Origin of the sequence: Chromatium okenii (assembly GCF_016583745.1) — a bacterium.
Lineage (GTDB): Bacteria > Pseudomonadota > Gammaproteobacteria > Chromatiales > Chromatiaceae > Chromatium > Chromatium okenii.
Genome location: NZ_NRRQ01000003.1, coordinates 57,179 through 114,849 on the forward strand (window position 1 = coordinate 57,179; position 57,671 = coordinate 114,849).

The 57,671-nt window shown below is 53.5% G+C and carries 49 protein-coding genes, 1 tRNA gene and 1 pseudogene (2 of these 51 running past the window's edge); 30 read left to right on the forward strand and 21 right to left on the reverse strand.

From position 1 onward, the window contains the following. The 3 genes and pseudogenes from CKO12_RS01800 to CKO12_RS01810 form a co-directional block, all read right to left on the reverse strand. Window positions 1-630, reverse strand: the 5' portion of a protein-coding gene (locus tag CKO12_RS01800; protein ID WP_200153018.1) for a CARDB domain-containing protein. 24 nt of this gene lie to the left of the window's left edge; the window shows 630 of its 654 coding nt (coding positions 1-630); it begins with the start codon at window positions 628-630; the stop codon falls past the left edge of the window. Window positions 631-648: 18 nt separating this feature from the next. Beyond that, window positions 649-822 (reverse strand): annotated as a pseudogene (locus tag CKO12_RS15335) (hypothetical protein); the annotation flags it as partial. 32 nt (window positions 823-854) lie between these two features. Continuing rightward, complete coding sequence (locus CKO12_RS01810) at window positions 855-2,738, reverse strand: Lcl domain-containing protein (RefSeq protein WP_200153020.1); 1,884 nt, start codon at window positions 2,736-2,738, stop codon at window positions 855-857. A gap of 156 nt (window positions 2,739-2,894) precedes the next feature. Here CKO12_RS01810 and menA point away from each other — a divergent pair, with 156 nt between their 5' ends. From menA to CKO12_RS01825, 3 genes are read left to right on the forward strand one after another with little or no spacing between them, the layout of a single operon-like run. Further along, entirely contained in the window at window positions 2,895-3,776 is an 882-nt protein-coding gene (gene menA, locus CKO12_RS01815) for a 1,4-dihydroxy-2-naphthoate octaprenyltransferase (protein WP_200153021.1), read from the forward strand. Then, window positions 3,773-4,813, forward strand: coding sequence for an o-succinylbenzoate synthase (menC, locus tag CKO12_RS01820; protein WP_200153081.1), 1,041 nt, complete (start codon window positions 3,773-3,775; stop codon window positions 4,811-4,813). Before menA ends, menC begins: the two co-directional genes overlap by 4 nt. A gap of 18 nt (window positions 4,814-4,831) precedes the next feature. After that, window positions 4,832-5,569, forward strand: a complete 738-nt coding sequence (locus CKO12_RS01825; protein ID WP_200153022.1) for a type III pantothenate kinase — start codon at window positions 4,832-4,834, stop codon at window positions 5,567-5,569. Window positions 5,570-5,601: 32 nt separating this feature from the next. Here CKO12_RS01825 and ruvA read toward each other — a convergent pair whose 3' ends face one another. Genes ruvA through lapB form a run of 4 tightly spaced genes read right to left on the reverse strand, consistent with a single transcriptional unit; the run spans window position 5,602 to window position 9,035 of the window. Beyond that, complete coding sequence (ruvA, locus tag CKO12_RS01830) at window positions 5,602-6,207, reverse strand: Holliday junction branch migration protein RuvA (RefSeq protein WP_200153023.1); 606 nt, start codon at window positions 6,205-6,207, stop codon at window positions 5,602-5,604. A gap of 10 nt (window positions 6,208-6,217) precedes the next feature. Continuing rightward, a complete protein-coding gene (gene galU, locus CKO12_RS01835) occupies window positions 6,218-7,093 on the reverse strand; it encodes a UTP--glucose-1-phosphate uridylyltransferase GalU (protein ID WP_200153024.1) in 876 nt (291 codons plus the stop codon). 27 nt (window positions 7,094-7,120) lie between these two features. Next, window positions 7,121-7,828 carry an orotidine-5'-phosphate decarboxylase gene (gene pyrF, locus CKO12_RS01840; protein ID WP_200153025.1) on the reverse strand — a complete coding sequence of 236 codons (708 nt, stop codon included), beginning with the start codon at window positions 7,826-7,828 and terminating at the stop codon, window positions 7,121-7,123. Between the two features lie 7 nt (window positions 7,829-7,835). Beyond that, the gene (gene lapB, locus CKO12_RS01845; protein WP_200153026.1) at window positions 7,836-9,035 is read right to left on the reverse strand and encodes a lipopolysaccharide assembly protein LapB; all 1,200 of its coding nucleotides are present in this window, start codon (window positions 9,033-9,035) and stop codon (window positions 7,836-7,838) included. Window positions 9,036-9,284: 249 nt separating this feature from the next. Here lapB and CKO12_RS01850 point away from each other — a divergent pair, with 249 nt between their 5' ends. Beyond that, the gene (locus CKO12_RS01850; RefSeq protein WP_200153027.1) at window positions 9,285-10,019 is read left to right on the forward strand and encodes a glutathione peroxidase; all 735 of its coding nucleotides are present in this window, start codon (window positions 9,285-9,287) and stop codon (window positions 10,017-10,019) included. A gap of 96 nt (window positions 10,020-10,115) precedes the next feature. Further along, window positions 10,116-11,492, forward strand: coding sequence for a glutathione-disulfide reductase (gene gorA / locus CKO12_RS01855; protein ID WP_200153028.1), 1,377 nt, complete (start codon window positions 10,116-10,118; stop codon window positions 11,490-11,492). Window positions 11,493-11,585: 93 nt separating this feature from the next. Here gorA and CKO12_RS01860 read toward each other — a convergent pair whose 3' ends face one another. Next, complete coding sequence (locus CKO12_RS01860) at window positions 11,586-12,725, reverse strand: DegT/DnrJ/EryC1/StrS family aminotransferase (protein ID WP_200153029.1); 1,140 nt, start codon at window positions 12,723-12,725, stop codon at window positions 11,586-11,588. A gap of 180 nt (window positions 12,726-12,905) precedes the next feature. Between CKO12_RS01860 and CKO12_RS01865 the strand changes: the two genes are divergently transcribed. The 7 genes from CKO12_RS01865 to CKO12_RS01895 all read left to right on the forward strand — a co-directional run bounded on the left by CKO12_RS01865 (window position 12,906) and on the right by CKO12_RS01895 (window position 18,283). Further along, window positions 12,906-13,781, forward strand: coding sequence for an META domain-containing protein (locus tag CKO12_RS01865; protein ID WP_200153030.1), 876 nt, complete (start codon window positions 12,906-12,908; stop codon window positions 13,779-13,781). 73 nt (window positions 13,782-13,854) lie between these two features. Then, entirely contained in the window at window positions 13,855-14,010 is a 156-nt protein-coding gene (gene lptM, locus CKO12_RS01870) for an LPS translocon maturation chaperone LptM (RefSeq protein WP_200153031.1), read from the forward strand. Window positions 14,011-14,127: 117 nt separating this feature from the next. After that, entirely contained in the window at window positions 14,128-15,375 is a 1,248-nt protein-coding gene (lysA, locus tag CKO12_RS01875; RefSeq protein WP_200153032.1) for a diaminopimelate decarboxylase, read from the forward strand. Continuing rightward, a complete protein-coding gene (locus CKO12_RS01880) occupies window positions 15,372-16,043 on the forward strand; it encodes a methyltransferase (RefSeq protein WP_200153033.1) in 672 nt (223 codons plus the stop codon). The genes lysA and CKO12_RS01880 overlap by 4 nt, the downstream gene beginning before the upstream one ends. Beyond that, window positions 16,040-16,888 carry a diaminopimelate epimerase gene (dapF, locus tag CKO12_RS01885; protein WP_200153034.1) on the forward strand — a complete coding sequence of 283 codons (849 nt, stop codon included), beginning with the start codon at window positions 16,040-16,042 and terminating at the stop codon, window positions 16,886-16,888. Before CKO12_RS01880 ends, dapF begins: the two co-directional genes overlap by 4 nt. After that, window positions 16,885-17,595: a DUF484 family protein gene (locus CKO12_RS01890; protein WP_200153035.1), complete on the forward strand. Its 711-nt coding sequence runs from the start codon at window positions 16,885-16,887 to the stop codon at window positions 17,593-17,595. Before dapF ends, CKO12_RS01890 begins: the two co-directional genes overlap by 4 nt. Before the next feature lie 31 nt (window positions 17,596-17,626). Then, window positions 17,627-18,283: a sulfotransferase family 2 domain-containing protein gene (locus tag CKO12_RS01895; protein ID WP_200153036.1), complete on the forward strand. Its 657-nt coding sequence runs from the start codon at window positions 17,627-17,629 to the stop codon at window positions 18,281-18,283. A gap of 7 nt (window positions 18,284-18,290) precedes the next feature. Here CKO12_RS01895 and coaE read toward each other — a convergent pair whose 3' ends face one another. The 8 genes from coaE to CKO12_RS01935 all read right to left on the reverse strand — a co-directional run bounded on the left by coaE (window position 18,291) and on the right by CKO12_RS01935 (window position 28,455). Beyond that, on the reverse strand, window positions 18,291-18,887 hold the full coding sequence (gene coaE, locus CKO12_RS01900; RefSeq protein WP_200153037.1) for a dephospho-CoA kinase: 597 nt from the start codon (window positions 18,885-18,887) through the stop codon (window positions 18,291-18,293). Between the two features lie 3 nt (window positions 18,888-18,890). Beyond that, entirely contained in the window at window positions 18,891-19,802 is a 912-nt protein-coding gene (locus CKO12_RS01905; RefSeq protein ID WP_200153038.1) for an A24 family peptidase, read from the reverse strand. A 5-nt stretch (window positions 19,803-19,807) separates the two neighbouring features. Next, a complete protein-coding gene (locus CKO12_RS01910; protein WP_200153039.1) occupies window positions 19,808-21,055 on the reverse strand; it encodes a type II secretion system F family protein in 1,248 nt (415 codons plus the stop codon). Window positions 21,056-21,072: 17 nt separating this feature from the next. Continuing rightward, a complete protein-coding gene (pilB, locus tag CKO12_RS01915) occupies window positions 21,073-22,788 on the reverse strand; it encodes a type IV-A pilus assembly ATPase PilB (RefSeq protein ID WP_200153040.1) in 1,716 nt (571 codons plus the stop codon). A 122-nt stretch (window positions 22,789-22,910) separates the two neighbouring features. Next, entirely contained in the window at window positions 22,911-23,744 is an 834-nt protein-coding gene (locus CKO12_RS01920) for a LabA-like NYN domain-containing protein (RefSeq protein ID WP_200153041.1), read from the reverse strand. A 90-nt stretch (window positions 23,745-23,834) separates the two neighbouring features. Beyond that, a complete protein-coding gene (acs, locus tag CKO12_RS01925; protein WP_200153042.1) occupies window positions 23,835-25,781 on the reverse strand; it encodes an acetate--CoA ligase in 1,947 nt (648 codons plus the stop codon). A 137-nt stretch (window positions 25,782-25,918) separates the two neighbouring features. Beyond that, complete coding sequence (locus CKO12_RS01930; RefSeq protein WP_200153043.1) at window positions 25,919-26,596, reverse strand: exonuclease domain-containing protein; 678 nt, start codon at window positions 26,594-26,596, stop codon at window positions 25,919-25,921. Then, entirely contained in the window at window positions 26,596-28,455 is a 1,860-nt protein-coding gene (locus CKO12_RS01935; RefSeq protein ID WP_200153044.1) for a putative nucleotidyltransferase substrate binding domain-containing protein, read from the reverse strand. Before CKO12_RS01935 ends, CKO12_RS01930 begins: the two co-directional genes overlap by 1 nt. 46 nt (window positions 28,456-28,501) lie before the next feature. On the opposite strand from CKO12_RS01935, the gene CKO12_RS01940 reads away from it, so the two are divergent. The 10 genes from CKO12_RS01940 (at window position 28,502) to pgsA (ending at window position 39,218) form a co-directional block, all read left to right on the forward strand. Then, on the forward strand, window positions 28,502-29,116 hold the full coding sequence (locus CKO12_RS01940; RefSeq protein ID WP_242466155.1) for a biliverdin-producing heme oxygenase: 615 nt from the start codon (window positions 28,502-28,504) through the stop codon (window positions 29,114-29,116). 10 nt (window positions 29,117-29,126) lie between these two features. After that, on the forward strand, window positions 29,127-30,347 hold the full coding sequence (locus tag CKO12_RS01945; RefSeq protein WP_200153046.1) for an aminotransferase class I/II-fold pyridoxal phosphate-dependent enzyme: 1,221 nt from the start codon (window positions 29,127-29,129) through the stop codon (window positions 30,345-30,347). A gap of 24 nt (window positions 30,348-30,371) precedes the next feature. Beyond that, window positions 30,372-31,421, forward strand: coding sequence for a GNAT family N-acetyltransferase (locus tag CKO12_RS01950; protein WP_200153047.1), 1,050 nt, complete (start codon window positions 30,372-30,374; stop codon window positions 31,419-31,421). Between the two features lie 511 nt (window positions 31,422-31,932). Further along, entirely contained in the window at window positions 31,933-32,712 is a 780-nt protein-coding gene (locus tag CKO12_RS01955; protein ID WP_207146218.1) for a GNAT family N-acetyltransferase, read from the forward strand. 149 nt (window positions 32,713-32,861) lie between these two features. Beyond that, complete coding sequence (gene rpmB / locus CKO12_RS01960; RefSeq protein WP_200153049.1) at window positions 32,862-33,098, forward strand: 50S ribosomal protein L28; 237 nt, start codon at window positions 32,862-32,864, stop codon at window positions 33,096-33,098. A gap of 16 nt (window positions 33,099-33,114) precedes the next feature. Further along, a complete protein-coding gene (gene rpmG / locus CKO12_RS01965; protein ID WP_005222974.1) occupies window positions 33,115-33,282 on the forward strand; it encodes a 50S ribosomal protein L33 in 168 nt (55 codons plus the stop codon). Window positions 33,283-33,494: 212 nt separating this feature from the next. Then, window positions 33,495-35,135 carry a nitrogen fixation negative regulator NifL gene (gene nifL, locus CKO12_RS01970; RefSeq protein ID WP_200153050.1) on the forward strand — a complete coding sequence of 547 codons (1,641 nt, stop codon included), beginning with the start codon at window positions 33,495-33,497 and terminating at the stop codon, window positions 35,133-35,135. Between the two features lie 2 nt (window positions 35,136-35,137). Beyond that, window positions 35,138-36,733, forward strand: a complete 1,596-nt coding sequence (gene nifA, locus CKO12_RS01975) for a nif-specific transcriptional activator NifA (RefSeq protein ID WP_200153051.1) — start codon at window positions 35,138-35,140, stop codon at window positions 36,731-36,733. A 3-nt stretch (window positions 36,734-36,736) separates the two neighbouring features. Then, complete coding sequence (uvrC, locus tag CKO12_RS01980) at window positions 36,737-38,629, forward strand: excinuclease ABC subunit UvrC (protein WP_200153052.1); 1,893 nt, start codon at window positions 36,737-36,739, stop codon at window positions 38,627-38,629. A 7-nt stretch (window positions 38,630-38,636) separates the two neighbouring features. Beyond that, complete coding sequence (gene pgsA / locus CKO12_RS01985) at window positions 38,637-39,218, forward strand: CDP-diacylglycerol--glycerol-3-phosphate 3-phosphatidyltransferase (RefSeq protein ID WP_200153053.1); 582 nt, start codon at window positions 38,637-38,639, stop codon at window positions 39,216-39,218. Between the two features lie 70 nt (window positions 39,219-39,288). On the opposite strand, the gene CKO12_RS01990 is transcribed toward pgsA, so the two are convergent. Then, a tRNA-Asn gene (locus CKO12_RS01990) sits at window positions 39,289-39,364 on the reverse strand. Between the two features lie 166 nt (window positions 39,365-39,530). On the opposite strand from CKO12_RS01990, the gene CKO12_RS01995 reads away from it, so the two are divergent. The 7 genes from CKO12_RS01995 (at window position 39,531) to CKO12_RS02025 (ending at window position 50,639) form a co-directional block, all read left to right on the forward strand. After that, entirely contained in the window at window positions 39,531-40,508 is a 978-nt protein-coding gene (locus tag CKO12_RS01995; RefSeq protein ID WP_200153054.1) for an ABC transporter permease, read from the forward strand. A gap of 7 nt (window positions 40,509-40,515) precedes the next feature. Next, window positions 40,516-41,922, forward strand: a complete 1,407-nt coding sequence (locus CKO12_RS02000) for an ABC transporter permease (RefSeq protein WP_200153055.1) — start codon at window positions 40,516-40,518, stop codon at window positions 41,920-41,922. Between the two features lie 316 nt (window positions 41,923-42,238). Next, window positions 42,239-43,210 carry an Lcl C-terminal domain-containing protein gene (locus CKO12_RS02005; RefSeq protein ID WP_200153056.1) on the forward strand — a complete coding sequence of 324 codons (972 nt, stop codon included), beginning with the start codon at window positions 42,239-42,241 and terminating at the stop codon, window positions 43,208-43,210. Window positions 43,211-43,422: 212 nt separating this feature from the next. After that, a complete protein-coding gene (locus CKO12_RS02010) occupies window positions 43,423-44,256 on the forward strand; it encodes an Lcl C-terminal domain-containing protein (RefSeq protein WP_242466157.1) in 834 nt (277 codons plus the stop codon). A gap of 71 nt (window positions 44,257-44,327) precedes the next feature. Further along, complete coding sequence (locus CKO12_RS02015; RefSeq protein ID WP_200153057.1) at window positions 44,328-45,818, forward strand: AAA family ATPase; 1,491 nt, start codon at window positions 44,328-44,330, stop codon at window positions 45,816-45,818. Window positions 45,819-45,923: 105 nt separating this feature from the next. Continuing rightward, a complete protein-coding gene (locus CKO12_RS02020; RefSeq protein WP_200153058.1) occupies window positions 45,924-47,498 on the forward strand; it encodes a hypothetical protein in 1,575 nt (524 codons plus the stop codon). A gap of 108 nt (window positions 47,499-47,606) precedes the next feature. Beyond that, window positions 47,607-50,639 carry a type ISP restriction/modification enzyme gene (locus tag CKO12_RS02025; protein ID WP_200153059.1) on the forward strand — a complete coding sequence of 1,011 codons (3,033 nt, stop codon included), beginning with the start codon at window positions 47,607-47,609 and terminating at the stop codon, window positions 50,637-50,639. A 46-nt stretch (window positions 50,640-50,685) separates the two neighbouring features. On the opposite strand, the gene cysZ is transcribed toward CKO12_RS02025, so the two are convergent. Genes cysZ through CKO12_RS02040 form a run of 3 tightly spaced genes read right to left on the reverse strand, consistent with a single transcriptional unit; the run spans window position 50,686 to window position 53,576 of the window. After that, window positions 50,686-51,420, reverse strand: coding sequence for a sulfate transporter CysZ (cysZ, locus tag CKO12_RS02030; protein WP_200153060.1), 735 nt, complete (start codon window positions 51,418-51,420; stop codon window positions 50,686-50,688). 26 nt (window positions 51,421-51,446) lie between these two features. Continuing rightward, window positions 51,447-53,057 (reverse strand): L-aspartate oxidase, encoded by a 1,611-nt coding sequence (gene nadB / locus CKO12_RS02035; protein ID WP_200153061.1) that lies wholly within the window; start codon window positions 53,055-53,057, stop codon window positions 51,447-51,449. A gap of 57 nt (window positions 53,058-53,114) precedes the next feature. Continuing rightward, complete coding sequence (locus CKO12_RS02040) at window positions 53,115-53,576, reverse strand: OsmC family protein (RefSeq protein WP_200153062.1); 462 nt, start codon at window positions 53,574-53,576, stop codon at window positions 53,115-53,117. A gap of 75 nt (window positions 53,577-53,651) precedes the next feature. Here CKO12_RS02040 and CKO12_RS02045 point away from each other — a divergent pair, with 75 nt between their 5' ends. Continuing rightward, window positions 53,652-54,719 carry a quinone-dependent dihydroorotate dehydrogenase gene (locus tag CKO12_RS02045; protein WP_338032680.1) on the forward strand — a complete coding sequence of 356 codons (1,068 nt, stop codon included), beginning with the start codon at window positions 53,652-53,654 and terminating at the stop codon, window positions 54,717-54,719. Here CKO12_RS02045 and CKO12_RS02050 read toward each other — a convergent pair. Beyond that, window positions 54,693-57,671, reverse strand: the 3' portion of a protein-coding gene (locus tag CKO12_RS02050; RefSeq protein ID WP_200153063.1) for a bifunctional diguanylate cyclase/phosphodiesterase. It continues 492 nt past the right edge of the window; only the last 2,979 of its 3,471 coding nucleotides appear in the window; the start codon falls outside the window, past its right edge; the stop codon is at window positions 54,693-54,695. The genes CKO12_RS02045 and CKO12_RS02050 overlap by 27 nt on opposite strands.

Genomic DNA, 57,671 nt, shown 5'->3' on the forward strand with positions numbered 1-57,671 from the left:
CAGTTGATTATTCCTCTCGCTTAATTCAGTCATTTTGCACTGACTATCTGCAAATACGCGCAAGCGTTGCATTCCTTTAACCGGCGCGATGAGTTTGACAGTAATGGTTGTGCTGGCATTGCGTGCCAATTGATCAATATCTGCAAAAGCATCGCCAATTGCGCCACAAGATTGTCCGGTCGGTTCACTTGCCCACACTTCCAAATGACTACCGCTGGTTAAGGCGATATTGCCGATATTTTTTAAGGTGATTTGTGCTGTGAAACTTTTTCCTGCACTCGGAGAAACAGGAGTTAAAACGACATCGGTGATTTGAATATCAGCTTCGAGGGTCGTTTTATTGCTGAATTCAGCAGTCACGGTGATAGTTTTAGTTAAGGTCACGCGGCATTGCATGGGATTAGTTGCATTTGCAATGCAGCCATTCCAACGCACAAATGTTTCACCGCTCGCGGGCAACGCAGTGAGCGTGACAACGCGATCGCTAAAGCTCGCCGCGCAAAGAAAACCGCAATTGATTCCCAACGGATCGCTGGTAACGTTGCCATTGCCGACAGTTTTAACCGTGAGATTGCCGCCGGTTGTGGGAATAACCGCAAACGTCGCGGTAACTGCCTGTGCTTTGCTCATCGTGACAGTGCATTGCAGCGGATTTGCGGCAACTGCGGTGCAGCCGCTCCAACTGACAAAGGTCGAATCAGCAGTGGGCGCTGCGGTGAGCGTGATCGTTGTGCCGCTGCCGAAAACAGCAGCGCAAGCACAATTAAACTCGCAAAACTGAGCATTTGCACCGCTGCTGCAATACGCCGAATTTGCTCCGATTGGCGAACGTCATTCACAGCAGCGATGCAACATTATTTGACCGTGTATTTTTTGGTCATTTGATTATTGGTTTCATCTGCTTCCGGCAATTGACACCAGCTATCAACAAAAGCACGAAGAGTTTTAGTGCCAGCGCCCATTGACCGCAATTTGACCGTCAATGTTTTGCTCGCTCCGGCAGCCAATGAACCGATTTCAATCCATTGTTCACCAAACGCGCCGCAAATTTGCTCTGCTGATTGATTTGCCCACACATCCAAATAACCGCCGTTTGCCGTCGCAGTGCCTTGATTTTTCACCGTGATCTTGGCGCTAAAAGTGCTATTGGCGGCGGGTGAAGTTGGCGTGAGTGCAATGGCGGTGACTTTTATATCTGCCATTCCGCCAGTTCCAAAAACCGCTGTTACTGTTTTATTGCCGGTCAGCGTGATCGCGCATTGCAGCGCGTTGGTAGCAATTGGAGTGCAGCCGGTCCATTTACTGAAAATTGCGCCGGTGTCCGCTTTTGCCGTGAGCGTGACCGCAGTGCCGCTGATGAATTGCTTGCTGCAAGTCGTGCCGCAGTTAATTCCCGCCGGATCGCTTTTGACCAAACCATCACCAACTTTGCTGACTGACAGGCTATAAGTGATTGGTTTGGCGGTAAATGTCGCAGTAACGGTTTGCGCTTCAGACATTATGACCGTGCAATCGCCGGTTTTATTGGTACACGCGCCGCTCCAGCCGCCGAAGGTCGAATTAGCATCCGGCGCAGCGATGAGAGTGATTTCACTGCCGCGATTAAAATCCGCCGCGCAAATCGCGCCGCAGTTAATTCCCGCTGGATTGCTGCTGACGCTCCCGCTACCACTCCCAGTTTTATTAACATTTAAAGAATCAAAAGGATCAAAAGACTGTCCGCCGCGGACGAGGCGAACGTGGACGTCGTTGCTCCGATAGTCGTCGTTGGCGAAGCCATAGCCGAAATGCACGCCCCACGCGTAGTTCGAGTTGAAGGCATCCGGAGAACCGGACCAAAACCACGAACCCGGTGTATTCGGAAATTGAGTGGTATCAATTGCGGGGTTATAACGGCTGTAATCGACCAAGGCTTGTAATTCTTTGAAATTCGGCAGCCGCCAATCGTTATAACCACCGAGATTAGAATTATTAGCGGCAGTTAATGCGGCGCTCCAATTCATTTTTTTTGCGTCACCGGTACAATTCGTGCCGCTTTGTCCTTCACTGCATTTTGCCCACATCAGCCCAGTGTTCGACTGCGTTACGGTGCCATCCGCGTTATCAACAAAAGTGTCAAAAGACTGTCCGCCGCGGACGAGCCGGACGCTGCCGTTGTAGTACCGAGCGTTGCCGTCGGCGTAGCCAACGTTGAAATGCACGTACCACGCGTAGTTCGAGAGGTCGGCATGCGGAGAACCGGACCAAAACCACGAATACGGCTTATCGGGAAAATAATTGGTATCAATTGCGGGGTAATGACGGCTGTAATCGGCAATTCCCATCAATTCTTTTATATCCGGCATTCGCCAGTCTTTAAATCCGCACAAGCTAGTTGAATTAACGCTGGTCACATAACCGGCGGTTTCGTCGAAGGTGAAAGTTGAATCACTGAGTTTCACTTGCCAGATTAAGCCGGTGACATTATCGCGGACGCAGGTGTGATCGGTTGCCGTTGCTGGCAAATCATTTCCCGCTGCATCTAATTTCGTAAAATCAAAACCGTTGGTGCCGAATTCGGCGTCTTGCCCGGGGAAATCGGCGACCGGACAACTCAAGCCGTTTTGCGTGGCGTTCGAGCAAGTGGTGATGCCGGTGTCGTTGAGACCGGCGGCGTGAGTGGCGGGAAGAATCAGCAGCAGCGCGGCGATGCTCGCCCAGTGCAGATAAGAACGCAGAAAACGCAGTGAGTCAGACATGACATGTTCCTGAATGGATGAATTGACGTGCGGGGAAAGTATAAACCTGCGCGGCATGGCGTGTCGGTTGAGTTGGCACGTCAACCCAATCGACTGACAAATGTATTAAACTCACGCATCACTTTCAGCGTTCATTTCACTTGCGCCTGATTATTTATGTCTGCACCAATTCCACCGTTATTTACCCGCTGCCTGTTAGCGATTCGCCCTAAAACGTTGCCATTGACACTCGCACCAGTGAGCGCCGGAATTGCGCTTGCATGTGCTGACACCGGTCAATTCGCCGCAGTGATTGCGTTGTGTACAGTATTGGCGGCGCTGGCAATTCAAATCGGCACCAATTTGTATAACGACGCCGCTGATTTTGAGCGCGGCACCGATACGCCGCAGCGCACAGGCCCGCAGCGCGTGACGGCACAAGGTTGGTTTCGCGCCAGCCAAGTCAAAATCGCTGCGCATGTGCTGTTTTTATTGGCATTTTTATTGGGAATTGCGCTATTACTGCGCGGTGGCTGGCCGATCTTCAGCCTCGGCAGCGCCGCCCTGCTCGCCGGTTACGCCTACACCGCCGGCCCGCGCCCCATCGCATACGGCCCGTTGGGTGAATTATTCGTGCTGGTATTTTTTGGCATCGCCGCCGTTGCTGGCAGTCATTATTTACAAACGCTGACGTTGAGTTGGTCAGCGATCAGCGTCGGCATCGCGCTCGGATTGCCAGCCGCTGCCGTATTGACGGTCAACAATTACCGCGATTTAGACACCGACCGCGCCGCTGGTCGCCGCACGCTGTGCCATTATCTCGACCGCCCGCGCAGCCGTTTTTTATATGCGTTTTTATTGCTAACGCCAGTGCCGATGTTATGGGCAACTGAATTGCCCGGCACGACGTGGCCATTAGTCGCAGCTTTACCATTGGCGCTGGTTTTAATCGTGCAATTGGGAAAACGCAGCGGCGCGGCATTGAATACGCAATTGGCGCAAACGGCATTCTTTCAATTAGTGCTCACGGCATTATTGATTCTGGGTTTTTTGTTATGACGCTGCGGATTATCAATTGCCAACTCATTGGTTATCGCCTGCCGCTGCGAATGGCGTGGGCAAGTGCTCGCGGTGAATGGCGACAGCGGCGCGGCTGGCTGCTGCAATTACAGACTGCTGCTGATGTTGGTATTGGCGATTGCGCACCGTTGCCCGTTGCCGGCACTGAATCAATTGAAGCCGCGCAGCGCGCTTTATTGACCATTCAAGCGCGTGCCGTCGGTCACGACGCAGCGACGTTATTGGACGTTTTAGAGCCAGAATTGACCGCCACTCCCGCCACGCGCTGGGCGCTGGAATGTGCGCTCTTGGATTTATTGAGCCGACAGCGCGGGCTGACTCTGCGCCATTTTCTCGTACCGACTGCGCCTGATGTCGTGCCGGTCAACGCGATGCTCGGCGCACTCGCGGCGGTGACACCGTTAGCAATTCACAGCGCCGTTGCTGCCGGTTTTACGGTGCTCAAAATCAAAGTCGGATTAAACGCTCCGCTGACGGAGCTGGCGCAACTCAGGGCGTTGGCGCGATTGCTGCCGACGGGCGTCAGCTTGCGGCTCGATGCCAATGGCGCGTGGGATATTGCGACGGCGCAACGGATGCTTGACGGGCTGGCAGACTTGCCGATTGAGGCGCTCGAAGAACCGCTGCGCCAGCCGGATGTCGCATCATGGACGGCGTTGCAGCAGCGGGTGACTTTTCCGCTGGCGCGGGATGAATCGCTGCACATTCCTGTTGCGCAATTTCCCCGCCGTATCGTGCTCAAACCGGCAGCAATTGGCGGGCTGCGCCGCACGTTGGCGTTGGCGCAGCAGGCGCAAGCGGCAGGCTGCGAAGTGGTGATGACCAGCGTGATTGATAGCGCCGCCGGGCTGTGGGCAACCGCCCAACTCGCCGCTGCCAGCGCCAGCCCGATTCCGCACGGCTTGGCGACGGCGGCGTGGTTGGCGACGGATGTTGGTATCGCGCCGCAGCCGTTGCGTGGTCAACTGCAATTGCCAATGACGCCGGGCAGCGGCTTTTCTCCCACAATCACTTGATAAAACAGGAATTTAACGATGACGCTGTTATTGGATATTGGCAACACCAGTCTGCGCTGGGCGCATGAGCACGATGGTCAGCTCGGCGCGATGGAGCGCGTGCGGCACAGCGGTGGGATTCCGGTGGATGTGTTGGCGGCGTGGGAACAGCTCGCGCCACCGTCGCGCATTGTGGTCAGCAACGTGGGCGGTGACGCGGTGGCAGAAGCGCTGCGGCGCGTCACGCGAGCGTATTGGCATCTTGAGCCGGAATTCGTCAGCACTCGCGCCGAATGCGCCGGACTGCGGATTGCGTATGCCGAGCCGACGCGGTTGGGAGTAGATCGCTGGCTGGCGCTGCTGGCGGCACATCTGGACAACCCGACTGCGGCACCGACGCTGATTGTCGATGCGGGTACGGCGGTGACTTTTGATGCGCTGCGCGGCGATGGGCAGCATCTGGGCGGTTTGATCGTGCCGGGCATTGAACTGATGCGCACGAGCTTGTTGGTGGGGACGCAGATTCCGCGAGTGGATTTTGAGCCGGTTGATGTGTTGTGGGCGGACGATACGGCGACGGCGGTGGCGGCAGGCAGCGTGCAGACCTTGGCGGCGCTGGCGGCGCGAGTGACGGCGCGGCTGGAGCTGGAAGCTGGCGCGGCAGTGCGGGTGCTACTGACGGGTGGCGATGCGCCGCGCTTGCGGACGGCGCTGTTACAACCGTTTGCTGAAATTGAAGAGTTGGTGCTGCGGGGTTTAATCGCAGCGGGCGGATAAAAACAGTTGGCAGTAAAAAACCGCCAACTGTTTTATATCTGCCGCAGCGCAGCGCGAATCATTTCCTCCGTCGTCAACCCGTTATCAACGCTGCGCACCATCCGATTGGCTTCCAGCGGGCGATACCCCAGCGCCACCAACGCGCTGACGGCATCCAGCACTGCCTGTTCGTGATCAAGCACCGGCGAGGCAGTGGCAAGCGGCACCGTTCCCGCCGCTCGCCCCATTTCCGTCAACGTCTCCACGCGGTCGCGCAGTTCCAACACCAGCCGCTGCGCAGTTTTCTTGCCCACGCCGGGGATGCGCATCAACGCGGGAATGTCCTCGCTGACCAGACACTGCGCCAGCCGCTGCGCATCCATGCTCGCCAACACGTCCAGCGCCAGCCGCGCTCCGATGCCCGTCACTTTTAACAGCATCCGAAACAGCGCCCGCTCGCGCTGGTGGAGAAAGCCATACAGCACTTGCGCATCTTCACGCACCGCAAAATGCGTGATCAGCGTCACCGGCTCGCCCACCGCCGGTAACTTGTCAAATGCCGAGAGCGCCAGCTCCACTTCGTAACCGACGCCTCCCACTTCTATCAGCACTTGCGGCGGTTGAATGACGCGCAGAATGCCGCGCAGTTGCCCGATCATTGGCGCGTGCTCAGTGTTGAGTGAAGGCGCGGAGATACGCGGAAAACCGCTCGCCCAATTCCGGGTGCGCCAGCCCAAATTCCACCGTCGCCTCCAAATAACCGAGCTTGCTGCCGCAGTCGTAACGCTTGCCTTCAAACGGATGTGCGATGACGTGCTCATCGCGCAGCAGATCGGAAATGCCATCTGTGAGCTGAATCTCGCCACCTGCGCCTTCGCGGATATTTTCGAGCTTGTCAAAAATGCGCGGCGTCAACAGATAGCGCCCGACGACCGCCAGATTGGATGGCGCATCGGCTGGCGCGGGTTTCTCGACAATCGACACCACCCGCATCACCCCGTCAGAGCCAGTTTCAACCTCCACGATGCCGTATTTATGCGTTTCCTCACGCGGCACCTCCTGCACACTCAACACGCTACAGCCGTGCCGGGCGTGAATATCCGCCATTTGTTCCACCACGCCCTTGCCGCTGGTGCGGATCAAATCGTCAGCGAGCAGCACCACAAATGGCTCGTCACCGACCACCGGACGCGCACACAGCACCGCGTGTCCCAGCCCGAGCGCCTCAGCTTGGCGGACATAAATGCAGGAAGCCGTCGCTGGCAATACGCTGCGCACGATCTTGAGCAGCGCAGTTTTGCCCGCCTGTTGCAGCTCCATTTCCAGCTCATAAGCCTTGTCAAAGTGATCTTCAATCGACCGCTTGCTGCGTCCGGTGATGAAGATCAATTGATCAACGCCCGCCTCTTCCGCTTCATCAGCGGCGTATTGAATCAACGGTTTATCCACCACCGGCAGCATTTCCTTGGGGCTGGCTTTGGTGGCGGGTAAGAAACGAGTGCCGAGACCGGCAACCGGAAATACAGCTTTACGAATTTTTGCCATGACGCAAGGTTCCTCTTAAAAAAGTTGTCAGTTGTCAGTTGTCAGTTCATCGGCAATGGCGATCAATGCCGCCAGCGGGTCAGCTGCTTGCGTGATCGGACGCCCAATCACCAAATAATCCGCGCCGGCTGCCAGCGCCGCCGCCGGAGTCAACACCCGCTGTTGATCGCCAACTGCGGCACCTGCCGGACGCACGCCCGGCGTTACCAGCACGAATTGTGTTCCCAACGCAGCGCGTACCGCAGCCGCTTCCAACGGCGAGCACACAATCCCATCCAAACCAGCGGCGTGACCGAGCTGCGCGAGCGTCAGCACCCGCTGGGCTGGCGTTCCGGCGCAGCCGCTCGCCGCCAAATCCTCCGCCGTCAAGCTCGTCAGCACCGTGACGCCGATGAGCAACGGCGCTGGCGTCAGCCGCTGCGCCAGCCGCTCTCGCGCTGCCATCAGCATCCGCTGCCCACCGCTGATGTGAACATTGACCATCCACACGCCGAGATCGGCCGCTGCGTCACAGGCTGCTGCGACCGTGTTGGGGATGTCGTGAAATTTTAGATCAAGAAACACTTCAAAGCCGCGTCGTTGCAAGGTATCCACGATGCTCGGCCCCAGCCGCGTGAACAATTCCTTGCCGACCTTCAACCGACAACGCGCCGGATCAAGTTGGTCTACCAGCGCCAGCGCGGGTGCGGCGGCAGCGTAATCAAGCGCGACGATTAAACGGGATGACAGATTCACAACACATTCACTCAGATGAAATAACAGGAGATAGCGATTCAGCGTTGGTCGGTTCGGGCTGCACCGGCACCACCGTTCCCCAGCGTTTACAACTGGGGCATTGCCAATGCAGCGTCCGCGCTTGAAAACCGCAATGTTCACATTGATACACCGGCTGCCGCGCCAATATCGTGCGCGTCACCGCCAGCGTCACCTGCAACCGCTGGCGCAGCGGCGCAGCAATTCCTTCTTGCGCGATTTGCAGCGCCAGCATCCGCTCCAATACCGATAAATCAGCATGATGCGTGAGATAAGCCGTCATCACATCCAGCGCCGCCGTTTCACCTCGCGCCGCTGCGACCACCTCCGCCAAGCTACGCAGCAGCGGCGGGCTGGGATGACGCTGCGCCAGCGCCTCCAGCAGCGGCAACACATCATCGCGCTCCAAGTGCTGCAACGCCTCAATCAATTCCGGCAGAATTTCCGCCACATAGGTCGCGCCGCGCTCCGCCACCCGCAATAACACCGTGACGGCGCGTTGCGGCTGACCATCCGCCAGCGCAGCGCGTCCTTCCAACATCGCCGCCCGCACACAATTTGGATCAACCCGCAGCGCCAGCGCCAATTCCCGCCGCGCTGTGACCGGATCAGCGTTGCGTTGCGCCTCTTCCGCCAGCTCGCAGTGATAGTGCGCAATCTCCACCGCCAACGGCGGCTCTTGAACCGGCTTGATCTGCTCGGCGACTGCGAGACAGCGCCGCCAATCGCGCTCGCATTGATACAGATCGCGCAGCGCCAGCAACGCCCGCTGCCGCTGCAAACCACAGTCAACCAATTCCTGAAACAGCACCTCGGCGCGATCCAGCAACCCGGCGCACATGTAATCTTGCCCCAGTTCAAACAGCGCATAACCGCGTAATTCGGTGCTCAGATGCGTCCGCGCCACAAGGTTTTGATGAATGCGAATGGCGCGATCCACCTCGCCGCGCCGTCGAAATAAATTGCCCAGCGCCAGATGCGTTTCCACCGTGTCCTGATCGACCTCGGTGAGTTTCAGAAACAGATCAATCGCCTTATCGGGCTGTTCTTCCAGCAAATAATTCAAACCGCGCAAAAAATCGGGATGTGCCGGACCGACGCGCTCAAAAGTCGCCCGCAGCTCGCGCCGTGACAGCCACCAGCCGGAAGCAGCCGCCACGGGCAATAACAAAAAGAGCGTTTCCAGCATGTCAGCGCCATCCCTTTTCACCAGCACAGATGAACTGAATCATACAGACTCAGGCCAATTATCGCGCCCGTGCGCCACCCGCACCGCGATCATCGCTGGAACCAATTGCGCCGATTTTGATAACCCATTTTTCATCTGCGCGTGGTGAGATTATCGTTCATCCCACGTTGACGGCAGCGCCTTAGCCAGCCGCACAACCACACTTTTTACCGTCACTTTTTATTCACCGTTGATTTTGGAGTATTGATAATGTTGCAAGACCGTACCGGCAGTCGCGTTCCCGAAGTTATTTTTCACACCCGCAATGAACACGAATGGGTTGATGTCACCACCGCGCAATTGTTTGCCGGTAAAACGGTGATCGTTTTTTCATTACCCGGCGCATTTACGCCCACCTGCTCTTCATCGCATGTGCCGCGTTATAACCAATTGCTGCCCGTATTCAAACAGCACGGCGTTGATGACATCATCTGCATGGCGGTTAATGACACCTTCGTGATGAATGAATGGAAAGTGGCGCAACACGCTGATGATTTAACCTTCATTCCTGATGGCAATGGCGAATTCAGCGACGGCATGGGCATGTTGGTTGAAAAAGACGCGATTGGATTTGGTAAACGTTCATGGCGCTATTCCATGCTGGTGCGCGATGGCGTGATTGCCAAGATGTTTATTGAGCCAGAAGTAGACGGCGATCCCTACGGCGTCTCCGATGCCGATACGATGTTAGATTATCTGGCACCGAATGCGCCCAAGCCATTGAGCGTGACCGTATTCACTCGCCCCGGCTGCCCATTCTGTGCAAAAGCGAAAACCGCCTTAAAAACTGCGGGCATCGCCTATGAAGAACTGCTGCTCAATCGTGATTATACCGATTTAACTTTACGCGCTGTTGCTGGTGCGACTTCGGTGCCGCAGATTTTCATTGACGGCCAATTGATTGGTGGCTCTGACAAATTAGATGAATGGCTTGCCGCTCGTTAATCCCTGATTAAAAAATACAGCACCGCCCCCCTTTGAAAAAGGGGGGTTTGAGAAGATTGGGGCATTGCGCCCCCTTTTTTTGTCAGGAGCAAATGAATGACACAGCATTTTGATTTAATTGCGATTGGTGGCGGCAGCGGCGGTTTAGCGGTCGCCGAAAAAGCGGCGCAATTCGGGCAGCGCGTCGCCATTGTCGAACCCAGCAAACTCGGCGGCACCTGCGTCAATGCCGGTTGCGTACCTAAAAAAGTGATGTGGTACGCCGCCAATCACGCCGCCGCCATCGCTGCCGCGCCCGAATTCGGCATTCGCGCCCACAGCGACGGTCTTGATTGGGCAACGCTGGTCGCCGGGCGCAATCGCTATGTCGCTGATATCAATCAGTATTGGGACGGCTACGTCAGCTCTCAAAATATCACGCGCATTACTGGTCGCGCTCAATTCGTCGATGCCCACACCATCGCCGTTGGCGACCAGCACTACAGCGCCGATCATCTGGTGATTGCGACCGGCGGGCGACCGATTGTGCCGCGAATGCCCGGCGCGGAATTGGGCATTGATTCAGATGGATTTTTTCAACTGGAGACGCAGCCACAGCGCGTCGCCATCGTCGGCGGTGGTTATATCGGCGTTGAGCTGGCGGGCGTGTTACGCGCCTTCGGCACCGAGGTGACGGTGGTCGCGCTGGAAGATCGGCTGCTGTGGCTGTTTGATCCGCTGATTAGCGCCACGCTGCGCGACAACATGACGGCGCATGGCATTGATATTCGGTTGGAATTTCCGGTGGCGGCGCTGGAGCGCGATGCTGCCGGGCTGGCGCTGGTCGCGCAAAATGGCGAGCGTTTGGGCGGTTTTGACCAGATTATCTGGGCGGTGGGGCGCACGCCGAACACCCGCGATCTCAACCTCGCGGCGGCGGGCGTGACCGTGCAAGCTAACGGCATGATCCCGACTGATGCCTACCAGAACACCAACGTTGCCGGCATTTACGCGCTCGGCGATGTGACCGGACGCGAGCCGTTGACGCCGGTGGCGGTGGCGGCGGGACGGCGTCTCGCCGAGCGCCTATTTAACAATCAGCCGGAACGCAAACTCGATTACGACAACATTCCGACGGTGGTGTTCACACATCCGCCGCTGGGCAAGGTCGGATTGACGGAACCGGAGGCGCGGCAGCGTTTTGGCGACACGTTGACGATTTATGAGACCAGTTTTACGCCGATGCGTTATGCGCTCAATGCGCACGGGGCGACGACGGCGATGAAATTAGTGTGCGCTGGCGCGGAAGAGCGCGTGGTGGGGATTCATTTAATTGGCGATGGCGTCGATGAAATGCTGCAAGGCTTTGCAGTTGCAGTGAAAATGGGCGCAACGAAAGCGGATTTAGATGCGACGGTGGCAATTCATCCGTGCAGCGCCGAGGAATTAGTGACCTTAAAAACGCCGGTACGCAGACCGGGTGACACGCATTAACGATTTAATTCTGCATCTGCTGCGTTGAGAAGATCAAAACGCAGCAGTTTTTGAGTTGTCAGTTTCAAAAAAAAGCATTCACTGCTTCAATCGTCAACGAGATGATTTTAATCCCGTCGCTGCCGCAACTGCCGCTACGATTTGATCTTGATCGTCTTCTGATAAATACGGATGCAGCGGTAAACTCAAGACGCGCTGCGCAATTGCCGCACTGATTGGCGTATTGTCATCGCCCATACCAATTTGGAAAACCGGCTGCTCATTTAATGGCAAGGGATAATGCACTGCGGTGGGAATTCCTTGTTGCTGTAATTGCGCCGCCACTGCATCCCGATTGTCAACCTGAATAGTGTATTGCGCATACACCGACGTATTGCCCGTTGCAAGTGCTGGCGTTAATACCGGCGCATTTATTCCATCTGCCGTTGATGCCGCCCCGCGTTGTTGCAGCAGCGACGTATAGCGGGCACCAATTCGCGCTCGCGCCGCAATTTCTGCCGGAAATAGCGCCAGCTTTTCCAATAAAATCGCCGCTTGCAGCGTATCCAAACGCCCATTGATGCCCAAACGCGGATGGTAATAACGGCGTTCTTGCCCGTGATTGCGCACCTCGCGCAGCCGCTCGGCGAGCTGATCATCATCGGTGAAACACGCGCCGCCATCGCCGTAGCCGCCCAGCGGTTTGGACGGAAAAAACGAGGTGCAGCCAATTTGCGCCAAGCCACCCGACCGCCGTCCATAACGGCTCGCGCCCAAACTTTGCGCCGCGTCTTCAATGACCGCTAAATGATGTTGCGCAGCAATGGCGTTAATTGTTTCCATATCGGCGCATTGCCCGTATAGCGCCACCGGCATAATTGCTCGCGTGCGACCAGTAATTGCATCTGCTATCTGCGCCGGATCAAGGTTATAAGTGACCGGATCAATATCGACAAATATCGGTCGCGCTCCAATTAACGCAATCACCTCGGCAGTGGCAATAAACGTGAATGGCGTAGTAATCACTTCATCGCCGCGTCCAATTTCCAGCGCCAGCAATGCCGCTAATAGCGCATCGGTGCCGCTGGACATGCCAATACAATGACGCACGCCGATAAAACTCGCCAATTGCGTTTCCAATGCAATCACTTCCGGCCCCATAATGAACTGACCGTGTTGGAACACCGCTTCAAGACGCGCTTGAATCGCGGGAGCGAGTAACTGATATTGCGTTTTTAAGTCGATAAACTGCATTAAAATTTCACCTAAAGTGAGGTGGTTAAAAAAATTGCCAGTTGTAAAAAGTTGTCAATTGTCAGTAATCAATGGCGTCGTCATCGCTCACCGACAACTCAAAATCATCAAACTGCGATCTGAGCGTGTTGCCTGCGTTAAGATAACCCGCCTCACGACCACCGTATTCAGGTGTTTTTCATGCAACCATTTTCCACAGTTCTGCCGCGCTCCGCTGCCGCCGCCCTGCTGGCGCTGTTGATGACCGCCGCGCCGTCAAGCGATGCCGCTGACTCCGCGCCAGCAATGGCGCTCGCCGCTACCTTTGAAGGGCAAAGCTGGCAATTGGTCGGCTATCAAACCGCGACTGGCTTTCTCGCCGCCGATCCGACCACGCCCACACAATTTCAATTCAGCGCCGGGCAATTTGCCAGCACTGGCGGCTGCTATCCGCTGGCGGGCACCTACGTCGTGACTGCTACCGGCTTGACCGTCGGCACGCGTCCCACCACGCCCGCTGCCTGCGCCGCGTCGTTGCTGCAACAACACACCGCCATCACCGCCGATTTAGCCGCTGTCACGCGAGCGCATCAGGTCGGCACCCAGTTGGAATTCCTTGATGATGCCGGACAATTGCGGCTGCGCTTGCAAGCTCTGCAACCCGCTTCGCCACTGCTGGGGCAAACGTGGCTGCTGGAGTTTTATCACCATCCCAAACAAGGACCGGTGTTATTGCTGGAACGCACCACAATCGACCTCGAATTTCACCCATCTGGCACCTTGACCGGCAGCAACGGCTGCAACCAATACATGAGCGGTTACACCGTCAGCGATCAGCAGTTGCAACTCGGCCCGCTCGCCACCAAACGTCCGACCTGTAGCAGCGTCAAAGATGTCGCGCTAAAAGCCCTCACCGCCCAAGCTGCCGCCTACGCCGCTGCGCTCGCCAGCGTCGCCAGCTACCAAGTTGAGGGGCAGCAACTGACGCTGCGCACCGCTGATGGCAAGGTCGCCGCCCGATTTCGTGCTGCCGTGCCGCCCACGCCAGCACTTGCGCCATTAACGCCAGCAATCTGACCACCTGCGACCCGTCGCGGCAGCGCAAAGCGGCATACTCTTTGCCCAAACCTAATTGACACGAGGCGACATCATGCGTTGTTGGGCACACACCTTGCTGATCACGGTCATCATCGCGCTCGGCGTCATCAGCATCCTGAACGCCTGCGGCCAAAAAGGCTCCCTCACCTTGCCAGATCGTGTACCGCCGCCACCCGGCGCTGATGTCCCGCAGCCTTCACGCAGTTAAAAAAAGTTGTCAATTGTCAGCGACAACGCTGTTTTTTACTGACAACCGACAACTGAAAACTGACAACTTTTTTCAAACGCCCCTCCCCACTCAATTCATCAAATAGCGATTTCCCGCATGGATCATTTCATCGCCCGCGCCGGCATCCTTTACGCCGAAGACGTTCCCCTCACCGCCATCGCCGACCGCTTTGGCACGCCCTGTTATGTCTATTCTCGCGCCACGCTCGAACGCCACTGGCGAGCGTTTGATCGCGCCTTCCGCGACCGGCGGCACCTGATTTGTTTCGCCGTCAAAGCCAACGCCAATCTCGCCGTCCTCAACGTGCTGGCGCGACTCGGCTCCGGTTTTGACATCGTCTCCGGCGGCGAACTCGAGCGCGTCCTCGCTGCCGGCGGCTCACCAGATAAAATCCTCTTTTCCGGCGTCGGCAAACGCAGCGATGAACTGCGGCGGGCGCTCGAAATCGGCATCCGCTGTTTCAACGTCGAATCGGAACCCGAACTGCTGCGCCTCAACCAGCTCGCCGGTGAGTGCGGCGTCATCGCGCCAGTCGCGCTGCGCGTCAATCCCGACGTGGACGCCAAAACGCACCCGTACATTGCCACCGGCTTGAAAGACAATAAATTCGGCATCGACATCGCCCGCGCCGAGGCCGTGTATCAACAAGCAGCGGAGCTGCCGCACCTGCGCATCACCGGCATCGACTGCCACATCGGTTCACAACTCACTGATTTAGCGCCGTTTATCGACGCGCTCACCCGCGTGTTGGCGCTCACCGACCGGCTGGCCGCAGCGGGAATTGCCATTGATCATCTTGATCTGGGCGGCGGGTTGGGCATTCGTTACCGCGACGAGCTGCCGCCCGAGCCAGCCGCCTACGCTGCGGCGCTGAATTATCTGCTCGGCGAGCGCCCGGTTGAGATCATCGTCGAGCCGGGACGCGCCATCGCCGGTAACGCTGGCATCTTGCTGACGCGAGTGGAATTGCTCAAACACACGCCGACGCGCCATTTCGCGGTGGTCGATGCGGCGATGAATGACCTGCTGCGCCCGGCGCTGTATCACGCCCAACAAGACATCGTGCCGGTGGTGAGCGCCAGCACTGCGCCGGAGCTGCGGTATGACGTGGTTGGGCCGGTGTGCGAAACCGCTGATTTTCTTGGTAAAGAACGGCTGCTGGCGCTGGAGGAAGGTGATTTAGTGGCGGTGCGCGGCAGCGGCGCGTACGGCTTCACGATGAGTTCCAATTACAACAGTCGTCCGCGAGCAGCGGAGGTGATGGTGGACGGAGCACACGCGCAACTCGTGCGGGAGCGCGAGACCGTCGCCAGTTTGTTTGCTGGGGAGTCGCTGTTGCCGTGAAGCGTCGTTTAGAACCGGAATTGATGGAGGATGCCGCGCAAGCGTTGGCGTATGCGCAGGCCGATTTTTCTGAGCCAAATGATTTATTTCTCAAACTGTTAGCTGCGGCGCAGCCGGGCACTTTGCACGGCGCACGGGCGCTGGATTTGGGCTGCGGCCCGGCGGACATCAGCATCCAATTCCTGACCACTTATCCGCTGGCGACCTGCGATGCGCTTGATGGCGCAGCGGCGATGCTGGCGCTGGCGCAGGAGAAGTTACAGCGGTTGGCGGGCGTGGCACCGCGTTGTCGGTTGCTGTGCGAGCGGCTGCCGACGCCGACCTTGCCGGCTGCGCATTACGACCTGATTTTGTCCAACAGCCTGCTGCATCATCTGCCGGAGCCGCAGGTGCTGTGGCAGACCATTCGCAGCGTTGGTAAACCCGGCGCGTTAGTGGTGGTGATGGATTTGATGCGCCCGGCATCAGCCGGTTGGGTGGAGGCGCTGGTGGAAACCTACGGCAGCGAGATGCCAGAGGTGTTGCGGCATGATTTTCGCAATTCACTGTTTGCGGCTTTTGAACCGCAAGAAGTGGTGGCGCAAGTGGCGGAGGCGGGCTTGACGACGTTGGAGGTTGAGGTGGTGAGCAATCGGCACTTGGCAGTGATTGGACGATTACCGGCATGACACTGCGCTTCACTAAAATGCACGGCTTGGGCAACGATTTCATCGTGATTGACGCGGTGCGCCAGCAGGTGACGCTGGATGCGGCAACGATTCGCCACCTCGCGGAGCGCCGGTTTGGGATCGGCTGCGATCAAGTGTTGCTGGTGGAGCCGCCGCGCTTGCCGCACACCGCATTTCACTACCGCATTTTTAATGCCGACGGTTCCGAGGTCGAACAGTGCGGCAATGGAGCGCGATGTTTTGCGCGGTTTGTTCACGAGCAGGGATTGACCGAGCAAACGGAAATCACGGTCGGCACTGCCGCTGGTGTGATCACGCTGCTGCTGCAACCAGATGGGCTGGTGCGCGTCAACATGGGAACGCCGGTGCTGACGCCTGCGCAGATTCCGTTTCTCGCCGAGGATGATCAGCCGCAGCCGTTGTATCCGCTGGCGCTGGACGCGGAAACGCTGCTGATTGGCGCAGTGTCGATGGGCAATCCGCACGCAGTGCTGCAAGTGGACGACGTGAGCACCGCCGCCGTCGCGCAGCTCGGCCCGCTGGTGGAGGTGCATCCGCGTTTTCCGCAGCGCGTCAATGTTGGTTTTATGCAAGTGGTATCGCCGCAACAGATTCGGCTGCGGGTCTACGAGCGCGGCGCGGGAGAAACGCTCGCCTGCGGCACCGGCGCGTGTGCGGCAGTGGTCAGCGGCAGGCTGCGTCACCTGTTGGAACCGCAGGTGCGGGTCACGCTGCCGGGCGGCGAGCTGCTCATTGCATGGAACGGCGGCTCGCAACCGGTGTGGATGACCGGGCCGGCTGCCACCGTGTTTCACGGAGAGATTGAAATACCGAGGTTGTTATGAATCAACACGCTGAACCTGCGCCACCGGAAGACCCGAATTTTCACAACAAAGTGATTGCGTATTTATTAAAAAATCCCAATTTTTTTGAACGCTATCCAGAAACGTTAATCGCGTTACAGGTGCCGCATTTAGTTCGAGGTGCGGCTTCTTTAATTGAAAGACAGGTGCGGGTGCTGCGCAAAGAATTAGAAACCGAACGCGCTTTGCTCGATCATGTGATTGCGCGGGCGCGGGAATACGATGCGTTGGTCAATCGTTTACATGGTTTTTCACTCAAAGTGATTGGCACTAACGATCCGGTAGAATTGTGTCGCGTGATGAATGAATGTTTATCGCGTGAGTTTCATGCCGATGCAGTGGTCTTAAAACTTTTTCCGCTCGTGCTTGCTGAAGATGCGCCCGCTGATGATACAAAAGCAAATGCTGGTCACACCTTGTTTCATGCGTTTATTAAAAAAGAACATGCGTTTTGTGGCGCATTACCAGAAGCGCAGGGCACGTTATTATTCGGTGCGCGTAATGCCAACATTCGCACCGCTGCCTTGATCCCAATTCACACTGATGCTGCGTTTGGGGTGTTAGCAATTGGCAGTATTGATCCCGAACGGTTTCATCCTGATATGGCGACTGATTTATTAGATCGACTGGGTGAGATCGTCAGTCAAAAACTCCGGGTCTTGCCGCCAGTGTTATGTGATGATGCTTAAATCATTAACCTTTTCGCGGTGAGCGCCGATCATGCTGTTGTCATTAAAACATCAATTTTTATTCGTACATATTGCGAAAACTGGCGGCACCAGTATTCGCGCCGCTTTGGAAGGATTGCGCTGGCGTGATCCTTGGTATTACCCGATGTTTTTATGCAGTCGTTTGAGTCATTTCAGCGGACATCGCTTGGCAAGTAAATTACCACGTCACGCGAAAGTGATTGCAGCACAAGAATTATTGCCCAAAGATTTTTTTGAGGCGTTATTCAAGTTTACTATCGTGCGCAATCCGTGGGATTTACAGGTCAGCTCTTTTCATCATTTGCGCCGTGAACGCCCGCATTTATTGATTGGTCACGAGCAATTTAGTGATTTTTTGCGCTACAAACTTGATCCGGTGCGCCCATATCAATATCATTTGGACACGTCTATCACGCTGCAATCAGATTATTTAATCGACTTGCGCGGCAATATCGTTGTCGATTTTATTGGACGTTATGAACAGTTGCATGAGGATTTCAACACCATTTGCCAGCGAATTGGGATTCAACCGCCAGTGTTACCTCATGCCCGTCAAGCGCGGGATCGTCAGCAAGATTATCGCGGTTATTATACGGATGCGACTGCGGAATTGGTGGCGCAGCATTTTGCGCGGGATATTGAGTTACTAAACTATCGGTTTGAATAACGCAGTTTTAACTTTGCGCCAAACGTAAATACTCGGCGTGTAATTGCGCAATCTGCGGCAACAGCGCCGTCACCGCGCCGCTATTCTCTAAAAGATCGTCAGCGCGAGCGCAGCGCTCATGGCGCGGAATTTGGCTGGCGATGATGCGCTGAATCTCATCTGGTGCCAGACCGCTGCGCTGTTGCACCCGCTCAATCTGCACCGCCTCCGCCACATCGACCACCAGCACTCGGTTTGCCACCGTCTGTTGTCCGGTTTCAAACAACAGCGGAATCACCAACAGCGCATACGGCGTCGTCAACGCCGCCCGCCGTGCCAACATCAACTCCAGAATCGCCGGATGCAAAATCGCCTCTAAACGAGCGCGGGCGCGGGGCTGTTGAAAGACCCGCTCACGCAGCGCCGCCCGATCTAACGATCCGTCCGCCAATAACACGTCAGCGCCACAAGCGGCAGCGATCTGGGTGAGCAGCGGCTGTCCGACGGCGGTCAATTCCCGCGCCAGCAGATCGGTATCAATCACGCCTGCGCCGAGCGTCGCAAACTCAGCAGCGACGGTGGATTTGCCGCTGCCGATGCCGCCGGTGAGCGCCACGCTATACATCGCTCAACTCAGCCCGCTGACTTGCAAATAAGCGGCATTGATCGCGTCGCCCCACAGCAAACTGATCCAACCGGCAATCGCTAAAAATGGCCCAAAAGGCAATGGCTGCGCCCGCTGTTGCTGACCAGTGATGAGCAACAACACGCCGTAGCTCGCGCCAGCAACGGTCGCCATCAGCACGATTTGCGGCAGCAGTTGCCAGCCCAGCCACGCGCCAAACATCGCCAGCAATTTGAAATCGCCATATCCCATCCCTTCCTTGCCCGTCAACAGCCGAAACAGTTGAAATACCGTCCACAGGCTGAGATAACCCGCGATTGCGCCGATGAGCGCCGCGTGGCTATCGGTGAAAATATCAAACAAACTCAGCAGCAAACCCAGCCACAGCAGCGGCAGCGTGATGCTGTCGGGCAACAATTGATGGTCGTAATCAATCAGCGCCAGCGCGATTAACGCCCACGTCAGCAGCAGTGCCGCTGGCAATTGCCAACTCATCCCGAACTGCAACGCCACCGCCAGCGTCAACAGCGCCGTCAAACCCTCAACCAGCGGATAGCGCAGACCGATCAGGGCTTTGCAGTTTGAACAGCGCCCGCCCAGCAGTAAGTAACTGAGAATTGGGATATTTTCATACGCACGGATGCGATGCCCGCAGTGAGGGCAAGTGGACGGCGGCGCGGACAGAGAGAGGCTGGAATCCTTGCTCACAAGCGATTCATCGGGTGCGCCGCCCGGGTGCGCTGGCGCGGTTTCTCGCAGTAATTCAACGCAATCGCGCTGCCAAGTCGCTTGCATCATCTTAGGCAAGCGCATGATGACCACGTTGAGAAAGCTGCCCACGCTCACGCCCACCACCACCGCGATCAGCGCCAGCACTTCCGTCTGTTGCGCAAGAATCTCAATGAAATCAGCCATCGCGCTTACACCACCGACGCCATTTTGAAGATCGGCAAATACATCGCCACCACCAAACTGCCGACCAAACCACCGATCACCACCATAATCATCGGCTCCAGCAGACTGCTCAAACTGTCCACCGCGTTATCAACCTGTTCTTCATAAAAATCAGCGACTTTCCCCAGCATCGCATCCAACGCGCCCGACTCCTCACCAATCGCCGTCATTTGAATCACCATGTGCGGAAACAGATCGCGCTGGCGCATCGACAGTTGCAACGACTGGCCGGTGGCGACTTCCTCGCGCATTTTCAGCACCGCGTCCTGATACACGATGTTGCCGGTCGCGCCCGACACCGACAGCAGCGCCTCCACCAACGGCACGCCTGCCGCAAACATCGTTGATAACGTGCGGGCAAATCGCGCCAACGCCGCCTTATTCAAAATCATGCCGATAATTGGAATTTTTAATAACAGCCGATCAATTGTTTCGCGCATCGTCCGCGAGCGTTTATAGGCATAACCAAAGCTGTACACAAAGCTGCCAATCCCAAGTAACAGCGCCCACCACCATGCCTGCAATAATTCAGACAGATGAATCACCATTAACGTAAAGGCAGGTAAATCAGCGCCAAAGTTTGCAAACAAATCCTTAAATTTGGGAATCACAAACAACAAAATGACCACCGTCACAATCACTGCTACCGCAATCACGGCGGTCGGATAAAACATCGCTTTTTTAATTTTGCCTTTAATTGACTCGGTTTTCTCTTTATACACCGCAATTTTATCCAGCAGATTATCCAAAATACCTGCCTGTTCACCCGCCGCCACCAAATTGCACACCAAATCATCAAAATATAACGGATGTTTCGCCATCGCTGCCGCCATCGCAGTGCCGCTTTCAATATCCTGTTTAATCGACAGAATTAAATCCTGCATTGACGGGTTATCATGCCCACGTCCCACGATGTCAAATGCCTGTACCAACGGAACGCCCGCCGCCATCATGGTCGCCAATTGGCGCGTGAAAATCGACAAATCGGCACTGGTAATTGCCTTTTTGCGCTCACCCAATAACGGCTTGGGTTTCATCTTCACCTTGGTTGGATTCACACCCTGCCGCCGCAATTCTGCCCGCACGACATTGATATTCGCCGCCCGTGATTCGCCCTTCACTTTGGTGCCGCGTTTATCTAAACCTTCCCACAAAAAAACCCGCGCCTTATCGGCTTCAACCTTGGGTTTATTTTTAGTCAGTGCTAATGCCATCGTGAATACTCCGTGAATTATTCTTTGGTCACGCGATTGAGTTCTTCTAAACCAATTAAACCCGCTTTCACTTTACGCAAACCGGATTGCCGTAAATCAGAAACACCTTCGCGCCGCGCTTGATCAGCAAGTTGCACTGCATCGCCGCCTTCCAGAATAAGGCGCGTAATGGCTTCGGAAATTTTCATCACCTGAAAAATACCCACCCGCCCTTTATACCCTTTATTACACATTTCGCAGCCCACCGGCGCATAAATCGTCACGCCCGCATCTAAATCTTCGGATGTAAATCCTTCGCGTAATAATGCCTCGCGGGGAATATCAACCGGCTTGCGGCAATGCACGCACAATCGCCGCGCCAATCGCTGTGCCATAATCAGCAACACTGAAGAAGCGATATTGAACGGCGCAATGCCCATATTTGCCAAACGAGTTAGCGTTTGCGGCGCGTCATTAGTGTGCAGCGTGGAGAGTACCAAGTGACCGGTTTGCGCCGCTTTCACCGCAATTTCAGCAGTTTCTAAATCCCGAATCTCACCAACCATCAATACATCCGGGTCTTGACGTAAAAAGGCGCGTAATGCGGAGGCAAAAGTTAATCCTGATTTAGGATTTAGATTCACCTGATTGATACCCGGCACTTGAATTTCTACCGGGTCTTCTACGGTTGAAATGTTAATTTCGGGTTTATTGAGCAGGTTGAGCGCGGTATACAACGACACAGTTTTACCCGAACCGGTTGGACCAGTAACTAAAATCATGCCGTAAGGTTTTTTAATTGCCTTGAGAAAATCCTCGCGCTGTTCTGCTTCAAAACCGAGCGCCTCAATACCAACCTGTGCGGAAGAAGAATCTAAAATCCGCAGCACCACTTTTTCGCCATAGACCGTCGGTAACGTATTGACACGAAAATCAATATCCCGCGAGCGACTTAATTTCAAACGAATACGCCCATCCTGCGGCACCCGCCGTTCGGCGATATTCATCCGCGACATGACTTTGAGACGAGCGGTTAAACGTCCCGCCGTATTTAATGGCGGATTGGCAACTTCACGCAAAATACCATCTTGACGAAAGCGAATCCGAAAAAACTTTTCAAAGGGTTCAAAGTGAATATCTGATGCACCGCCAGTAATCGCATCCACGAGAATTTTATTGATATAGCGCACAATCGGTGCATCATCAACATTGACATCCGAATCATCATTTTTGTCTTCTTCTTCGGGTGATAAATCGAGCTTTTCTAAATCCGAGTCTGCCACTTCACCCACGTTGGCAGTATCTTGCGCTGCAATTGCCGTTTCAATCGCTTTACTCAGCCGATCTTCTTCAACCAAAATCGCATCAGTTGCCAAGCCAGTATTAAAGCGGATTTCTTCCAGAGCTTGATCGTTGGTGGGGTCGGACAACGCCAAAAATAAGCGATTGCCGCGCCGTAATAATGGCAAAGCGCGATGCTTACGAATTAAGCGTTCATCCACCAAATTGAGTGGCAATGTCGCTAAATCCATCGCACTGAGATCAAGCAACGGCACGCCAAATTCGTGCGATGCCGCAATTGCAATACGGCGACTATCTAATAACTTTTCATCAATTAAATAGCGGACAAAGGGACGACCTTGTTGCTGGGCGTCGTTATATGCAGTCCTCATTTGCGCGTCAGAAAGCAAATGATCGTTGACCAGCCGCTGCGCCAATCCAGAAGGTTTTAATGTGGGTGCTTCAGTTGACATGGGATGCCTTTGCTTGCGCGGTTAGGAAATTCCCACCCTGTATTTCAATAGGGTTTTAAGCCACCAAGTGCTGTTGCAGCGCCGGGGTTGTGCCCCCTTGCGGCAAGGGGGCGCGGGGAAAACTAGCGATTCATCGTGAATGCCAGCCGCACATTGCTGGCAACTAAACCGTTATCTTTTTGATCACTTTCGTTAATATAAAACTCCAACACGGTTTCCCGATTGGCAAGCATATCTTCATTCACATCTTCTGCTAACTCGTTGATATGACAAAACACGCTGGCATAAGGCGACAACGCATCACGCGGATCAGTAATCCACAAATTGGGTGAAATATGATCCATGATGCGCAAAAAGCCGTAGCCTTTATCAGCAAACCATTTGGTACACACGCCGCGCACACAGGAGCCAGCTTTACCCCATTCATTGCGCGGTTCATAGTTGATCGGCAATAAATCAGGAATCACAAATCCTGAATAATAGGCATCAACTTCTTGCTGAAGCTGGCGCGACACGTTCTTAAATCCAATCAATTCCACGCGGCAGCCGGTATTTTGCAATGCCTCAACGACCTGTAAAAAATCACCGTCGCCAGTCACCAATAACACTTGATCCAGTTTATTGGCCTGTAACATGGCATCAACTGCCATATCTAAATCCGCATTGGCTTTGGTGGTGACATTACCCATCTCATCGGTATAGCGCCGCACTAATTTAACGGTAATCTTCCACCCAAAATCACGCACCATCTGTTGATACGTCTGCGCTTTCTTGCGATATTCAATATCTTCTTTAGCGCGTTCGGCATCAAAAGCCATGTAAGTATTTAATCGTTGTAAAGTACCGCCTTCGCGGGCAGCAAAACGCCGCAGCACGTCATAACGCATTTGATAGCCGCCGTTATAACGGACATTTTCAGCATCAACAAAGACACCAACCCGAACATTTGCACTCAAAATAGCAACTCCAATCGTTCATTCAATTTGTAACAAAGAATCATCAAGACGCTGCCGCCGTAATAAAGATGACGGCAGCATCTTGCGCGGTTATTGATTCGCGCGGTTTTCAATCAAATCAGTGACCACTGCTGGGTCTGCCAGCGTAGAAATATCACCGAGTGAATCAATTTCATTGGCGGCAATTTTGCGCAAAATCCGCCGCATAATTTTACCGGAGCGCGTCTTCGGCAAACCCGGTGCCCATTGAATAATATCGACAATCGCAATCGGGCCAATTTCAGTGCGCACCAGCGTCACCAATTCCTTTTTCAGCGCGTCAGTCGGTTCGATGTCCGCCATCAAGGTGACGTAGGCATAAATGCCTTGTCCTTTCAAATCATGCGGATAGCCAACCACTGCGGCTTCGGCAACCTGCGGATGCAAGACCAGCGCCGATTCAATTTCTGCCGTGCCGAGGCGATGCCCAGACACGTTGAGCACGTCATCAATGCGCCCGGTGATCCAGTAATACCCGTCGTTATCGCGCCGTGCGCCGTCGCCGGTGAAGTAATAGCCGGGATATTGGCGGAAATAGGTGTCGGCAAAACGGGCGTGATCGCCGTACAGCGTCCGCATCATGCCGGGCCAAGGACGCGATAACGCCAGCGCACCTTCGCCAGCACCTTCAATCACCGTCCCTTCGGCCGGATCGACCAACGCCGGCAGCACGCCAAAGAACGGACGGGTTGCCGAGCCGGGCTTGAGCGGCGTGGCACCGGGCAGCGGCGTGATGAGATGGCCGCCAGTTTCGGTTTGCCACCAGGTGTCCATGATCGGGCAGCGACTGTCGCCGACGATGTGGAAATACCACTCCCACGCTTCGGGATTGATCGGTTCGCCAACCGAGCCGAGCACGCGCAGCGATTGGCGCGAGGTCTTTTTCACTGGCTCTTCACCCGCCCGCATCAGCGAGCGAATCGCAGTCGGGGCGGTGTAAAAGATATTGACCTGATGTTTATCAATCACTTGCCAGAAGCGCGACATATCGGGGTAATTCGGGATGCCTTCAAACATCAGCGAGGTCGCGCCGTTCGCCAGCGGGCCATACACGATGTAGGTGTGACCCGTGACCCAGCCCACGTCAGCGGTACACCAATAGACCTCACCTTCTTGATAATCAAAGGTATATTTATGCGTCATCGCCGCATAGACCAGATAACCGCCGGTGGTGTGCTGGACGCCCTTCGGTTTTCCAGTGGAGCCGGAGGTGTACAAAATAAACAGCGGGTCTTCGGCATCCATTTCTTCTGGCTCGCACTCGGCAGCCGCTGCCGCGATTTCCTCGTCGTACCAAATATCGCGCCCTTCCGTCCACGCCACTGCGCCACCAGTGCGCCGTACCACGACGACGGTGTCCACGCTGGGGCATTCCGCCAGCGCGGTATCGGCGTTCTTTTTCAACGGGATATGACGTCCGCCGCGCACGCTCTCATCTGATGTGATGACCAATTTGCACGCGGAATCCAACACGCGGTCGCGCAGCGAATCCGGCGAAAAGCCACCAAAGACAATCGAATGCACCGCGCCGATGCGGGTACAGGCCAACATCGCCACTGCCGCTTCAGGGATCATCGGCAAATAAATGCAGACGCGATCACCTTTGCCGACGCCCCGCGCTTTGAACACGTTGGCGAGTTTGCACACTTCGGCATGAAGTTCGCGGTAAGTGATTTTGCGATCCACTTCTGGATTGTCGCCTTCCCAGATGATGGCGACCTGATCGCCGCGAGTGGCGAGATGGCGATCCAAGCAGTTGTAGCTGACGTTGAGCTTGCCGCCTTCAAACCAGTTGATGTGCAAATCATCCGCTTTGAAGCTGTAATCCAGCACGTTCGTCCACGGCTGCGACCAGCTCACAAATTGATTAGCTTGCTCCGCCCAAAAACCCGCCGGATCGTCAATTGAACGTTGATACATTTCCGCATATTGCTCGGCATTAACGTGCGCTTTTGCGGCAATCGCAGCGGGTACGGCATACAGTTTTTCTTCTGACATCTGTTTATTTTCCTCGTGGTGGTAGTGACTAAAAAAAAGCGCAATTCATTCAATCTCGCGCCGCTAAAAAAAAGTTGTCAATTGACGGTAACAACGCTGTTTTTTACTGACAACTGCAAACTGACAACTTTATTTATTCAACATAAAAATTCTGCCAACCGCAGCGCCCGTCCGTCCGCCCGATGCGCAGCCTGCGCTAAAAACAATTCGGCCGCAGCCAACGCATCACTCAGCGCATTGTGGGCAGCGTAGCGCGGCAGATTGTAATGATGACCGAGCGCGTGGAGACGTAAATCCGACACTTTGAACGGAATTTGCCGCCGTTCAAACGTCCGCAGCGCCAGCGCCTGCGTGTCCACAATCCGCAGCGGCAAACCGCAGCCCCACAATTGGCGACACGCCGTGCTTAAAAACCGCTGCTCAATGCTGGCGTGATGCGCAATCAACACCTTGCCCGCCAGCACCGGCAACAATTCGCTCAACACATCGCCCAGCTCGCCGCCCCGCGCCGCTTGATCGTCAGTGATGTGATGAATCACCGCGCTGGCTTCGGGAATCGAGCGATCAATCCGCACCACGCGATGTCGCGCCGTCGCCAACTCAATTTGCATGGCGTGTAGCATCACATAACCGACACTCAAAATCAGATCACGGCGCGGGTCTAAGCCGGTGGTTTCCAAATCCAACGCCACATAATCGACCGTTCGATAATCGCTGCGCGGCGACACCAGCGGCTGCTCCAAATACTCGCGCAGCGCCCCGGGTGCAACGCGCCGCCGCCACCATCGCCGTTGCCAGTCGCAGAATACTGGCATCAGCTAAATTTCCCCGCTTGATAGCGTTGCCCCAACGCCTCCTGCATCGCGTTAATCAACACAAACGCCTCCTTCAAATGCCCGCGTTCCAGCGGCGACAACGCATCTGGTGACACAAAATTATCCGCCTTCTGCCCGGCGCGGAGCTGTTGGGCTTGATGGCGGATGCGCAAAGTGCCAATGAATTCTAGCGCGTCGCCGAGATTGGCTGCGCCATCACGACTCAACGCGCCACACTCCGCTGCTGCTTTGAGCCGCTCGCTGGTGTTGATTTCAGGAATGCCGGCGGCGAGCGCCGAGACTCGCGCTAAATCAATAATCGGAACGATGCCGCGATGTTTGATGTCAAAGGTGTGATCGTGATCGCCGCCCTGAATCAAAACGATATTGCGGAAAAAACCCAACGGCGGGCGATTTTTCAGCGCGTTGGCGGTGAGATACGCGAGGAACAATTGATTAGAACGCGATTGTTCCAGCAGCTTATCCTGCAAACCGGCGTACAAATTGGCGGGATCGTGCAGCGGGCGTAAATCAAAAAAGACGCTCGACAACATCAGCGCCAGCGGATCGGGCTGACGAATCCAATTCATAAAATAACGCTGCCACACCCGCAGCGGCTGCCGCCATTTCGCCGTCGAAGCCATCACCTCGCCGGGGCAATAGACGAAGCCGCAGGCATTCAGCCCGTCATTCACGAATTTCGCCAGCGCCGCAAAATAAACATCATCTTCTGGCTGCATCTCGTCTGCCACTAGCAGCGCGTTATCTTGATCGGAATGCGAGGACTGCTCGCGCCGCGCTTGTGAACCGCCGACCAGCCACGCATACGGCACCGGCGCTGCGCCGAGCGCCAATTCCGCCAATTCCAACAGGCGCAAAGTCAACGCATCAGTAATGGCGCTGATCGCTTGCCCGACGGCATTGGCAGTCGCGCCGCCGCTGATTAAATGCACCTGCAATTCCGCCAACTTGGCGCTAATCTGCGCCAGCGCCGTCACCGAGCTGGCGCGGTGAATGTCACCGACGAGATAGACGGAATTGGTGCTTTGAAAGCGCGTTAAATCGGTAGACGACAGCAGCCCAGCGACGCGCCCGCCATCCAGCACCGGCAAATGGTGTACGTTTAAGCGCGTCATGGTCATCAGGGCTTGAAATCCCAGCGTATCCATATCAACGGTTTGCAGCGTTCGCGTCATAATCGCGCTCACCGGCTGCGACGTGGGCAACTCGGCGGCGATGCAGCGACTGCGCAGATCGCGGTCAGTCACCATCCCCACCAACTGCTCGCCGTCCATGATGAGCAATGACGAGACATGCTGCGCCGACATGATTTGCGCCGCAGCGCGGATACTGAGTTCCGGCGGGGCGGTGATGGGATCGCGGCGAATCATGTCGCGCACCGGCACCGTCATCAGCCCGGTGCCGGTGGCAGGTGCGGCGACCATGACATCCAGCGCCCGGCGCAGCCGATGCGCGGCTGAGGGTTCAAAATAGGCGGCACAAGCGGGATGATCGCGGCACAATTGCGCCAGATCGCTACACGGCAGCGTATAAACCAGCGTATCCTCTGCCGTCACGCCGGGTGCGGCGGGTGCGGCATCGCGGCAAGCGTGAGCGTAGAGATCGCCTTCCGCCAACTTGCCGAGCAATTCGCCTTGTGCATCATGCAGTTCGACTGCGCCCTTGCGCAAAATGTAGAGTGCTGGCGCGGCAGCATCAGGTGGTGGAAACGGCGAACCGCGGCGGAAATAGCGCACCGTCAATTGCTTGGGCAAGCGGGCAAGCGCCGCGGGGGGGAGTTGATCGAACGGCGGGTGATTGGCTAAAAAATCCTGAATTTCGATCAGTTCAATGTCCATTGATTGGCTAACCCCAAGTAATGACAGATTAAGGAGCAGTTTAACATTGCAATCACTTGAGAAAAACTTAATTGTTGCGCTGCGCCATGCTACTGCGGCGGCGCATGAATCAATTGAGCAATTACCCATCATGTGCCGCATCATGTCGGCGACAGTAACGCGCCTTGACTATTATTATTATCTATTGGTGTTGCGTGAATTGTATACGCCATTGGAAGCAGCGTTGTATACGACCGTTGCTGCTGATATACAGACACGACTTGGAGTGCGCCCAAAATTACCAGCATTGCTGGCTGACTTGAATGAACAAGCGGCACTGAATACCGAGGAACAGAATGCAAGTGCTGAACTGCGCAAACATGTTTTATTAGCTCCAGCAATGCAAGATGTGAATCATTTGGTTGGCAGTTTTTACGTTTTAGAAGGCGCGACACTGGGCGGACGCATTATTGCACGTCATTTGCAAAAAGTATTGGGCGCTGAATTAGGCGGAGCACGGTTTTTAGATTTTCATGGCGAACACACTTCCGCAGTGTGGAAACAATTTGCTGGCGCTCTGGATGATTTATGCGGCGAAGGCTATTTAGAACCCAACGCGGTGATTAACGGCGCATTGGCAACGTTTGCTGATTTATATCAGCAATTGGCGCAGTGTGAGTGAGGTTAAAACAGTGACCACAACCGCCCGTTATGATGCTGCGCAATTTCCTAAACCCAGTTTACCTGCGCTTCCGGTATTATCGTCATTAAAATTAAATCGAACCGCATCAAATACGATACCAGCAGGAGTGTTAACCTGTACTCATCGCGTTCATCTTTACAGCGGACGCTACGCGATTTTTCTGGCGTTACAATGCGCGAACATTGGTGCTGGAGATCGCATTTTAGTACCGGCATATCATTGTCTGGCGATGATAGAACCGTTACGGTTATCCGGTGTTGAGCCAGTGTATTATCCGCTCAATGCTGATTTATCTGTGACTGTGACAGAACTTTCAAAGCGGATTGATCAAAACGTTAAAGCAATTATTGTTGTACATTATTTTGGATTTCCACAAAACTTTCAAGCAATTCGCCATCTTGCAGACCAATATCATTTGATCATGTTAGAAGATTGTGCTCATACCTGCTTTGGGCAGAAAGAAGGAATTGGCGTTGGTCATTTAGGTGATTATGCAATTGCCAGCACGATGAAATTTTATCCCAGCGTTCACGGCGGGATACTTGCATCTGCGCACCATGAACTTAAAACCGATGGTCTAAAACAGCCTTCTTTTGCGGTAGAAGTGAAAACATTGATCAATGGTTTAGAGCTTGCGCACCAATACGGGCGTCTCGCTTATTTTGGTAAGTTATTAAAAATGATTGCTTGGTTAAAGCTGCTGGTGTTCAAACTCAAATCTCCGAGCACCAACAAGGTTATTTCAGCAAATAAAACCAATCAAAACCCTCCTCCTGAATATGCAATGTCTCCAGCTTGGCTGGGTTGCCAAGCCTCGCGGGTGAGTCAGTTTTTCATGCAGCAGACTCGAATTAACGATCTCGTGCAAATGCGCCAAGCGCATTATGATCAGTTTTTGGCTGCGTTACAGAATCGCAGCGACTGTCGTCCGCTTTATCCCATCAGGACACCTGAAAGTGTTCCACAAGTGTTCCCGCTGTATGTGAATAATTGCCTACCTGTTTTTGTGCAACTTAAAAAACAAGGTGTTCCTATTATTCGTTTTGGTGAATTTCTTGATGATGCGGTCACTGGCAACACTTGTCAGGTTAGCTTGGATTATGCTGAACACGTTTTGCAGTTTCCATGTCACCAGAGTTTAAGTAAGGTTGAAGTGAAATGGATCATTGCGCGTTTGATCCTTGCTTTAGATGCAAATAGCGACATTTAGTGACACTTAAACTGGAATAATAGAATGTTAGAATGGACATTGCTTCCGATACAAAATTTTGAAGCGTATCGCCAAGAATGGGACGCACTTAACAAATCCTACTACGGATCGGCGTTACTTGAATCACGGTTTGTTACGTTGCTCATTCGCCACTTTGGAACGTCAAAAGTTAAACTAGCGATAGGTCGACAGGATCAAGCAATTGTTGTGATGACATTACTTGAACCGAATGTGTGGGGCACAGTGTGGTCAACTTTTCAGCCTGCGCAAGCGCCACTTGGTTTATGGTTGGTTACACCAACCTTGAATCAAGAAACTGTCGCTCAATCACTAATGGCTGCGCTTCCTTGGACTGTTGGTTTATTAGGGATAACGCAGCAAGATCCAAATTTTGTTCCAAGACCAGCGCACACTTCCTGTTTACGAACATTAGATTATATTCACACAGCTCGAATTTGTACGACAGCTTGTTTTACAGAGTATTGGGCGGCTCGCGGTAAAAATTTGCGCCACAATTTGAAACGGCAGCGGAACCGGTTAGAACGCGAAGGTATTGTGTTACGTTTAGATGTCTGTCAACAACCTGAACTCATTGTTGAGACTATTAATGATTATGGTCGCTTAGAAAGCGTTGGCTGGAAAAGTGTGTCTGGTACTGCAATTTCTGCACACAATCAACAGGGTGCTTTTTATACGGAATTGTTAAAAAATTATGCAGAAACAGGAGATGCAGTTGTTTATCGCTATTTTTATGGTGATCGCGTTGTTGCTTGTGATTTATGTATTACCGGTTATGGTGTTATCAACTGGCTTAAAACAACCTATGACGAAAATGAAACCACATCCTCACCTGCTGCATTATTACGTCAGGAGTCGTTTGAGCAGATATTTTCAAATCCACTTATAGAATCTATTGAGTTTTATGGTTCGGTAATGGATTGGCATACGAAGTGGTCTGATGAGATTCGCACAACGTATCATATCAACGTGTACCGTTGGGCATGGTTAGCTAAATTACATGATAGGTATAAAGATGTTAAAAATAAGTTACTGTTTGAAGCTACTGAACGATGATACTTGCTGAAAAATGGGTGTTACATATGATCAATTTAGACTGAGGAAACACCGATTTATTTAGTAAGCGACCGTACTCTGGTTAGTCCCGCTACATGCTATTTAATCAATGCTTCCTTGAGTATTTCGTCACCCTTTACTGAAAAAAGCGTATCAAGCAAGAAACCTAATACATAAAAAAATAAGGTAAATCTGATTGTTTGCACAATTCAGCAGCATTTTTAGTCACTCACTTGCTGATTTACCAAATCAAGCACAGCTACTACTTGCCCGCTCGGAACAGAACAGTTTTGATCTTGGCTTTGATTGGTTTGTGCTGTTGGCTGACATGGCTTTAGATGCAGATGACCAAATCAGAATTTACGTCACTTATTCTGATGACACTCAACATCACGTTCAGTGTGTGTTGCCGCTTAAATATAAAACTGCATCACGCGAGCTTTTTGCACTAACGAATTTTTATACGTCACTTTATGCTCCAGCACTTGTGCACACTAACGCGCTTGCCATCATGGTTGCTTGCTTTTCGGCAATTCGCCATGACACTTCCGCTTGGCATTCGCTCCGCTTACAACCGCTTGCTTATGATACAAATGAATACGCGCAGATTAAAACTGCATTGCATCAGGCTGGATGGTTAGTTTTTGAATTTTTCTGCTTTGGTAATTGGTATCTTCCGATTGTCACCACGAACTATGATCTCGTGCTTGCAACTTTTCCATCACGAGTGAAAAGCACGCTGAAACGGAAACGAAAACAGTTTTTAACGATTGCCAATGGTTGTTTAAGTATCACCACCGGCGGTGTGCATTTAGAACAAGCTATTCAAGAATATGAATGCGTCTATAACGCAAGTTGGAAAAAACCAGAACCTTATCCAGAGTTTATTCCAGCATTGATTCGGTTGTGTGCCCAACGCGGTTGGTTACGTTTGGGATTAGCCTATATTGATGGCGAAATTGCTGCCGCACAGATTTGGATTGTGTGTTATGGACGCGCTGCAATTTATAAATTGGCTTATGATGCACGCTTTGAGCACTATTCAGTCGGCACGTTATTGACCGATCATTTAATGCGTTATGTCATTGAAGTCGATCACGTTAGCGAAGTTGATTATTTGATTGGTGACGATCCCTATAAACGTGATTGGATGACGCATCGCCGTGAACGCTGGGGATTGATTGCGTATAATCCGCGCACCGTATTGGGTATATTGGGTGCGCTTGGACAATTCACTGGACATCTGTTAAAGCAACTTTCGCATTGGTTATCACAGTTTCGTGCGCATTGACTGCTAAAACAGATTCAGTCTGGTTGCAGTTTCAATTGCACAGTCGCAGTCGCGCAGTAGACTCCTGTGACCTTGTGCAGAATTCACTCACTATGATACGATTCCGACCCTTTTACTCACACAGTCGTTGACGCGCAGGAATTCTCATTATGTCTCAGGTCTGCCAAGTGACCGGTAAACGCCCACTCACCGGTAACAACGTTTCGCACGCTAACAACAAGACCAAGCGGCGGTTTTTACCCAATCTTCACGAACATCGCTTCTGGGTCGCTACCGAGAACCGCTTCGTGAAACTGCGTGTTTCTGCAAATGGAATGCGCACCATTGACAAAAAAGGGATTGATGTCGTGCTCGGTGAAATCCGCGCTCGCGGTGAACAAGTTTAATTCGGAGGATTGACTGATGGCTAAAGCAGCCCGTGAAAAAATTCGCCTGAATTCAAGTGCAGGCACAGGTCATTTTTATACGACCACCAAGAATAAGCGCAATCAACCCGGCAAGATGGAAATCAAAAAGTTTGATCCCGTCGTCCGCCAGCATGTCATGTATAAAGAAGGCAAGATCAAGTAACTTCTCTCTGCCACACGATTGCAATTGAGTGTGGCTTGATCTTTCCCCCTCGCTGTTAAAAAAACGCTCAACCGCAACTTAAGTCGTATTGAGCGTTTTTAGTTTTCTTTCTCGCGCCGTTTATTCGCAATTATTCAACACCTCCACCCGCCAATTCGATTGACGCGCACCACTATTAAACGGTCGTTTTTCATTCTTTTAGGAGCATCCCCGTGTCGGCTCGATCCGCATTGGAATCTGCCCAACAAACGGTTATTGACGCGCTGACGGCTTTTCTCGCCGCCCCGCCCGCCGGCACGCCACCCGAAGTGATTGCGGTCTTGACCCAGCTCAACGGTCACTCGGCAACCGCGTTGCCGCCGCGCCTGTTTTTTGCGGCAGTGGAGCAAGCGCCCGTAGCGATTTCAATCACCGATCCGGCTGCCACCATTTTGTATGCCAATCTCGCGTTTGAGGCGCTCACCGGCTATGACCGCGCCGATATTTACGGCAAAAATGAGTCGATTTTGTCCAATAACGCCACTCCGCCCAGCGTTTATGCGCAGTTGTGGCACACGATTTCCAATAAACACACTTGGAGCGGCACCCTCGTCAATCGCACCAAACAGGGCGGCGATTATCTCGCTGAGTTGATTATCGCGCCGGTGTTTGGGGCGAACGGCGAGTTGCAGTATTTCCTCGGAATGCACCGCGACGTGACCAAGGTTCACGAGCTGGAAGGTGCCCTGCGCCAGCAAAAAGCGCGACTGGAAACCGTGCTGGATGCCGCGCCGGTGGTGATGGCGCTGCTCGACAGCGAAGGGCGCGTCATTCTCGATAATCAGGATTACAAACAGCTCCTGCATGAACTGCACGGGCGCGAACCCGTCACCGTGTTGCAAGCGGCACTTGATGCCCAACTCGGCAGCGACGCCTTCGCCGCCTGTCTTGACGGGCGCAACTTCAAACACATCACCGTCAGTTTGGAGATTCCCGGTCAACCCACGCCGCGCTGGTTTTCCTGCTCGGGCACTCGCGTGGAGGAAACCGATCCCTCAGCGCGGAGTTATTTCGGGCAACAGTGCCCCGCCGAACGGCGGCTGCTGTTACTCGCCAACGATGTCACCGCGCATCGCCGTGAAATTGAACGCGCCCAGCTCGAACATCTCCGCGCCAGCTTGGCCGAACAGCAATTGATGCACGGAATGCGCGAGGCGCTCGCCGCCGCCATTTATCAAATCCAAGGCCCGCTCAACGTCATCAACGCCGCTGCCGGCATGTTGCGCAGCGGCGCGGGCAACGTCGAAACGCTGGCGACCACGCTCGATCAAATCAGCATCTCCGGCAGCAAGGCGTTGGCCACGCTGCGGGCGGCGCTGCCGGAAGAACCCCGCGAAATCGGCGTTTCCGTCAATATCAACGCCCTGCTGCGGCAAGTGCTGGAATTGGAAACCGGACGCCTGTTGGCAACCGGCGTCATCGTCGATTGGCAGCCAGCGACCGTGCTGCCGGAATTGCCCGGACACCAAAATCAACTGCGTTCGCTGTTTAAGCATTTGTTAGATAACGCGATTCAAGCATTGCAAGAAGCTCGTCCCGCGCAGCGCGAGTTGCGCCTCACCACCCGCCGTTTAGAACGCGGGGTCGAAATTGAAATCCAAGACAACGGTCACGGCATCGCGCCGGAGGAACGGTATCGCGTGTTTGAACCTTTTTATGTGGGCTGGCGCGACCGGCGCGGACGCGCCGGCATGGGGCTGGCGCTGGCGCAGGCAATTGCCACCGCACACGGCGGCTCTCTCAGCGTCGATGTTGAGCATCGTGGCGGCTGTTTAATGCGCGTGGCGTTGACCGCCGCGCTGCCGGACGAATAACCGTGTCAGACAGAACCACGCATTTCTCAGCTCTCACTGGCACCGAGACGGCGCAACGGCTGGCGCGGTTAGAAGCGCAACTCGCCGCCCTGTTTGAAGTCAGCAGCGTGTTAAGTCGCTCGCTGAATCTGCGCGAAACGCTGCGCGAAGTGCTCGGCGTGTTGCACGAGCGCAGCCGTCTCAGTCACGGCATGGTCTGTTTAGTGGACGACGAGCGCGGCGAATTGCTCATCAGCGCCATTCACGGCAGCGATGCAGCGGCGTTGGAACGGGTGCGCTATCAACGCGGCGAAGGCGTACTCGGGCGCATCTTGTCCACCAATGAAGCGTGGATTTTGCCGCGCATCGCCGATGAACCGCGCTTTTTAGATCGGCTCAATTTGTACGATGCCGCGCTGCCGTTTATCGGCGTCCCGATTCGGGTGGGCGACAGCGGCGCGATTGGCGTATTTGCGGCGCAACCGCCCGCTGGCGCGGAATTGCTGGCAGAACGGGCGCGATTTTTGGAAATGGTCGCCAATCTGATCGGGCAAGCGGTGCGGCTGGCGCGAACGGTCGAGGCCGAGCAGCAGGCGCTGCGTGAGGAGCGCGACAAGCTGCGGCGCGAGGTCAAAGGCAGTCACGGTTTTGACAGCATCATCGGTCGCGCCAACGCGATGCGGCTGGTGTTTGAACAGGTGCGCCAAGTCGCCAAATGGAATACGACGGTGCTGATTCGCGGCGAATCTGGCACCGGTAAGGAATTGATTGCTAACGCCATTCATTACAATTCGCCCCGCGCTCGTGCCGCGTTTATCAAGCTCAACTGCGCGGCGCTGCCGGACAATTTGCTGGAGTCGGAATTGTTCGGGCACGAAAAAGGCGCGTTCACTGGCGCAGTCGCGCAGCGCAAAGGTCGGTTTGAACAGGCCGACGGCGGCACTTTATTTCTCGATGAAATCGGCGAAATCAGCCCGGCATTTCAAGCCAAGTTGCTGCGCGTGTTGCAAGAAGGTGAATTTGAGCGCGTCGGCGGCGGGCGGACTTTGAAGGTGGATGTGCGGGTGATTGCGGCGACCAACCGCGATTTGGAGGCGGAAGTGCGGGCGGGCGAGTTCCGCGAGGATTTGTATTATCGGCTCAACGTGATGCCGATTCGGATGCCGGCGCTGCGCGAGCGCATTGAAGATGTGCCGGAGCTGGCGCGGTTTTTGGTCAACAAGGTGGCGCGAATGCAGGGGCGCGAGCTGACGATCACCGATAGCGCCTTGCGGGTGTTAATGCGCTACGACTGGCCGGGCAATGTCCGCGAGTTGGAGAATTGCATGGAACGGGCGGCGGTGATGAGCGAGCAGGGCATGATTGACCGGGAAGTGATTCAACTCACCGGCATCGAAGTGAGCGCCAGCGGCAGTGACGCGGCACCTGCGCCGAGCGCCAGCGTCGCGCCGAGTGCGGTGGATTGGAATGATCCCGATCTTGACGAGCGCGAGCGGGTGATTGCGGCGTTGGAAGAAGCGGGCTGGGTGCAGGCGAAGGCGGCGCGATTGCTGAATATGACGCCGCGCCAGATCGCGTATCGCATCCAAACGCTCAATATCCGCGTGCGGCAGTTTTAAGCGATGGCTGCGCCAGCCGATTTGCGTCCCCTGCTCGCCAGCTTGCCGCTGCTGCCGGGCGTGTATCGGATGTTGGCGGCGGATGGCGCGGTGCTGTATGTCGGCAAGGCGAAGCTGTTGAAGCGGCGCGTGAGCAGCTATTTCGGGCGAGCGCAGGCGGGGCGCATCGGGCGGATGGTGCGGTTGATCGCCGATATTCAGGTGACGGTGACGGGCAGCGAGACGGAGGCGCTGCTGTTGGAAAGCAATTTAATCAAGGCGTTGCAGCCGCGTTTTAACGTGCTGCTGCGCGACGATAAAAGTTATCCCTATCTCCATCTCAGCGCCCACGAGTTCCCGCGTTTGGCGTTGTATCGCGGCAGCCGCAAGATCGCCGGACGCTTGTTTGGCCCCTATCCGAGCGCGGGCGCAGTGCGCGAGACCTTGCAATTGCTGCAAAAGGTGCTGCCGGTGCGCCAATGTGAAGACAGCGTGTTTGCGCATCGCTCGCGCCCGTGTCTGCAATATCAAATCAAACGCTGCACTGCGCCCTGCGTGGGGTTGATTGATGCGGCGACTTATGCGGCGGATGTGGCGCAGACGGTGCGTTTTCTCGATGGGCGCAGTGCGGAATTGGTGACGGAATTGGCGGCGGCGATGACGCAAGCGGCGGAGGTATTGGAATTTGAACGGGCGGCGGTGCTGCGAGATCGGCTGATCACGCTGCGCGAGATGCAGCGCCAGCACACGTTGGGCGATGAGCGCGGTGATTTAGACATCATCGCGCTGGCGCAGGATGGCGGTTTGTGCGCGGTGCTGGTCTGTTTTATTCGTGGCGGGCGCAATCTCGGTACGCGCAGCTTTTTTCCGCAGGCACCAGCGGAGACGCTGCCGACGACGCTGCTGCGCGGCTTTCTGCTGCAATTTTATGCTGACAAAGCCGTGCCGCCGGAGGTGATTGTGAGCGTTGCGCCGGATGAGCTGGCGCTGTTGGAGCAACTGTTGAGCGACCGCGCCGGGCAGCAGGTGCGGATTAAAACCAAGGTGCGGACGGAGCGGGCGCGACTGCTGGCGCTGGCGCAGGAAAATGCGCTGGTGGCGCTGCACACGCGGCTGGCGCGGCAGTCAAGTTATGCGCAGCAGCTCGCAGCGCTGGCGGCGGCACTGGAATTGCCGATGCTGCCGCAGCGGTTGGAATGCTTTGATGTGAGTCATACGCAGGGCGAGCTGCCGGTGGCGTCGTGCGTGGTGTTTGATGCGACGGGGGCGCAGACGGCGGAATATCGGCGGTTCAATATCGACGGGATCACGCCGGGCGATGATTATGCGGCGTTGGAAATGGCGCTGATGCGGCGGTTTCAAGCGCCCGATCTCAAATCCCCCCAACCCCCCTTTTTCAAAGGGGGGCTTTCCTCTTCTCCCCCCTTTGAAAAAGGGGGGTCGGGGGGGATTTCAATCCCAGAGGTGTTATTCATCGACGGTGGGCGCGGACAATTGGCGGTCGCGGCGCGAGTGGTGCAGGCGCTGGGCATCACTGGAATGACGTTGGTTGGTGTGGCGAAGGGGGCGGAGCGGCGTCCGGGCACGGAACAATTGTGGTTATTGGGTCTGGAATCTGCGCCCGTTATACTGCCTGCCACTGCGGCAGTGCTGCACCTGATCGCGCACATTCGTGATGAAGCCCATCGGTTTGCGATCACTGGTCATCGCCAGCGCCGCGCTAAAGCCCGCACGACCTCGGCTTTGGAGGCGATTGACGGAGTTGGGGCAAAACGCCGCCAACAGTTACTCAAACAATTTGGCGGTTTGCGCGGGGTGGCGCAGGCAGATGTGGCGACACTCGCTGCCGTTGATGGCATCAGCCCGGTGCTCGCTCAACGCATTTATGCCGCCTTTCACGACGCCCCGCACACTTAAAAATACGATGTGGAATCTACCCAACCTATTGACGCTGCTACGGATTATTTTAATTCCGGTGTTTGTCGTCGTGTTCTACATCGACGCACCGTGGGCGGCTTACGCAGCCGCTGCCGTGTTTGGCATCGCTGCGCTCACCGATTGGCTGGACGGTTATCTGGCACGGCGTTGGGCGCAAACCTCGCCGCTGGGCGCATTTCTCGATCCGGTCGCCGATAAATTGATGGTCGCAGTGGCGCTGGTGGTGCTGTTGCAAGCCGATCCGCGTTTGCTGCTGGCGCTGCCGGTGATGGTCATCATCGGACGGGAAATCACGGTGTCGGCGCTGCGCGAGTGGATGGCAGAAATTGGCGCACGCGCAACGGTGGCGGTGTCGCAATTGGGCAAGGTCAAAACGACGCTGCAAATGATTTCAATCGCGTTGCTGACGTTGCGCGAGTCGATGCTGGGTGCGTGGGTGTATCCGCTGGGGCTGGTGCTGCTGTATGTCGCCGCACTGCTGACGCTGTGGTCGATGGTGGTGTATCTCAGCGCCGCGTGGCCGTGTTTATCCGGGGCGCAATCGACTTATAAAAATGACATGTCATAAAACGCCGTCAGTTTAACCGCCACAAACGCCAACGGCCTGCAACGAAATCGTTGCAGGCCGTTGTTTTGTCTGGCTCCCTGGGACGGGCTCGAACCGCCGACCTAGTGATTAACAGTCACCCGCTCTACCGACTGAGCTACCAGGGAATGTTGTGAGCCGCGAATGATAGAGACCCCACGCGGTGCCGTCAAGCGCACCGTCTTATTGCCAGCCCTCGCGTTGATTCCACCGCCTTGATGCGCACAATGACGGGCGCGTTATTTCAAGACGCCACCGCCATTGCCTCTCCATTCGGTACGGAAAACCATCGCCATGATTGCTTATCTCGTCCGCCGTGCGCTTTATGCGCTCCCCATTTTAATTGGGGTGAATTTATTGACGTTTATCCTGTTTTTTGTCGTCAACTCGCCAGATGACATGGCGCGAATGCAGCTCGGCGACAAGCGCGTCACGCAGGCAGCAGTCGATAGTTGGAAACAGGAGCGCGGTTATGACCGCCCGCTGCTGTTGAATCCCACCGCCACCGGCATCGCCCAGTTCACCGATACCATTTTTTTTGAGAAATCCGTGCGCTTGTTTGTCTTTCAATTCGGCACCTCGGATGCGGGACGCGACATCAGTTACGACATCAGCCAGCGGATGTGGCCGAGTTTGGCGATTGCAGTGCCGGTGTTGCTGGTCGGGCTGGCGCTCAATATCAGCTACGCGCTGCTGATCGTGCTGCTGCGAGCGACCTATGTTGACCTCGCCAGCACCGTGTTGTTGGTGGCGCTGCTGTCGATTTCCGGTCTGTTTTACATCATCGGCGGGCAATTTTTACTCAGCAAATTGCTGCATCTCGCGCCAATTTCCGGTTACGACACCGGCATCAATGCGTGGAAATTCTTGGTGTTACCCGTGTTAATCGGCGTAGTGAGCGGCATCGGTGCCGGCACGCGCTGGTATCGCACGCTGTTTTTAGAAGAAAGCAGCAAGGATTACGTCCGCACGGCGCGGGCAAAAGGTTTGAGCGAACTGCGGGTGTTGGTGCGCCACATTCTCGGCAACGCCCTGATTCCGATTTTGACGGGCGTGGTGGTGATTTTGCCGCTGCTATTTATGGGCAGCCTGTTGACGGAATCCTTCTTTGGTATTCCCGGACTTGGCAGCTATACCATTGATGCCATTAGCAATCAGGATTTTGCCATCGTGCGAGCGATGGTCTTTCTCGGCGCGGTGCTCTACATCATCGGACTGATTTTGACTGATCTGTCCTACACGCTGGTTGATCCGCGTGTACGGCTGCAATGAGGTGGTTATGCCATTGATTCCAGTAGTTTTGTGGACGGATGCGCTGGTATTTATCCTGCTGGCGCTGGGCGTGGGTTTTGGTATTTACGCAGCGCAGCACGAGCATTTACGCGCCCCGTGGCGGCAAGTGCTGCACACGCGGACGGGCGTGATCACGCTGCTGGTGCTGAGTAGTTACGCGCTGATCGGCATTCTCGACACCGTTCATCTGCGCCTCAAACTCCCGCCCACGACTGCCGCAGCGCCCGCGCAGTACGCGCCCGAAGTGGTCAGCCTGCTTGATCTGGCGCTGCACGGTTTGCGCGAGCGGCAGGAAAAAACCTACTCCGCGCCGTTGGCGACGCATTTATTTACCAAAGAAGTGATTGAACAGCCCGACGGCACGTTGCGGCGCGATTACCCGCGTTTGCTGCACGGCGGGCGTCATCTCACCGCGCCAGCCAGCGAGCGCAGCGCCGATCTCGGCTGGCGCACGGTGCGCGGCGCAGTCAAAGGGCTGGCGAGCTGGGCGCTGCTGACGGGCGGCATCTTGTGGCTGGTAGCGCGGCGGCGCGGTGAACCGCTGGCGCAATACTGGCTGGCGCTGCGGCGCAGTCCGCACCTGCAACCGGGGCGCACCGCGCTGATCACGCTGGCGGTGCTGATGAGCATTGGTTTTATCGCCGCCGAATTAGCCGCCGCTTATCACTTATTTGGCACCGATAAAGTGGGCGAAGACGTGTTTTATCAAGCACTGAAAAGCGTCCGCACTGGATTACTAATTGGAACGCTCACCACTTTAGTGATGTTACCTGCGGCGCTATTACTGGGAATTGCGGCGGGATATTTTCGCGGCTGGGTGGATGATTTGATCCAATATCTTTACACCACCCTCAATTCAATTCCCGGCGTATTACTAATTGCAGCGGCAATTTTATTGTTGCAGGTTTATCTTGCAAATCACGCCAGCGAATTCACCAGCGCAGTGGAGCGAGCGGATTTACGGCTGCTGTTTTTATGCCTGATTTTAGGCGTGACCAGTTGGACGGGATTATGCCGTTTATTGCGCGGCGAGGCGCTGAAATTGCGCGAAGTGGATTATGTGCAAGCAGCACAAGCACTCGGCGTCGGTCACTTCACCATCATCACTCGCCATTTACTGCCGAATGTGCTGCATATCGTGTTAATTACGGTGGTTTTAGATTTCAGCGGTTTAGTTTTAGCAGAAGCAGTGCTGTCTTACGTCAACATCGGCGTCGATCCGACCATGAATAGTTGGGGCAATATGATTAACAGCGCCCGTTTAGAATTAGCCCGCGAGCCAGTGGTGTGGTGGTCACTGACAGCGGCGTTTATTTTTATGTTCGTGTTGGTATTGGCAGCGAATTTATTTGCTGACGTGGTGCGTGATGCGTTTGATCCGCGCCTGCGGTGAATGCCAAGGTTCTGAATAATTGAGCGCCTGCATTTGATTCAACTTCCTCAGCATTCCTGCTGCGGTTGTTGAATCTAAACCCTGCATTGCTCAACCAGCCGATTTATGTTGATGTCACGTTTTCCGCAGCTTTTTTAACCGCAAATGTTTTACTCTGCCAAAAATGATCAGATTTAATTTGCCGCTCGCTCGCATCAGCGTTGAGTGCTAGGACAGATTGAAATAATGACGCCATTTGCTTATGATTGGTTGCGGGTTATACTATGCAAAGTTCCCGCATCTCTTTTCACCGCAGTTGTTTATTGGAGCATTCATCATGCCAAAAATTATCAAGTTTGATTTACCCATCGACGGCATCAGAGCAAAGAACATTGAGGAAATCCGAGACCATTTCACCCTTGAAATTCTCGCTCATTTCCGCAGCGGGCTGTTGGCAAAATGGCTGGCGGTGCGCAAATTGAACACCGAATTGGAAGCACTACAGGCAATTGACACCAGCGCCGACGATCAAACGGTATTCAAACGCTTGTGCGAGATTTTCACAGTTGAAAATGATGATGCCGTGATTGCAGTCTTGTTTAATGATCCAACACCGAAAATCAGCTTGACAGTTGCGGAAATAATTAAGCAAAGTGAAACCGCCGATAAGATCATCAATCTTGCTGATTTGTTACCTATTAAAGCAAACGAATTAAAATTATTTATGAATCGTCTTTTAACTGTAGATGAACTCAGTTTAGACAGAATTGATTTTATTTTGCGATCCGCGCATGGAACACTGATTTTTAAGTCATGTGAAGGGATAAACGAAAAACAGATCAATGGTCGTTATCGAGATTTAGGGGATGGTACTGTGTTTGATGTGCATACTCGTCTGCACTGGATGCGCTGTGCATTAGGGCAGATTTGGACAGGCAATACTTGCAAAGGAGAAGCGATCGAATACAACAGGGATGATGCACACAATGCAGTTGCTGAACTGAATAAACGGGGCGGTTATGCTGGATATTGTGATTGGCGTTTACCGTCAATTGATGAATTAAAAACGTTGGTATATTGCTCTAGCGGTAAGCCTAAAATGTGGAACGATACTGGTAAACTCTGCGAAGGCGACTATAATAAACCGACGATTGATTTAACTGCTTTTCCTAATACACCAAGTTCGTGGTTTTGGTCAGGTTCTCCCTATATCGAAAACCCTTACGGCGCGTGGAGCGTGTTTTTTTCTAATGGTGATGCTTACTACACCATTTCGGGAGCCGTCCGGCTCGTCCGCGGTGGACAGTGATTTTGATCTTTTTGCTTTTCTAATTGCGCACTAATACATTGTTCAATCTCAAATTTACTGGAGCATTCATCGTGCCAAAATTTATCAAATTTGATCTACCCATCAATGGATTAAAAGTGAAGAACATTAAAGAACTGCGCGATCATTTTACCATTGAAATTCTCGCTCATTTTCGTAGCGGATTACTGGGTAAATGGCTGTTTTCTTGCCAATTGCAAAATGAATTGGCAGCAGTGCAGGCGATTGAAACCACCAACGATCATGCGGTATTTAAACGTTTGTGTGAAATTTTCGCAGTTGAGGTTGATGATTCGGTAATTGCGCTCATGCTCAATTACCTAACACCCGAATTCGGTTTACATCTTGCGAAAGCTGCAACGCAAATTAAGCCTGATGGTAAAATCATCAAGTTTACTGAGTTATTGCCGGTTAAACTTGGTGAAACTAAATTATTTATGAACCGTTTTTTGGATTTAGATTCACTCCATTTGAAAGGTGCGGAGTTGATTTTACAATCAAAAAATGGTGCCTTGATGTTCAAATCGTGCAGAATTGTAAAAATGATTGGTGATCGCTATGCAAATTTGGGCGATGGGACAGTATTGGATATACACACAAATTTGCAATGGATGCGCTGCGCATTAGGGCAGAATTGGACAGGCAATACTTGCAGCGGAGCAGCAAAAGGATATAAATGGGACGAAGCACACAATGCGGTTGCTGAATTGAATAACAATGGCGGTTATGCCGGATACAGTGACTGGCGCTTACCTTCAATTCATGAATTAAAAACATTGGTGTATTGTTCCAGCGGTCAGCCTAAAACATGGAACGATACCGGTACATCATGTGAAGGTAACTATAGTAAACCCACAATTGATTTAATCGCATTTCCCAATACACCGAATACACGGTTTTGGTCTAGCTCGCCCGATACCTTCCTTTTTATATCCACCGCGTGGGGCGTGTATTTCGACAGTGGCTACGCCGGCCACAACTTTCGGAACGACAACCTCCACGTTCGCCTCGTCCGCAGCGGACAGTGATTTTGATCTTTTTGATTCTTTAATTGCACAGATTATGTGCTTTCATTTCATCGTTATCGAGATTCCAATTTATGCCCAACTCTCTCATTGAAACAATTCGCGCTCATGTTGAATCGCATTATCCGCTGCTTTATTTACTCACTCATGCCGAGAATGAAGCCGACGCGCTCATCCGCGATCTCGCTGACGACCGCAAAATTCTGGAATGGAATATGGCGCGGGGCATGGTCGATTTCGCCACCAAGCGCCCGCTCATCGCGTGGTGCGATCTCGCCACTGCGCTAGATAACTTGTTAGATCAAGACCTTGAGCATCACGTCATCGTCATCCGCGATGCCCATCTCGGTCTGCGCGATCAGCCGCTGGCCATCGCCCGCCTTAAATTGTTGGTCAATCGCATCCTTGCCGATGACGACAGCGCCGTGACGTTATTTCTGATTTCCTCGCAGGTGCTCATTCCGCCGGAATTGGAAAAGTTAATTACGCTGTTTGAATTGCCGCTGCCTGATGAAACCGTCATAGGTGAAGAAATAGACACCTATACAACGGCTTATGACATCAATTTAGATTCTGCCAGCCGCAATAAACTCGCATTGGCGCTGCAAGGTTTAACCCGTTATGAAATCGGGCAACTGATCAATCGCAGTTATCAACGCAGCGGCAAAATTGGTCTCAATGATTTGGATTTAGTGCTGACTGAAAAAGCGCAGATCATTAAAAAAAGCGGCATCTTAGAAGTAGTGAAGGTGAAAGAACAACTGCATGACATCGGTGGTCTCGGCAAATTAAAACCTTGGCTGCAACAAAAAAATATGGTGCTATCCAATTGGCCAGAAGCGCGGGCGTTTGGTGTTGAATCACCGAAAGGCGTGATGATTGTTGGAATGCCCGGCTGCGGTAAATCTTTGGCCGCTAAAGCCACTGCTGCGTTATTCAATTTGCCTTTATTAAAACTGGATATGGGTTCATTGATGGGAAAATACGTTGGCGAAAGTGAAGGCAATATGCGCCGTGCGATTCAGGTTGCTGAAGCAGTGAGCCCCTGCGTGTTATGGGTGGATGAAGTAGAAAAGGCGTTTGTTGGGATTGGTAGCGGCGGCGAAGGTTCAGAAGTAGCAACGCGGTTATTCGGCTATTTTTTAACGTGGATGCAAGATAAAACCAAGCAGGTATTTGTGATTGCCACTGCCAATGATATTTCCGCATTGCCGCCAGAATTGCTGCGGAAAGGGCGCTTTGATGAGATTTTTTATGTTGATTTTCCCACTGAAGTCGAGCGCGTTGAGATTTTCCGATTGCATTTAGAGCGTCGCAATCGCTTATCTGCACAGATTCAATTAGAAGACTTGGCGAAAAAAACGCCGGGCTATTCTGGCGCAGATATTGAAGCAGTGGTGAAAGAAGCAATTGAGCAAGCCTTTGTTGACAATTGCCATGCGTTAGATAACGATCGCTTTCAGCGCATCATCAACAACACGCATCCGCTGCGTGAGGTGATGAAAGATAAAATTCAGAAATATGCGAATCGGTTCACAGAAATGAAAATTAAACCTGCATCCTGATTGCGTTATTGGCAAAGATTTGGTAACAGTTCACTCCGACATTGCAATCGTCAATGTCGGGTTTTTATTATTTATAGCAGCATCGCATTTAATCGGAGCGTCAGTATGACTCAACCATCTTCTGAAACTAGCACCTTTGAACTTCTCAACGACGAAGAGGTGCAACAGCGGCACGCCAATCAATTCGCGGTGCAGGTTTTTAACGGCGACGCCAACGCAGAACAGATCAGCACTTTAATCACTCAATTTGTTAGCTCGTATGAAAAACATCGCCATGAAATGCCGTTAAATGAATGGCTTGCTGCTGAATTTCGTCGCTATCCTAGCATTGGAAAAGATGATGCCGAAATTGAATCTACAGCCCGCGAGATCATTGCCAGCGTTCAATCTGCCAACGCTGCTAAAACATCACTTTATGCGCATCTTGATAAAGGCAAAAGCCGTGAGAGTTGGCTGGCAAATCAAATTGAAACCGGCGCAAAAATAGCTGGTGTGACGCAGGTAATTGAGTATGCCAAGCAACTAGATTCTGCGATTACGAATGCGAATAAAGAATTTGATAGAACTGTTTTCACCCAGACCGGTCTCATTAACCAAAATCTACAACTACACGGGTTGATTGCAGAAAGTGAGATTGCTAACCAATTTAATCTCAATGCTCAAGCAAGTCAATCCGATATTCACGCTACCGTATTGCATAGCACGGCATTGAATTCGCATGACATCGTGCTGCATGATGGCGTTGGCAATATTATTCAAAATGTACAAGTTAAATCTTATTCAGATGTTGACCAACTGATTAAAAATGTCGCCGACCATCAGTATCAACAAGGCACAACACTTTTGGTGCATGAAGATCAAGTTGGACGAATGCAGCGCGAATTTCCCGATTTGAACGTGACTTCTAAATTGGAGGTTGGTACTGTTGGCGTCGAAATGCCGAGCCGTGAAGAATTCAGGCAGCTACAAGAAAACGCACAATTCCACAATGAAATCCGTCATTATGAATGGAATGATGTTAATCGAATTGACATTGCTAAAGGTATTGGGGAGCAGATTTTATTAGGCGCAAGTGTGGTTGCAGGAATACAAGGTATTCGTATTTTGGGTCGGCGCATTTGGAATGCCACTAGCGGTAAAGAAAACCCACCAGTCAGTGAAGATATAAAGGAATTTTTTACCAGCTCGATTAAAAGTGGTACGCATATCGGAATCCAAATTGCTATTTCCGGCGCAATAATGGTAGCAGCGCGTAATGGTTGGTTAGGTGCATTATTAGAAAATACTCCAGCATTTTACATTGCCAGTATGGTTTATATCGGTATAGAAAACGCAAAATTATTATTCAAGTTTTCGAGCGGTGAACTTAGCGGACCGGAAACACTCGACGCAATGGGCAATATCAGTTGCAGCGCAATTGGCGGTTTAGCTGGCGCGGGTTATGGAATGACGCAAGGAGTTGCAATTGGTCTGATCTTTGGACCAATTGGAGCAACAATTGGTGGCGTAGTCGGAAGCATTATTGGTGGTTTAGCGGGTCGTGCCATTGGTGACGCAATTTATGCAGGTGGTGAAGCAATTATTAAAACTGCGGTTAGCGTGGTGAACAGCATTACTGAAGGAATTAAAAACGTAGTGCGTAGCATTGCCCGTATATTTAATCCATTGATTTTGTTTTGAGATCACAATTCCATTCTTAAATCTCTAAACAAAAATGAACTTTTTCTGCGTGCGGTCAAATAAATAGCGTATCCTTGCCGCTAATAATGCGACCCAGATAAAACTGCAATGATTGACATTCAAAACTATTGGCGTGAACTTGACGCATTGCGGCGTATTGCGGGCGCAGAAAATGAAAGCATGTTACGCGCTGCGTTTCAAAATTTGCTGCGCGATCTTGGTGAACAACAACAATTGATTGTCGTGGCTGAATATCCATTCAAAGCGCCTAATGGAGCCAATTTACGCGCCGATGGTGTGTTATTAAATCGGCTGCGATTGGTTCATGGCTGGTGGGAAGCAAAAGATGAAAAAGACGATTTAGAAAAAGCAATCGCCGCTAAATTAGCGCAAGGTTATCCCAACGATAACATCATTTTTGAAGATACCCGCACTGCCGTTTTATTACAGCAGGGCGCGGAAGTGATGCGGTGCGCGGTGACAGATGGCAAAGCATTGAAGCGGCTGCTGGATTGCTTTTTTAGTTATGAATTGCCAGCGGTGCAGGATTTCCGCGTTGCGCGCAGTCAATTCATGGTTGAATTGCCGAGTGTGGCGCTGGCGTTGAAAGAATTGTTAATTGCTGCGCACCGCAATCATGCCGCTTTTCAATTGCAAGCAACTCAATTTTTTGCATTGTGTCAACGGGCAATTGGCGAGCGCGTCACCAAAGATCATGTGGATGACATGCTAATTCAGCATATTCTCACCGATCAAATTTTCCGTGCAATCTTTTCTGATGCGAGTTTTCATCAGGAAAACCATTTAGCGCGGGCGCTTGCTCAATTAGAACATACGTTTTTACACGGTAGTACGCGCAAGGAATTATTAAAGCGGTTAGAACCCTATTTTGCTGCCATTCGCCGCACTGCTGCAAATACAATTACTTCTGCAGAAAAGCAGGATTTTCTCAAGCAAGTTTATGAAGATTTTTACAGCGCCTATAATCCCAAAGATGCAGATCGTTTAGGCGTTGTCTATACGCCCAGCGAGGCAGTGCGATTCATTATTGCGGGTTGCGATTTGTTGGCGCAACGACATTTTAATAAACGCTTGGCGGATTCTGGTTTAGATATTCTTGATCCTTGCACGGGAACCGGCACCTTTATTGTCGATTTGATTGAATATCTGCGCGGTGATAAACAGGAGTTAATTCGTAAATTTAAGCATGACATTCACGCCAACGAGATTTCAATTCTACCCTATTACATTTCGTGCTTAAACATTGAGCAAGCCTATTATGAGGCAACCAATGAATGGTGCGAATTTAACGGTGCTTGTTTTGTCAATACGCTGGAAAATTGGGGTTTTGATTTAACCCACACAGGTTCAATCGGTGATATGTTTGGCAATCTCACTGATGAAAATCAAACGCGGATTCAACATCAAAATCAGCGCACCATTCCGGTGATTTTAGGCAATCCGCCCTATAACGCCAATCAGAAAAACGAAAACGATAATAATAAAAATGATCCCGCAGTATTAGCCGATCAGCGCATTAAAGAGACTTATCTGGCAGCAAGCACAGCGCAAAAAACCAAACTGTATGATCCTTATGTGCGCTTTTTACGCTGGGCATCAGATCGAATCGGTGAGCAAGGAATTGTTGCCTTTATTAGCAATTCTTCTTTTATTGAAGCGAGAGGATTTGATGGATTTCGTAAAGTAGTTGCGCAGGAATTTCAGGAGATTTGGATTGTTGATCTAAAAGGGAATGCCCGCACCAGCGGCGACCGGCGTCGTTGTGAAGGTGGCAATGTGTTTGATGATAAAATTCGCGTTGGCATTGCGCTCTATTTTCTGGTGCGCAATCCGGCATTAACGACGGGCTGTGCTATTCATCATTACGCTGTAAATGACTTTTTAACTGCACTTGACAAGCGCCGCTGGTTAAGCGTGCATCAGTTACATCAATTAGCGCAAGCTGGTGATTTTCATCGTATTCGCCCCAATAGCAGCAGCAACTGGTTAAATCAACCGCACGAGGATTGGAGTCAATGGCTGGCGGTGGCAAGTAAAGAAAGCAAATCAGGAAAAAGTGAAGAAGCAATTTTCAAGTTATATTCGTTAGGCGTGGTCACTGCACGCGATGAGTGGGTATATGGATTTACGCATCAAGAAGTCACTAATAAAGTGCGCTTTTTTATTCATCACTATAAATCATTACGCCAGATGAAAGCAGATTTTGATGAAAAAATAAAATGGTCTCGCGCAGTGAAAAACGATTTTCTAAAAGATCGCCGTTATGCGTATAACAGCACACTTTTGACAAAATCTGTTTACCGCCCCTTTGTTGCTTTAACGCTTTATTTTTGCAGAGCATTAAATGAAATGCCATCGTTGCAGCATAAGGTATTTGGATTAAAGTATGACAATTTAGCAATTGGCATTTCAGGTACACCGCAGGCAAAACCTTTTCAAACGTTGGCAGTGTCAATGCTGCCCTGTCTTGATGTACTGGAAAAAACCCAATTTCTACCGCTGTGGGTTTATGCTGCTGATGGTTCCCAGCATGACAACATTACGAATTGGGCATTAACGCAATTCCAACAGCATTATGCCAATGCAGACATCACCAAGCGTGACATTTTCAATTACGTTTATGCCGTGCTGCATGATCCGCGTTATCGGCACAAGTTTGCTTTGAATCTCAACTCAGAACTTCCGCGCATTCCTTTTCATCCTGAGTTCACACAATGGGCAGCAATTGGCGCAACGTTAATTCAAGCTCATGCGTATTTTGAGCAAGTTAAACCGTTTGCATTCAAGCGCGTGGATCAAAAAAAGGGAACGCCTAAATGTCGCTTAAAAGCCGATAAAACAGCGGGATCAATTGAGATTGATGGCGTGACTAGGTTAGACAATATCCCGCCGCAAGCATGGCAGTATCAACTCGGCAGTCGCTCGGCGCTGGAATGGGTGTTGGATCAGTACAAAGAAAAAACGCCGAAGGATTTAACCATTCGTGAGCATTTCAATACCTATCGTTTTGCCGATCATAAAGAACAGGTGATTGAATTATTGGCGCGGGTGTGTCAGGTGAGCATGGACACAATGACGGCAATTGCCCAATTGGAACAATTGCCGTGGAATGGTGATTGAATAGCTCAAGTGACAAGTGGATCAGCGGTTTTTTAACGCAGTGCAATTAACCATTGGCAGCAGGTTTTAATTCGCGCACCCACATTGCCGTTGCTCCTGCCACTGCGCTCGGCATGACAATAAAGTTAATCACCGGCACCATTCCCAATAACGCCACCGCTCCGCCAAAACTCACGCTCATACCCCGTCGTTGCCGTAAACGGTCGCGCAATTCAATAAACGTTAAACCGTGATTGCTCATGGGATATTCCGCGTATTCAACCGCCAGCATCCACGCGGTGTATAAAAACCATAATATGGGGCCAATCACGGGCACGAATAACAGCAATAAAAAAGGCACCACCCATTTGAGGGAATACAGAATTTTTCCCAATTCTGCGCCAAGTGTTGGCAATAATTCTGCAACCCAAGTGTTGGTAGCGATGTTATTTACCAGCGGCTGTCCGGTTAAAAATAACTCAACTTTTTCCGCTAATAGACTATTAAAAGGAGCGGCGACAAAATTGGCGACTACGCTAAAGCTGTAGAAAACGACCACCAATAGCAACACCAGAAATAACGGCCAGAGCAACCAATCAAACCATTGCAACCAACTCGGTATCTGTGCGTGCAGATGTGCCATGAGCGTTGCAAATTGTGTGATGCCAACATACAACGCCACACAAAAGACAAGGACGTTAATCAATAATGGCATGATGACAAAGCGCCGCAACCCGGAGCGCGTAATTAACCACATGCCTTCAAATAAATAACCAGCGCCGGTGAGCGGATGAGTGTTCATGGTATATCCTAATCCTGTTGAATGCGTTAATCCCGACGCGGTTGATAACTGTCTGGAATTAAAATGGTAGGGCTGCGCTGGCTGGCATCTTTGCTGGGAAAATCCAATGTGTAATGCAGCCCACGACTTTCGCGCCGGCGCAGTGCGGATTGAATAATTAAATCGGCGACTTCTAATAAATTGCGCAATTCAATTAAATCGTTATTAACGCGAAAATGGCTGTAATACTCAATCACTTCCTGCGCCAGCAAATCCGCCCGCCGTTTGGCGCGATATAAGCGTTTATTTGTCCGCACAATGCCGACGTAATCCCACATAAAGCGCCGCAATTCATCCCAATTGTGCGTCACCACCACTTCTTCATCCGGTTCGGTCACGCGACTTTCATCCCACGCCGGCACCTCCGGCGGCAGCGGCCAGTCCGCCAAACGCTGCTCAATGTCTGCTGCGGCCGCTTCCGAATACACCAGACATTCCAACAACGAATTGCTCGCCATCCGATTCGCACCGTGCAAACCGGTGTAAGCCGTTTCGCCGCTGGCATACAGCCCCGGCACGTCGGTGCGGGCGCGATGATCGACCATCACGCCGCCGCAGGTGTAATGCGCCGCTGGCACCACCGGCATCGGATCGCGGGTGATGTCAATCCCCAGCTCCAAACAGCGCCCGTGAATCGTCGGGAAATGTTCGAGAATGAAATCAGCGGGTTGGTGCGAAATATCGAGATAGACGCATTCTGCGCCGAGCCGTTTCATTTCGTGGTCAATGGCGCGAGCGACGATGTCACGCGGGGCGAGTTCGGCGCGACTGTCAAAACGGGGCATAAACCGCTCGCCATCTGGCAGCAGCAAATGTGCTCCTTCGCCGCGCAGCGCCTCGCTGATCAAATACGTCCGCGCTTGCGGGTGATACAAACAGGTCGGATGAAACTGCATGAATTCCATATTGGCGACGCGGCAGCCCGCCCGCCACGCCATCGCTATGCCGTCGCCGGTCGAAACGTCAGGGTTGCTGGTGTAGAGATACACTTTGTTTGCGCCGCCGGTGGCGAGCACCACGAACTTCGCCAAAAAGGTCTCCACCTGTCCGCTCTCACGATTGAGCAGATATGCGCCGAGACAGCGATGCTCGGAGCGCGATTTGGTGGTGATGAGATCAACGGCGATGTGCTGTTCATAAAGGTTGACGTTGGGGCGCGTGCGAATCTGTGCCTCCAGCGTCGTCTCCACCGCGTGTCCGGTGGCGTCAGCGGCATGAACCACGCGGCGATAAGTGTGCCCACCTTCGCGGGTGAGGTGATAACCGCCAGCGGAGGTGTATTCGGCGTTGCGGGTGAAGGCGACGCCCTGCTCGAAGAGCCAGCGAATGTTGTCGGGACCGCGCTCAACGATATGTTGCACGACCTGCGCTTCGCACAGCCCCGCGCCAGCTTTGAGCGTGTCTTGGACGTGCGCTTCAATGGAATCACCGGCATCCAGCACGGCGGAGATGCCGCCTTGCGCATACAGGGTGCTGCCTTCGCGCAGATCGCGTTTGGAGACAACGGCGATGGAAATATCGTCGCGCAGGCGCAGCGCGAGGCTGAGACCTGCCGCACCGCTGCCGAGGATGAGAACGTCGTGAATGATTGGAGGCATTGTTTTGAGTTGTCAGTGGTCAGTTGGCAGTGGACAGGTCGGACGCAGCACTTGGCGTCATTCGGATTGGTGCAGCATTTCGCCTGCTTCATTTTGGACGGTGACGCGCAGCGGAATACCTTGGCGAATGCTGGCGGACACCACGCAGAAATCTTCAAACAGCGTTTTACAACGGGCAAAACGCGGTGAATCAGTGATTGCTGCGCTCACAATCAACGTGACTTCCAAACCGGTGATGCGTTGCCGTTTTTGCGCATTGCGTCCCATGATGCAAATCACCTCGCTCCGCAAACAATTGTCTGGCGGCTCTTCTTTGAATACGCAATACAACAAGCTGGCGCTTAAACAATTGGCGGCAGCGGCAGCGAGCAGGCGCGAGGCATTCGGGCCTTTTTGTTCACCCAGCGGCGGTGGCTCGTCCATCAATAAATCTGGGGCGCGTTTCCAATCAAACGCCGCGTTAATTTGAAACCCTTCTTGCTGCGTGAGGTGAATAATAAAACGACCTTCTTCTGACATGATTGCGTCCTAAAAAATGCTGCGCACAGCGGAAATGAAAACCGACTTTTTGAGTGCTTTGGAGTGAATAAACCAGTGAATCATACGATAGACGCCAGCCCCGTTTGGTCATTATTGCGACCGTTGCTGTTCCAGCTTGATCCTGAGCGTGCTCACAATCTTACTTTGCGCGTGCTGGCGCAGTGGTCAGCGCGGTTTGATGGCAAATTATCCAGCACCGATGTGGCGCGGACGCCCAGTTTAGCGGTTGACGCCCTTGGGCTGCGGTTTCCCAATCCAATTGGTGTGGCGGCGGGTTTGGATAAAGACGCGGTAGCGATTGCGGCGTGGCAGGCGTTGGGATGTGGCTTGATTGAAGTGGGCACGGTGACGGCGCACCCGCAGCCGGGCAATCCGCGTCCGCGATTATTTCGCCTGCCTCGTGACGGCGCAATCATCAACCGGATGGGTTTTAACAACGCGGGCGCAGCCGCGCTGGCGACGCAGTTGGAACGGGTGCGGGCGCGAGGACTGCTGCAAGTGCCGCTCGGCGTCAATCTCGGCAAATCCAAAATCACCCCGCCAGAACAGGCTGCGGCTGATTATCGCCAGAGTTTTGAACGGGTGGGCGCGTTGGCCGATTATGTGGTGGTCAACATTTCCAGTCCCAACACGCCCGGCTTGCGCGATTTGCAGCGGGTGGACGAGGTGACGCGGATCATCGCGGCGGTGCAGGAACCCAATCAGCGCCTGAGTCGCCCGCGTCCGCTGCTGCTCAAATTGGCACCGGATTTGGCGGATGACGATGCGCTGGCCTGCGCTCACGCGGCGCTGGATGCCGGTTGCGCCGGTTTGGTGTTGACGAACACAACGATTCAATTTGAGGGCGTGATGACGGCGACGGCGGGCATGAGTGGCGGTTTATCGGGACGACCGCTGCTGGCGCGGAGCACCGAGTTATTGCGGAAAGTGCGAGCGGAGGTGGGGCCGACGCCGGTGTTGATTGGCGTCGGCGGGGTGATGACGCCGGCTGATGTGGCGGCGAAATTGGCAGCCGGTGCCAATCTCGTGCAGCTTTACAGCGGTTTGATTTATTACGGGCCGAGTCTGGTGCGGGCGAGCTGCCGCTGGTTGCGTTCAGCGCAAGCGCCAAGCGTCAGCTAACACTTCCGGCAGCAGCGGACGACTGAATAAATATCCCTGACCTTCGATGCAGCCTTCCGCGACGAGAAAGTCGATTTGTCCCAAGGTTTCAATGCCTTCGGCGAGCGTTTCGAGTCCCAAGCTGCTGCCGAGCGCCAAAATCGCCCGCACAATCGCGTCATCATTCGGGTCTTCGGTCAGCTTTTCGACGAAGGAACGATCAATTTTCAAGCGGTTGAGCGGCAGCCGCTTGAGATACGACAGCGACGAATAGCCGGTACCAAAATCATCTACCGCCAGCGTCACTCCCAGCTCCCGCAATGCCACCAGCGCCTGAATCCCCACCTCCGGATTGCGCATGATCATCGACTCCGTGACTTCCAGCTCCAAACGGTCGGGCGTGATGCCGGTGCGTTGCAAGATGTCGGCGATTTCGTCAACCAGATTGCCGCGCTCCAGCTCCCGCACCGACAGATTGACCGCCAAGCGCGGCACTCGGAACCCGGCATGATCCCAAGCAATCATCTGCCGACAGCTTTCCTCCAGCACCCACGCGCCGAGCCGATCAATCAAGCCAACGTCTTCGGCTATCGGGATAAATTGGTTGGGCGGAATCAATCCCAGCACGGGGTGATGCCAGCGGCACAGCGCCTCCACGCCGCACAGGTGCTGCGTGTTGTGTAAGCTCAGTTGCGGTTGATAGTGCAGGATAAATTCCTGCCGTTGCAGCGCCCCGTGCAGATCGTGCTCCAAGCGCAGGCGCTCGGTCACACCTTCGGTCATGGCGGTGTTAAAGAAACTAAAGCCATTGCGACCGCTGTTTTTGGTTTGATACATGGCGATGTCGGCATGACGCACCAGCGCATCAATGTTCTCGCCGTCTTGCGGATACAGACTCACGCCCATGCTGGCGGTGACAAACAACTCATGCCCTTCGACGATAAAGGGTTGGCTGAATGCGGCCAGCAGCCGCTCGACAAAGTTGGTGGCGAACCGCAGCGCGGGAATGTCGTCGAGAATAATCACGAATTCATCACCGCCGAGACGGGCGATGGTGTCGGCTTCGCGCACCTGCTTTGCCAGCACCGTCGCCACCTGTTTGAGCAACGCATCGCCGATGGGATGGCCGAGCGTGTCGTTGACGGTTTTGAAGCGATCCAAATCCAAAAAGACCAGCCCGACTTGGCGCTGATAGCGGGCGGCGCGTTGCAGACATTGCTCCAGCCGCGCTTGAAACAGGCTGCGATTGGGCAAGCCGGTGAGCGCGTCGTGGTGGGCGAGATAGGCCAGCTTTTCTTCCGAGCGTTTGAGATGGGTGATGTCGCGGAACACGCCGACGTAGTGCGTCAATTCGCCGCTGCTATCGACGACGGCGCTGATGGTCATCAATTCGGGATAAATCTGTCCGTTTTTGTGGCGATTCCACAACTCGCCGCGCCATTGTCCGGTGCGCTGTAACTCTACCCACATCTCCCGATAAAACTCAGGCGAGTGCCGCCCGGAATTGAGCAAGCGCGGGGTGGCTCCGAGCACTTCTTCTTCGGTGTAGCCGGTGATTTCGACGAAGGCGCGATTGACCGCCAAAATGCGCTCTTCGGGATCGGTAATGACCACGCCTTCGGCGGTGTTTTCAAACACTCGCGCCGCCTGCCGCAGCGATTTGTCAGCCTCCATGCGGGCGGTGACATCTTGAATGGTGCCCAACAGTTTGACGACGACGCCATGTTCCAACACCGCTTCACAGGCGATCTGCACCCAGATGGAACGCTGGCGGGCGGTGATGAGTCGTGCTTGTAAATCAAAAGGTTGACCGAGCGAGACGGCAATATCGACCACTTTTTCGAGCTTGGTGCGGTCGTTGGGATGAAAGAATTTCAAACTTTGCGCAAACGATAGCGTGGCGGTTTGCGGCAGCTCAAAGATGTCAAAGGTGACGGGCGTCCAGCGCAGCGCGTTGGTGACGGGATCAAATTCCCAGCCGCCCACTTTGGCCATGCGTCCGGTGGCGTTGAGGAAATCCTCGCTGCGTTTCAGCGCCTCCTCAAAACGTTTGCGGGAGGTGATGTTGCGATTGACGCCGCGCCGTCCGAGATAGCGCCCGTCTTCGCTGATGACGGGATTGCAAATATGCTCAATCCAGCGTTCCTCGCCGTCGCGGGCGATGATGCGAAACTCAATGCAATCAACAGCTTCCTCATCTGGCGCGATGGTTAACGCGCTGCCGTGCCGATGCCAAATCTCGCGGTCGGCGGGATGCACTAAATGGCTGAAGAGGTTGAGATCGTGGAGGAAGGCTTCCGGCGGATAGCCAGACAATTTGAGGCACGCGGGCGACATGTAGCGATAGGTGCCGTCGGGGCCGAGCCAGTATTCCCAGTCGGGGCTGTATTGCGCCAGCACGCGATAGCGTTCGCGGCTGTCGCGCAGATGTTCTTCATCGGCGTTGCGATCTAAAAAGCCGGAGACATGGGTGGCGACGGCCATCAACAGCGATTGTTCTTCGTGCAAAAAGTAAACGCGCTCTGCGCCCGGCGGCGGGGCGCGATAGATGACGGCGATGTCACCTTCACAGCCTTTGGCGAGAAACAAGCGGGCAGTCAACATCCAGTCGGTGATGGCAAAGCCAGCGGTTTGAAAGGTGAACTCCGGCAGCCGAATCCGCGCTTCCGCCAGCTCAGGAAATTGCCACGCCTCCGGCAGCCGTTCGACCACTTGGCGCAGCGTCGCCGCGACGGGCGCGTTGGCTTGATGGGTCAGCGCCAGCACGTCGTGCAAACACGCCAATTCTTTCAAGCGTTCTTTCAAATTGGCTTCGCTGCGGCGCAAGCGTTCGCTGGTTTCAAGCAAATCTTGGCGCTGGCGCACGGCCTCGGTGCGGTCGATCACCGCGCAGACAAATTGCGGCGGCGCATCTTCAGTCGTCGGCAAGGACGCAAAATGCACATCGCCGATAAAAGCGCCGTTCGCGCTGCC

What these genes read in the sequence shown, in the direction of transcription:
- uvrC (WP_200153052.1), top strand. Translation starts at nt 36,737, where the DNA reads ATGGCTGCGCCAGCCGATTTGCGTCCCCTGCTCGCCAGCTTGCCGCTG.
- gorA (WP_200153028.1), top strand. Translation starts at nt 10,116, where the DNA reads ATGACACAGCATTTTGATTTAATTGCGATTGGTGGCGGCAGCGGCGGT.
- CKO12_RS01955 (WP_207146218.1), top strand. Translation starts at nt 31,933, where the DNA reads ATGGTTGCTTGCTTTTCGGCAATTCGCCATGACACTTCCGCTTGGCAT.
- CKO12_RS01910 (WP_200153039.1), bottom strand. Translation starts at nt 21,055, where the DNA reads ATGGCATTAGCACTGACTAAAAATAAACCCAAGGTTGAAGCCGATAAG.
- lapB (WP_200153026.1), bottom strand. Translation starts at nt 9,035, where the DNA reads ATGCTGGAAACGCTCTTTTTGTTATTGCCCGTGGCGGCTGCTTCCGGC.
- acs (WP_200153042.1), bottom strand. Translation starts at nt 25,781, where the DNA reads ATGTCAGAAGAAAAACTGTATGCCGTACCCGCTGCGATTGCCGCAAAA.
- CKO12_RS01905 (WP_200153038.1), bottom strand. Translation starts at nt 19,802, where the DNA reads ATGGCTGATTTCATTGAGATTCTTGCGCAACAGACGGAAGTGCTGGCG.
- CKO12_RS02025 (WP_200153059.1), top strand. Translation starts at nt 47,607, where the DNA reads ATGATTGACATTCAAAACTATTGGCGTGAACTTGACGCATTGCGGCGT.
- pgsA (WP_200153053.1), top strand. Translation starts at nt 38,637, where the DNA reads ATGTGGAATCTACCCAACCTATTGACGCTGCTACGGATTATTTTAATT.
- dapF (WP_200153034.1), top strand. Translation starts at nt 16,040, where the DNA reads ATGACACTGCGCTTCACTAAAATGCACGGCTTGGGCAACGATTTCATC.
- CKO12_RS01860 (WP_200153029.1), bottom strand. Translation starts at nt 12,725, where the DNA reads ATGCAGTTTATCGACTTAAAAACGCAATATCAGTTACTCGCTCCCGCG.
- pilB (WP_200153040.1), bottom strand. Translation starts at nt 22,788, where the DNA reads ATGTCAACTGAAGCACCCACATTAAAACCTTCTGGATTGGCGCAGCGG.
- CKO12_RS01950 (WP_200153047.1), top strand. Translation starts at nt 30,372, where the DNA reads ATGTTAGAATGGACATTGCTTCCGATACAAAATTTTGAAGCGTATCGC.
- CKO12_RS02040 (WP_200153062.1), bottom strand. Translation starts at nt 53,576, where the DNA reads ATGTCAGAAGAAGGTCGTTTTATTATTCACCTCACGCAGCAAGAAGGG.
- lysA (WP_200153032.1), top strand. Translation starts at nt 14,128, where the DNA reads ATGGATCATTTCATCGCCCGCGCCGGCATCCTTTACGCCGAAGACGTT.
- ruvA (WP_200153023.1), bottom strand. Translation starts at nt 6,207, where the DNA reads ATGATCGGGCAACTGCGCGGCATTCTGCGCGTCATTCAACCGCCGCAA.
- menA (WP_200153021.1), top strand. Translation starts at nt 2,895, where the DNA reads ATGTCTGCACCAATTCCACCGTTATTTACCCGCTGCCTGTTAGCGATT.
- CKO12_RS01935 (WP_200153044.1), bottom strand. Translation starts at nt 28,455, where the DNA reads ATGGACATTGAACTGATCGAAATTCAGGATTTTTTAGCCAATCACCCG.
- CKO12_RS02000 (WP_200153055.1), top strand. Translation starts at nt 40,516, where the DNA reads ATGCCATTGATTCCAGTAGTTTTGTGGACGGATGCGCTGGTATTTATC.
- CKO12_RS01895 (WP_200153036.1), top strand. Translation starts at nt 17,627, where the DNA reads ATGCTGTTGTCATTAAAACATCAATTTTTATTCGTACATATTGCGAAA.
- rpmG (WP_005222974.1), top strand. Translation starts at nt 33,115, where the DNA reads ATGGCTAAAGCAGCCCGTGAAAAAATTCGCCTGAATTCAAGTGCAGGC.
- CKO12_RS01850 (WP_200153027.1), top strand. Translation starts at nt 9,285, where the DNA reads ATGTTGCAAGACCGTACCGGCAGTCGCGTTCCCGAAGTTATTTTTCAC.
- rpmB (WP_200153049.1), top strand. Translation starts at nt 32,862, where the DNA reads ATGTCTCAGGTCTGCCAAGTGACCGGTAAACGCCCACTCACCGGTAAC.
- lptM (WP_200153031.1), top strand. Translation starts at nt 13,855, where the DNA reads ATGCGTTGTTGGGCACACACCTTGCTGATCACGGTCATCATCGCGCTC.
- nadB (WP_200153061.1), bottom strand. Translation starts at nt 53,057, where the DNA reads ATGCCTCCAATCATTCACGACGTTCTCATCCTCGGCAGCGGTGCGGCA.
- coaE (WP_200153037.1), bottom strand. Translation starts at nt 18,887, where the DNA reads ATGTATAGCGTGGCGCTCACCGGCGGCATCGGCAGCGGCAAATCCACC.
- cysZ (WP_200153060.1), bottom strand. Translation starts at nt 51,420, where the DNA reads ATGAACACTCATCCGCTCACCGGCGCTGGTTATTTATTTGAAGGCATG.
- menC (WP_200153081.1), top strand. Translation starts at nt 3,773, where the DNA reads ATGACGCTGCGGATTATCAATTGCCAACTCATTGGTTATCGCCTGCCG.
- CKO12_RS01890 (WP_200153035.1), top strand. Translation starts at nt 16,885, where the DNA reads ATGAATCAACACGCTGAACCTGCGCCACCGGAAGACCCGAATTTTCAC.
- galU (WP_200153024.1), bottom strand. Translation starts at nt 7,093, where the DNA reads ATGGCAAAAATTCGTAAAGCTGTATTTCCGGTTGCCGGTCTCGGCACT.
- CKO12_RS01810 (WP_200153020.1), bottom strand. Translation starts at nt 2,738, where the DNA reads ATGTCTGACTCACTGCGTTTTCTGCGTTCTTATCTGCACTGGGCGAGC.
- CKO12_RS01825 (WP_200153022.1), top strand. Translation starts at nt 4,832, where the DNA reads ATGACGCTGTTATTGGATATTGGCAACACCAGTCTGCGCTGGGCGCAT.
- CKO12_RS01865 (WP_200153030.1), top strand. Translation starts at nt 12,906, where the DNA reads ATGCAACCATTTTCCACAGTTCTGCCGCGCTCCGCTGCCGCCGCCCTG.
- CKO12_RS01995 (WP_200153054.1), top strand. Translation starts at nt 39,531, where the DNA reads ATGATTGCTTATCTCGTCCGCCGTGCGCTTTATGCGCTCCCCATTTTA.
- CKO12_RS02020 (WP_200153058.1), top strand. Translation starts at nt 45,924, where the DNA reads ATGACTCAACCATCTTCTGAAACTAGCACCTTTGAACTTCTCAACGAC.
- CKO12_RS02005 (WP_200153056.1), top strand. Translation starts at nt 42,239, where the DNA reads ATGCCAAAAATTATCAAGTTTGATTTACCCATCGACGGCATCAGAGCA.
- CKO12_RS02015 (WP_200153057.1), top strand. Translation starts at nt 44,328, where the DNA reads ATGCCCAACTCTCTCATTGAAACAATTCGCGCTCATGTTGAATCGCAT.
- CKO12_RS01930 (WP_200153043.1), bottom strand. Translation starts at nt 26,596, where the DNA reads ATGCCAGTATTCTGCGACTGGCAACGGCGATGGTGGCGGCGGCGCGTT.